Below are 55,998 nucleotides of genomic sequence, written 5' to 3'. Positions count from 1 at the left end.
GGGTCCACCCGTGCTTCCGGTAGAAGCCGGGGGCCTGGAAGCTGATCGTGTAGAGCACCGCCGAGCGGCAGCCGCGCGCCCGGGCCTCCGCCTCCGCTCGCCGCAGGATCTCGCCGCCCAGCCCGTTCCCCCGCAGCTCGGGCGGCAGGAAGAACAGGTCGACGAAGAACAGCCCGAGCGAGGTGCGCCCGGTCAGCCCGCCGAGCACCCGGTGCGTTCCGGGCTCGCGGACCAGGACCGCGAGCGGCCTCCGGTCGTCGACCCCGGTCCGTTCGACGTTGAAGCGGTCCAGCGCGTCGGAGACCAGCGCGAGGTCGGCGGCCGCGGGGGCGTCGGTAACGAGCAGGTCGGGCCGCGGCGAGGCGGCGGTGGTCGGGTGTGTTGCGGGCATGGCTCCTCCAGCGTGCGGGGCACGGGCGGCCCGGCGGACCGGGGAACGCTACGGCGGGAACGCTTCGACGGGCGTCGAAGCGCTCCCGGCGACAATCGGTGGCATGGACGACCGACCCGCTGACCGGGACGTGGGCGTGGACCTGCCCGCCGTGGCCAGGTTGCTCGCCGACGGCACCCGGGCCGCCTTCTGCCTGGCGCTGCTCGACGGCCGGGCGTGGACGGCCAACGAACTCGCCCGCCACGCGGGGGTCGCGCCCTCGACCGCGACCTCGCACCTGAACCTGCTGGTCGGCGGTGGACTGCTGGCCGAGGAGCGGCACGGCCGCCACCGCTACCTGCGGCTGGCCGACCACCGGGTGGTCACACTGATCGAGAGCCTCGCCGACCTCGCCCCGAGGCAGACCGTCCGACCGCGCACGCTCGCCGGCACCGGCCGACAGCAAGCACTCGCCCGGGCCCGGCTCTGCTACGACCACCTGGCCGGATCCCTCGCCCTGGCGGTCACCGACGCGCTGGTCGGGCGCGGCCTGCTGGACTGGGGCCCAGCCCCGGGCCTGACCGCCGTCGGCCGCGACTGGCTGACCGAGCTCGGCATCACGCTGCCGGGCGGCTCGCGCCGCCCGCCGGTGCGCGCCTGCCTGGACTGGACCGAGCGCCGCCCTCACCTCGGCGGCGCGGTGGGTGCCGCGCTGTGCGACCACGCCCTCGCCGCCGGCTGGCTCACCCGGATCGGCACCGGCCGCGCCCTCGCCGTGACCCCGGCCGGCCGACGGGCCTGGCAGGACCTCCTCGGCCTGTCGCCCGCCGACCTGTGAAGACGCCCGTACTCCCGTAGCTCAGGCCAGCTCGCGCATCCGGCGGACCGGGCTAGCCAGCAGGAGCGCGGGGCTGGCCAGGCTGCTCAGCGCGAAGAGCAACAGCGCCGTGCGCGGTCCCCACACAGCGGCCGCGGCACCGGCGGCGAGGGCGCCGACCGGGATCGCGCCCCAGGAGACGAAGCGGACCGTGGCCATCACCCGGGACAGCAGCTCCGGCGGGGTCTGGGTCTGCCGGTGGGTGCGGGTCACGATGCTGAAGACCACGACGCCGGCCGCGAACCCGGCGTTGCCGACGGCGAAGACCAAAGCCCCCCAGCCGGATCCGGCCACCGGGAGCAGCAGCGCGAAGGCGGTGGCGACCACCGCGGCCCAGCAGACCGCGCGGGCGCCGCCGATCCGGGCCACCAGCCGGGGCGTGACGGCGGCGCCGAGCAGGCTGCCGAGGCCGCCGGTGGCCATCAGGGCGCCGACCGCGGCGGCCGGCGCGTCCAGGGTGCGGACCAGGAACACCGGGGTGAGCGCCATCAGCCCGCCGCAGACGAAGTTCACCGCGGTGGCGCCGGCGACACAGGGCCTGATCACCGGGTGCCGGGTGACGAACTGCCAGCCCTCGCGGATCTGCTCACGCATCCCGGCGCCGCCCGCGGGTCCGGCAGCCGGCTGTTCGACGCGCGGCAGGCTGCCCAGCAGCGCCGCCGAGGCCAGGTAGCTGACCGAGTCGAGCAGCATCGAGGCCGCGCCGCCGACCAACTGCACCAGCACACCGCCCAGCGAGGGCCCGGCCAGGTCGGTGGCCGCGATGCTGCCGGAGACCAGGCTGTTCCGGGAGGTCAGCTGCTCCTTGGGGACGACCGTGGGCAGGAAGGTGGAGTTGCCGACGTCGAAGACCACGCTCGCGAAGCCGACCAGCAGCGCCACCAGCACGAGCTGCGGGAGCCCCAGCACCCCGAGGGCGGCCGCCACCGGCACCGAGGCCACCGCGACGCCGCGGACCAGGTCCATCGCGACCTGGGTGCCGCGCAGCGGCAGCCGCCGGACCAGCACGCCGGCCGGCAGTCCGATCAGCAGCCAGGCGACGTAGGAGGCGCCCGTGATCAGGCCGACCTCGAACGCCGACGCGTGCAGGGTGACCACGGCGATCAGTGGCAGAGCCACCGTCGTCACCTGGTCCCCGAGCCGGCTGACCGTCGAGGCGGTCCAGTAGCGCCAGAACGCCCCCGCCCCGCCGTCGCGCCGCCCGCCGGGCCGTACCGCGTCCGCCGTGTCCACCGTTTCAGCCGTCACGTCCGCCCCTTCGCCGCCACCGGTCCACGACCGACTAAGTTTCCTTTGGGAACTCACTATAATCAATATTCATGCGGCACACCGAAGCGGCTGACCCCGACTGCGCGATCTCCCAGGCCCTGAGCGTGGTCGGGGACACCTGGACCCTGCTCCTGATCAGGGACGTCGCCGGCGGAACGCACCAGTTCGACGCGCTGCAGAACGGGCTGGGCATCAGCCGGAAGGTGCTGACCGAGCGGCTCAAGGCGCTGGTCGCCGACGGTGTGCTGGAGAAGCGGCTTTACCACCCGCACCCGCCGCGCTACGAGTACCACCTGACCGGGACCGGGCGCGGCCTGCTGCCGGTGCTGGTCGCCCTGCAGGACTGGGGCGGGCGGCACATCCTGGGCGACGGCTCGCTCACCGGCACCAGCACCGCCGACTCGGCCGAGGCCCGCCGGGTCATGGCGCTGACGGGCCACCGGCTGCCCGCCCTGGAGCTCGCGGCCGCCTCCGGCGGCCTGGTCGACCCGGTCGCCGCGGACCGTACCTGGACGGTGCTGTACTGCTTCCCGGGCGCCTTCGCACCGGGCGTCATGGGCCACCCGCCCGGCTGGGGCGAGGTCCCGGGCGCGGCCGGCTGCACGCTGGAGTCCTGCACCTATCGGGACCGGATGGGCGAGTTCGCCGCCCGCGACGCCGCCGTCTACGGCGTCAGCACCCAGCGCCCGGACCAGCTGGCCGCGTTCGCCGAGCACGCGCGGATCCCGTTCCCGCTGCTCTCGGACGCCGGGCTGGAGCTGGCGGCCTCGCTGCGACTGCCCACCTTCCGGGCCGCGGGCGTCGACCGGCTCAAGCGGCTCACCCTGGTCCTCGACGCGACCCGCACCGTGCGAGGTGTCCTCTACCCCGTCACCGACCCGGCGGGCTCGGTCGAGGACGCCCTCGCCCTGCTCGACGGTCTGGCGGCGGGATGACGGCGGGTGCGTCACCGGCCCGGCCGGTGACGCACCCGATCACAACGGTTCCGCACGTGACGGGTTCGTCAACGGTCATATCCGCTACTTGCGGCCCTTCCGCCCGCCCCGCCCGCCCTTCCCCTCCAGGGTGCGGTGCGCGGCGCCGAAGGTGAGCGCGGCCCACAGGACGGCGACGGCGCCCGTGACGTAGACACCGGCGCCGCGGAAGGAGAGGTCCTCGTCCCGGGTGGCCGGCGGGGCCCAGCCGTCCGGGTCGACCAGGACGGTCGCGGTGGTGCCGACGGACGTACCCGAGCAGCCGATGCCCTCGATCGTGCCGTGCGGCAGGGGCTGGTCGTCCTCGCGCCGGATGCCGCAGGTCCAGCTCACCTTGCCCGTCTTGTCCTTGCCGCTGTGCGCCGAGGTGATGACCACCCTGGTCTCCACTCCGCGATCGGCGATCAGTTGCGCGCGGATGGCGGCCGTGGGGATCACCAGGAGCAGCACGCCCAGCAGGACGGCCGGCCAGACCACCCATCCGGTGCTCCGGATCAGCATCAGTCCCACGACGGACGCCATCAGGACCAGGATGGCGAGGACCGTGCAGGCGACCTGGTAGTCAGGATCGGTGGCGAGCCCGAGCAGCCCGATGATCAGCAGCGGTGCGAGCACCCCGACCAGGACCGCCGTCCGACGCACCGTGCGCGGCGCGAGCGGAGCGTCCTTGCGCGGGCGCTTGCGGACGGGCTTGGCCGGCCGGGACACACCCGCGGCGAGTGGTCGCTTCTTCTTCTTGCCGCTCTTCTGATCGGCGCTGTGGCTCTTCGCCATGGTGCCCCCGTTCGGTGGTGCTTGTTCGTGCTCGCGTCAGTGTGACGGCAGGCCCCGACAGCCGGAGGGCCGGGGTGCGGCCTGCGGGACGGCGGACCGACGCCCGATCAGTTCCGCCCCAGCGCCGCCTGCTCCAGGTCGAGGTCGCGCTGGAGCACCCGCAGTGTGGTGTCGCTGATCCGGTGTTCCTCGTAGAGGCGGTGCAGCCGGGTGTTCTGCACGGCGATGACCTCGTGCCGCAGTTGGCGGTAGGCGTCGTCGGCGGTGGTGCCGTCGGGGGCCTCGGGGGTGCGGTCGAGTCGGGCGGTCAGGGCGCGGCGGACCCGGTCGACGGCGGTGTCCGGGACGGCTTCCAGCTCCGCCAGGCCCTCGACGTGGTCGAGGGCGGTGCGGTTGAGTTCGTCGCGGGCGTCGTCCTCCTCGCGCGCGGTGTGCTCGGGTTCGAGGGCGAGCCCGGAGCGGTTGACCACGGCGGCGAGGGTCAGGCCCTGGACGACCAGGGTGAGTACGACGTTCGAGACGGTGAGCACCAGTACCAGCGGCCGTCCGGCGAGTCCGTCGCCGCCCTCGGTGAACAGCGGGATGGACAGTGCGGCGGCCAGCGGCATGACGCCCCGGGTGCCGGCCCAGGTGACCACCCCGGCCACCCGCCAGGAGAGCCGCCCCCGGTTGGGCTTGACGGCCCGGGTGAGCGGCAGGGTCCAGAGCACCCGGACGGCGATCAGCACCGCGGCGATCGCCACCGACTGCAGCGGCCACCAGCCGGTGCCGGCCGGTAGTTCCCGGACCAGGGTGGGTAGTTCCAGACCGACGACGGAGAAGACGACGCTCTCCAGCAGGAACACCACCACCGCGTACACGGCGTGCACCTGCAGCCGGATGTGCGCGTCGGTGAGCCGGTGGGTGGAGCGGCCGAGCAGCACCCCGGCGACCACCACCGAGGTGACGCCCGAGGTGTGCGCGGACTCCGCCAGCACGTAGGCCGCGTACGGGGTGACCAGCGCTATCACCGTCTCCAGCACCGGGTCGGTGGTGCGGCGGCGCAGCAGCCAGACCAGCCCGGCGACGGCCGCGCCGACCACGCTGCCGCCCCCGCCGAGCAACACCAGTTCGCCGCCCGCGGCGGGCAGGTCGACCGTCCCGCCGACCGCCACCGCGACGCCGACGGCGACCTTGAACAGCACCAGGGAGGTGGCGTCGTTGAACAGGCTCTCCGCCTGCACCAGCACCTGGACCCGCCCGGGCAGGGCGAGCCGGCGGCCGAGCGCGGTGACCGCCACCGGGTCGGTGCTGGAGAGCACGGCGCCGAGCACGAAGGCCATCGCGGGCGGCAGTCCGGCGACGGCGACGGCCGCGAAGCCCACGGCGGCGGCGGAGGCGAAGACCAGGCCGAAGGAGAGGACGGTGACCGGCCGCCAGACCATCCGCAGGTCGCGCAGCGACAGCTCCTCGGCGGAGGAGTAGAGCAGCGGGGGCAGCACCACCATGCCGATGATCTGCGGCGGTACGTGCAGCGCGGGCACCCCGGGGATCAGCGCGACGGCGAGCCCGGCCAGCACGAGCAGCGAGGGCGCGGGCACCCGCCATCGCCGGGCGAAGGTGGCCACACTGGTGGCGAGGACGACCAGGACGAGAACGATCCCCACGGCGTGCATCTGCAGAAACGACCCATCGCAACCTTCGGGGTCGCCGAAGCCCGATCGCCGCAGTCGTCCCCCGAGCCGACCAGACTTCCCGGCACACCGAGCGTCATCTTATCGGCATTTTTGCGCCACCGACCTCTCCGACCACTACCCGCTCGCCGCGCACTGAGCCTCGGAGGCGTACGGCGCCGCCGGTGTGGGGCGCATCACAGCCCCCGGGGCGGTTCGGCCTCATACGATCGTGATCGCGGACGCCGGAGTCCTGCGGCGCCCGCCCGGCACCCCGCGATCCGGCCCGAGGAGAAGCGCACCTTGACCACCCCCACCGCCGCGCCCGACAGCTACTACCACCGCACCGGCGAGCAACGCTACAAGCCGACCGCCCACGCGCAGGGGGCCTGGCACCCCGACGAGCAGCACTTCAGCCCGGTCGGCGGCCTGATCGCCCACGCGATCGACCGCCACCGGGCCGACCGCCCCGCCGACGGGCTGGCGCTGGCCCGGATCAGCTACGACATACTCGGCCTGATCGCCCTCGACGAGTGCGAGATCACGGTGGAGACCGTCCGGCCGGGTCGCACCATCGAGCTGGTCGAGGCGGTGGCGACGATCGGCGGCCGCGCGGCGGTCCGGGCCCGGGCCTGGTACCTGGCCGAGCTGGACACCACCGCCGTCGCCGGGACCCACGACGAACGGCTGCCCGCGCCGGAGGAGTTCGACCCCTGGGCGATGAGCGGGCGGTGGGGCGGGGGCTACATCGCCTCGATCGACGTCCGCCGCCGCTCCACCGCGCCCGGCCGCGCCGCCGCCTGGATCTCCACCCCGCTGGAGCTGGTCGCGGGGGAGCCCAGCAGCCTCCATGCCTCCTTCATCGCCCTGGTGGACACCGCCAACGGCATCGCCGTCCGGCAGGACCCCACCGAGTGGATGTTCCCCAACACCGATCTGACGATCCACTTCCACCGCCGCCCCGAGGGCCGCTGGACCGGCCTGGACACCAGCGTCACCTTCGGCCCGGCCGGGCACGGCGTCACCAGCACCGTGCTGCACGACGTCCACGGCCCGGTCGGCCGGGCCGAGCAGATCCTCACCGTCCGCCCGCTGACCGGCGGTTAGGGCACCGCGCGCCGCCGAGGAACTCGGTCCCCGCCCCGCTGGCAGCCCGACGGCGCCACCCCTCCCACGGGGCGACGCCGTCGAGGTGTGCGCTCAGCCGGGCAGCGAGTCCATGAAGGAGCTGACCGAGAAGACCGCCTTGCCGGGCCCGGCCGGGCCGTAGCCGGGCGGGGAGGAGAGGCCGAACTCCTCCAGGGTGGCCCGATAGGTCTGCAGCAGCCGGATGTGGTACTCCAGCGGCGCGCCCTGCGGGTTGGCCTTGCCGAGCGGGGTGGTGGGCTCGGGGCACCAGGTGGTGAAGCGCGGGACCACGCCGTGCGACATGAAGAAGCGCAGGCCCTCCCGGGTGGAGGCGATCGCCTCGTCGACCGTGGTGAAGCCGAACGGCTCGGCCATCTCCACGCCCGCCACGAAGTTGGGGATCACGTTCTCCGCGCCGAACACCTCGGTGGAGTCCAGGATCCGGCGATGCCACTCGTCCCGGCCGACGTAGCGCTCCTTGCCGGGGCAGTAGAGCTCGAACAGCCGCTTGTCCCACACCTCGAAGTTGGGGTGGTAGATCCGCACGCCGTAGTCGTGGAAGCGCTGCACGTCGTCGCGCGGCAGCGCCTGGGCGACCACCTTGCCGATCCAACGGCCGGGGAAGCGCTCCTCGATGGCCTTGGCGTACTGCCCGTAGAAGTCGGCCTCGTCCAGGCCGCCGACCTGCGAGGTGATCGCCCCGCCGGTCAGGGTGTACGCCTGGGAGGCGCGGGCGGTGTCGTGCCTGTCGATCAGCTCCAGCGCCTCCAGCACCTCCTCGACCGGCTTGACCCCGGTGTACGGGCGGCCGGCCGCCTTGTGCTGGCGCCAGTTGTGGTTGATGTCGCAGTACTGGCACTCCTCCTTGGCGCCGAAGTACTGGCAGACCCGGAACACCGTGAGGTAGATCAGGTAGCCCCACTGGATGGTCGGCGCGACCTCCATCACCGACTTCCCGTTCGCCAGGGCGTGCCGGTAGTAGTCCGGCATCGGCGGCAGGCCGACGTCGGCGATCCGCGTGCCGTCCAGGTAGAGGCCGAGCGTGCCGTCCTCACCCGCGCCGACCCGGTACGGCGAGTCCGGGTTGACCCGTACCGACACCACCGTGCGGCGCAGCCCGTACGGCCCGCCGGTCAGCACGACCTCCTCCGGCGGCCGGTTGAGCGCGGCCGCGCCCAACTCGGGCAGCGTGCGGTGGTCGAAGGAGAAGATGAAGTACGACTTCGGCTTGACCTCGCCGCCCCCGTCGGCGCCGGAGCTGCCGCTGAGGGCCGACTCGTCGAAGGCCATGCCGCCGCGCAGCAGGTCCTCCTTGATCACCGCCTCCCGGGGCACGTCGGGGAAACGCTCCATGAGGTCCTCGACGAGTGCGGTGCGGCTGCGGGCCTGGCTCTCCATGCGCTGCTCTTCCTTCCTGGCCCCGCGTCCTCCACGGCGCCCAGCTCATTGTTCTCCCTCTTACGCGCGTAGCCGTGACCGGCCGCACCAAGGAGGACCGACTCGCCCGCTCGGCCGGGAGGCCAAGGCGCGGGGCGTTTCGATGCATGACAAGGCCGCGTCCACACGCCGTCGGCATGAACGTTCACCTTATCGGGTGTAGAAGATCGTCCGTCGGGATCCGGAACGCGCCTTCGCGCCTACGGTTGGGGATCGAGCGAGACGGGGCCCGCGGCGTGGAGTTCCCCTTCGCGGCGGGCGAGATGACGACCCGTCACATCCTGCGAGACCCTTCTCAGAGGAGGCTCCATGCCCCTGCGCATCAGATCGGACTCACCACCCGCGGACGCCCTCGTTCCGGTGGTGGGCGCATGAACACCACCGCGATCGAGCGGATCCTGCGCGGCCCCAGCGGACTGGGGACCTCCGGGCTGCAGTTGAGGCCGCAGGTCCCGGCTGCGGAGGCTCCGGTCGTGGAGGCCGCGGCGGCCGCCGTCCCCGAGACCGTCCTGCCCGAGGCCAAGGCCCCCGAGGTCCAGGCGCCGCCCGTGCCGGGGCCGCCCGACCTGGCGTCGGCCGCCGAGGTGCCGAGCGGCGGCAAGCCCGGGCTGGGCGACCCCGTCCCCGGCCTTTACCACCACCCGATCGCCGAGCCCGACCCCGCCCGGGTGGAGGCGCTCAGCCTGAAGATCAAGGCCTGGGCGATCGACGAGATCGAGCTCTACCCGCCGGAGTGGGAGAAGGACTTCGACGGGTTCTCCACCGGGCGCTACATGGTGGCCTGCCACCCGGACGCGCCGAGCGTCGACCACCTGATGCTCGCGGCCCGCCTGATGGTCGCCGAGAACGCGGTGGACGACTGCTACTGCGAGGACCTCGGCGGCTCGCCGATCGGCCTGGGTGGCCGCCTGCTGCTGGCGCACACCGCGTTGGACCCGCTGCACACCACGCCGGAGTACCACCCCGCCTGGGAGGCCTCGCTCTCCGCGGACGCGCCCCGGCGCTCGTACCGCTCGGCGATGGACTACTTCGTCAGCGCCTCCACGCCCTCCCAGGCGGACCGCTTCCGGCACGACATGGCGCGGCTGCACATGGGATACCTGGCCGAGGCGGCCTGGTCGGAGACCGACCACGTGCCGGAGGTGTGGGAGTACCTGGCCATGCGCCAGTTCAACAACTTCCGCCCCTGTCCGACCATCACCGACACCGTCGGCGGCTACGAGCTGCCCGTCGAACTGCACGCGCTGCCCGCCATGCAGCGGGTGATCGCGCTGGCCGGCAACGCCACCACCATTGTCAACGACCTGTACTCGTACACCAAGGAGCTGTCCAGCCCGGGACTGCACCTGAACCTGCCCGTGGTGATCTCCGAGCGCGAGGGCGTCTCGCGCCAGGAGGGCTACCTGAAGGCGATCGAGGTCCACAACGAGCTGATGCACGCCTTCGAGGCCGAGGCGGCCGCGCTGGCCGTCGCCTGCCCGGTGCCGACTCTCGTACGTTTCCTGCGCGGTGTCGCCGCGTGGCTCGACGGCAACCACTACTGGCATCAGACCAACACCCACCGCTACACGCTGCCCGATTTCTGGTAACCACCGTTTCCGGCAGCCCCCGTTTTAGGTAACCACCCGTAAGAACACTGGAGTTGACCCATGTCCCTGACCGACGACATCACCACCACCAGCGGCGCCATCCCCGGCCCGGCGACTCCCTACCAGGGTGACATCGCGCGCTACTGGGACCATGAGGCCCGCCCGGTCAACCTGCGCCTGGGCGACGTCGACGGCCTGTACCACCACCACTACGGCATCGGCGCGATCGACCGGGCGGCGATCGGCGACCCGGCCGACAGTGAGCGCGAGAAGAAGGTCATCGCGGAGCTGCACCGTCTGGAGTCCGCCCAGGCCGACGTGCTGCTCGACCACCTCGGCGACATCGGGGCCGAATCGACCCTGGTCGACGCCGGCTGCGGCCGCGGCGGCTCGATGGTGATGGCCCACCAGCGCTTCGGCTGCCGGGTCGAGGGCCTGACCCTCTCCACCCAGCAGGCCGAATTCGGCAACAAGCGCGCCGCCGAGCTGGGCATGGGCGAGTTCGTCCGCTCGCGGGTCGCCAACATGCTCGACATGCCCCTCGACAGCGGTTCGGCGGCCGGCTCCTGGAACAACGAGTCCAGCATGTACGTCGACCTGCACGACCTGTTCGCCGAGCACTCCCGGGTGCTGTCGGTCGGCGGCCGGTACGTGACCATCACCGGCTGCTGGAACCCGAAGTACGGCCAGCCGTCGAAGTGGGTCTCGCAGATCAACGCCCACTTCGAGTGCAACATCCACTCCCGTCGGGAGTACCTGCGGGCCATGGCCGACAACCGCCTGGTGCCGCAGGCCGTCATCGACCTGACCCCGGACACCCTGCCCTACTGGGAGCTGCGGAACACCACCTCGCTGGTCACCGGCATCGAGGAGGCGTTCATCGAGTCCTACAAGGACGGCTCCTTCCAGTACGTGCTGATCGCCGCCGACCGGGTCTGATCCGGTACGGAGTGGACGGGTGGCCTCCCCGAGGGTGCGGGGAGGCCACCCGTTTCCCGTCAGCCCTGCCGATCTGCCCCGCCGATCAGTCCTGCCGGCGGGTGAAGGTGAGGTGGGTGACGCCGCTCGGGCTGCTCACCGCCTCGCTGTCGAAGCGCTGGTCCAGCCCTTCGAGCCCGGCCCAGAGCGATTCGCCCCGGCCGAGCACGATCGGCACCACGACCACGTGCAGGTGGTCGATCAGGTCTGCCTCCAGGAAGGCCCGCACGGTGCTCGGGCCGCCGCCGATCCGCACGTCCCGGCCGCCGGCCGCCTCCCGCGCCTGCCGCAGCGCCTTCTCGGGGGTGGCGTCGATGAAGTGGAAGGTCGTGCCGCCCTCCATCTCCAGGCTGGGGCGCGGGTGGTGGGTGAGCACGAACACCGGGGTGTGGAACGGCGGGTTGGGGCCCCACCAGCCCCGCCAGTCCTCGTCCTGCCAGGGGCCGCGCTGCGGGCCGAACTTGTTGCGGCCCATGATCTCCGCTCCGATGCCGTCGCTCCAGGCGTTGGCCATCGCGTCGTCGACACCGGCGTCCCCGCCCTCCATGCCGTGCATCCGTCGGAAGGTGCGGGTGCGGAAGAACCAGCCGTGCAGCCGGTCGGTGGCATGGCCGAAGGGCTGGTCGAGGCTCTGGCCCTCGCCGGTGCCGTAGCCGTCGAGGGAGATCGAGAAGTTGTGGACCCGGACCAGGGGCATGGGACTGCCTCCGCTGCTCGGTGCTCGTCGGTGCGGTGCTCGCGGGCCACGCTAGCGCGCAGGTCCGACAATGTGACGCTCCGTCACCGTCGTGGCGCGGCAAGTGCGGCGGGTGCGGAGGGTGCGGAGGGTGCGGAGGTCGGGACGGAGGTGGTGAAGCCGTCACGCTATTGTCGTGCCTTCTTCACGAGGAGCACGCCCCGGCGGGCGATGCTTCCTCCGGCGGCCCGCCACGGGCGGCCGACGCAACCGACCCGGGGGGAACGATTCCGATGACCGTACGCCGTGCCCTGGCCGGCCTCCTGGCGGCCGGCCTGCTCGCCGCCGCTTCGGCCGTGGTCCCGACCGGCGCGGCGGGCGCCGCCGAGGCCGGCACGGGCGACCTGCCGTTCGGCTCGGCCACCACCGCGGGCCTCCACAACACCTACGACCCGGCCGCCTACCCGTACCTCGCCCAGGGGTTGGACACCGGCACCGGGATGATCGAGCTGGACCTCTGGACCGACGTCATCACCCAGGAGTGGAAGGTCAGCCACTCCAACCCGCTCGGCAACTCCAACAACTGCACCGCCGCCGACACCCCGGACCAGCTCTACACCGGCGGCGCCAACAAGAACCTGGAGCACTGCCTCGACGACATCCGGGTCTGGCTCGGTGCGCACCCGGGGGCCGGGCCGCTAGTGGTCAAGCTGGAGCTGAAGGGCGGCTTCGCCGCCAACCTCGGGATGGGCCCGGACGAGCTGGACTCCCTGATCGCCGCCCACCTCGGCGACGCGGTGCTGCGTCCGGCCGACCTGCTGGCCAAGCCCGGCGGCGGCTCGTACGCCGGCGTCGACGAGGCGGTGCGGGCGGGCAACTGGCCGAGCCGGTCGGCGCTCGCCGGGCGGGTGCTGCTCTACGCGATCCCGGGCACGGTCGAGGAGCACAACCCCTTCGACACCCTGCACACCGACATCGAGTACGGGCGGCACCTGCGCGACCTGGCGGCGGCCGGCCGGATCGGGCAGGCCCAGCTCTTCCCGGCCGTGCACGGTGCGGCGGCCGGCGACCCGCGCGGCAAGTACACCGGCGCGGACGCCGGGATCCGCCCGTGGTTCGTGGTCTTCGACGGCGACGCCGCGACCTACCTCAACGGCATCGACACCGCCTGGTACGACCGCTCGCACTACCTGCTGGTGATGACGGACGCCCAGAACGTCGCGCCGCAGATCAGCGCCACCGACCCGACCGCCGACCAGGCCCGCGCCCGCACCGAGCAGCTGGCCCGGGCGCACGCCAGCATCGTGTCCAGTGACTGGCGCAAGCTCCCGGCGGTGCAGTCCCTGGTGCTGCCGCGCGGCTGACGCCGGGCGCGTCCCAGGGCCTGCCTCTAGGCTTCGCCCTCATGGCGAAGACGATCGAGCAACTGGTGGACGGCCTGGCCGGGTCGCACGAGGTGGGCGAGGTGTGTCGGCTCCTCGACGCGCACCTGGCGGGCGGCGACACGGCGTACCTCGCGGAGTTCGGCGCCACGCTGCACACCCGCTACGGCTCCGGCCGGGCGGGCGCCGAGCACCAGTACCTCTTCGACCGGATCCTCTGGGACGTGGCCACCCGGCCCGGGCGCGCGCACGTCGAGCGCGCGCTCGGGCTGGGCCTGGCCACCCGCTCACGCAGCGGCCGCCCGGTCCGCCGGGCCGCCGCCGTGCTGGCCGAGCATCAGCGGCCGGCCGTGCTGGCCGGGGTGTTCGCGGCGGCCCCCGATGACGGGACCGCGCCGGAGGAGCTGCGGGCCTGTCTGCTGCACGAGCTGGTGCTGCGCGGCGCGCCGGTCGCGAAGCTGCCCGAGGCGCGGGCCTGGGCGGAGGCCTCGCCGTACTGGGCGGAGCATCCGCTGGCCTGGCTGCCCTGGACGCTCGACCCGCTGGAGGGCACGCCCGCGATGCCGCGCTACCGGCGCGGCGGGGTCGGGTACGGCCGCGCGTACGGGCTGCCGAAGGGCGCGCCACTCACCGGCTCCGCCGACGTCCCGGTCGAGGTGGGGCAGGACGAGCCCGGGCTGACCGCCGCCGTGGCGCGCTGGGCCGGGCGGTACAACGGGCGGGTGGAGGCGGCGGTGTTCCACGCCGGTGGGCCGGTCGGGCCCGAGAGCCTCCCAGGGACGCTGGCCGCGCTGCCGTTGGGCTGTGTCGAACGGCCGACGGTCGTCCCGACCACGGCCGCGGAGGCCTGGCGCCAGCTCTTCATCGCCGCCTCGACCGGGGGCGGTCGCGAGGACGACTGGTGGTACGGCGCCTACGGACGGCTGGCGGCCTGGCGCTCGCTCGCGGCCCTGGCGGGCACGGGGCCGGACTCCTCGGCGGCGGAGGTGGCGCGGCGGACCGGAGACTGCGCCTGGTACGGCTTCACGGCGGCCGGCGAGTGGTTCAACCGGGACGACATGGACCTCGGCTTCGTCACGCTCGATGCGGGGCGCCGTCGGCTGGCGGTGCTGGCCGCCACCGACTACGACGGCGGCTGAGCGGTCCGCTGACCTGTTCAAGGCCTCAACGGATACGGTGAGTTGACCGGAGATGAAGACTCCGAACGGGGCTTCCGGCGGGCCCCGGGGCTGGTCATCCTGGTTGGCATGACCCGAACTCTACGCGCGTGGAAGCGTGTTGCCGCCACCGCCACCGTCGCCCTGGTCACCCTCGCGCCCGTCGTCGTCGCCACCGAGGCGCACGCCGCGGTGAGCGGCCAGGTGTGCCTGTCCGCCCTGCCGTCCCAGGCCCGGACCACGCTCGACCTGATCGCCCGGGGCGGGCCGTTCCCGTACCGCCAGGACGGCGTGGTGTTCACCAACAAGGAGCACGTGCTGCCCTCCCAGCGCTACGGCTACTACCACGAGTACACCGTGGCGACCCCCGGTGCGCCCACCCGCGGCACCCGTCGGGTCGTCACCGGCCAGCGCTACCACGAGGACTACTACACCGGCGACCACTACGCGACCTTCCGTCTGATCAGCTTCGGCTGCTGACCCCCCTGTGCCCCGCAGACAGGCCCTTGGGCCCCGGCCCGCGAGGCCGGGGCCCGCTGCCGTCCCGGGCCCGCGGCCGGGCAGGGTAGGGTCGGCGGCGCCCGTCCGCACCCCCCCGGAGGAACCCGTGCCGCAGATCCTGGTCGACCACTCGGCCGAACTCGCCCTCGACCGGACAGGCCTGGCCGCCCGGCTGCACCAGGCGATCACCGAGGTGATCGACACCACGGTGGCCGAGTGCAAGACCGTTTTCCGCCCCGCCGGGGGCCACACGGTCGGTGACGGCAGGAGCGGTGAGGCCGTGGTCCTGGTCGAGGTCAAGATCCTGGCCGGCCGCACCGCCGAGCAGCGCGCCGAACTGACCGCCCGGGTGCTCGCCGTCCTGCGGGCCGGCATCGCCGTCCCCGCCGCGATCGGCGTGCAGGTGACCGAACTCGACCGCGACACCTACCGCTTCGTCCACCACCCCGGCCGCTGACCACGCCGGACTCCGCGCCCCGCTACCGATCGGTGGAGTACCGACGGTATCGTTGCTGCGCCTTGAGGACGGGGGACGAAGGTGACGGCAGCAGCACACGGCGCCGCGGGCGGCCCGGAGCAACCGGTGGGCCGCGCCTCGGCGATCGCCGCCAGGCTGGAGCGGCTGATGGCCCGGGAGGCGGCCAGGTCCGGGGGACGCCCGCCGGCCTACCGGGAGTTGGCCGAGCGGATCAACCGCATGGCGGGACGGGACGTCATCTCGCGCGACACCATCCGCAACCTGCACCTCGGCCTGAACCAGAAGGGCCAGGCCTCCAACCCCACCGTGGACACGCTGGACTGGCTGGGCCGGGGCTTCGGCATCAGCGCGGGAGCGGGCTACTTCCTGGACGACGCCAAGGCCGCCCTGGTCGACGAACAGCTCGACCAGCTGGAGCGGATCCGCGAACTGAAGCAGGCCCTCGGCAACGACGGGGTGGTCAACCTGGTCAAGCGTGCCTCCGCGCTCTCCGACGGCAGCCTGCGGGTCCTGCTCTCCCTCGCCGACAACCTCCGCAAGCTCGAGCAGGACGCCGCCGGGCAGGAGGCGGGCCCGACCGGCGGAGAATGACCGGGAGCACCGCACCATTCCCCCGACACCCGCTCCCCGCCTGCCCGCCCCCCGGCCCTAAGGAACACCCCCCGCCATGGCCTTCCCCCGCGGCCTGCGCCGACACTGCGAGCGGCGACTCGCCGGTCTGAACCTGCCCGACCCCTTCACCGTCGACGGCTTGCGCACCGCGCTGGAACGGGAGCGCGGGCGCCCGATCGTCCTGGAGCCGCTGCCCGCCCTCGGCCCCGACCTGCCCTGCGGCCTGTGGATCGCGCTGCCCAGCGTCGACGTCGTCTACTACGAGCAGCGCACCAGCCCCGCCCACCAGGACCTGATCAAGCTGCACGAGCTCGGCCACGTCCTGTGCGGCCACACCGGGACCCTCGAACTCTCCCGGCTCACCGCGCTGCTGCCCGACCTGACGCCCGAACTCATCGCCGAGCTGATGGGCGCGGGCCGCACCAGCTACCACACCGCCGAGGAGCAGGAGGCCGAGATGCTCGCCCTGCTGCTCGCCGACCGACTCGGCGCCGCCGCCGATCCGAGCCCCGTCTCCGGCCACCTGGCCGCGAGCCTGCTGCACCCCATACGCCCGCCCAGGTGGAGGAAGACCTGATGCGCCTGCTGTTCACCTGGCTGATGCCCGCGCTCACCTGGGGCATCGCGCTCTGGCGGACGCCCTCGGCCTTCACCACCCGGGCCAACCGCGCGCTCTGGGCCACCTTCATCACGATCGCCCTCGGGCTCAGCGTCCGTCCGGCCTTCGTCGAGAACGGGCTGGGACACCTCACCGGCATCCGGGACGTGACCCAGCTGTTCAAACACCTCACCGGGATCGCCTCGGCCTACTTCGTGCTGGAGTACGTCCAGGCCGTCCGCCACGGCCCGGAGCGTCCCGGCGCCGCCCGCGCCCGGCTGCTGTTCACCTGCGTCGCGGCCGTCGTGCTGACCCTGCTGTTCGTCCTCGCCCTCCCGCACGACGCCGACGGTGCCTTCGGCATCGACGCCCACTACAGCCAACCCGGGGTCAAGCTCTACCTGTGCGTGTTCAACACGGTCTTCGCGATGGCCGCCGCCCGGGCGGCCGTCCTGTTCTGGACCAACCGCGCGAGCGTCCCACCCGGAGCCCTGCGCGCCGGGATCACCTGCCTGGCCGCCGCCGGCGCCACCGGTGTGGTCTACACGCTCTACCGGTACTACTTCGTCCTCAGCAACGGTGACTCGACCGTGTTCGACGCGAACGGCAAGCCGATGCCGCTCCAGAGCACGACCAGCGAGGTGCTGCCCGCCCTGATGATCGTCCTGTTCGTGCTCGGCGTCACCATCCCGCCCGCCCGCACCCTGGTCGGCTACCTGCGCGACCAGTACGCCCTGTGGCGGCTCCACCCGCTCTGGTCGGACGTCGTGGCCGCCGTCCCGCAGGTGGTGCTCGGCACCCCGAGCAGCCGCCTGCGCGACCTGCTGACCCCCGGTGACCGCTCGGTCGACCTCGCCCACCGGGCCTTCGCCATCCGGGACGCCGTCCTGGTCCTGCGGGAGGACGGCCCGAGCGTCGGGGGCGCGGTCGCGGTCGACGCCGCCGACGGGGACCTCGCCCGGGTCGAGGCCCGCTGGCTGCGCACCGCCGTCGACCACCGGGCGCGCGACCTCCCCGCCCCGCCCCCGCCGGCTGCGCTCGCCGCCACCACCGGCGGCCGCACCCCGCGCGAGGAGGTGGCCTGGATGCTCGCCGTCGCGGCCGCCTATCGACAGCTCCGCGCCGCGGAAACCCGGTAGCCGACGCCGCTCCCTGATGAGGAGAAGTCTGACTGTTCGCCGGTCAGACCGGGGCCGAGGGGTGCACGTCATGCCGTCTGGCGATTATGATCGTCACCGCAGCGGAGGTTCGCCGACACCAACCTGGGAGCTGGGGGATGCGCAGCGTTGGAAGCGTGGGAGTCGGACACCCGCACAGGGGCGGTCTACCGGGAGACGCAGGAGGGGACTTCCGGTGGCACCGTCGCCGAACACGCGACACGGGCTGGAACTGACAGGACACACGGGGGAGAGCCCGGGCTGCTGACAGTACGTCCGGGAAAGGCGTCGGCGGCTTCACGCCGGCGGTGTGCCGACACCCCGTGCCCCGCTCGGGGGAGGGGGCAGGGGGTGTCGGCCTGCGGTCAGGAGTACCGCCGCAGCGCGCCGTGGAGGCGGCGGGCGTCGCGCAGGCGCTGCTCGTAGGTGGCGCCGAGGGCGAGCAGCAGCAGACCGGCGGCGGCCAGCGGGACCCAGCGGGGGAGCAGACCGAACACCTGGACCACGGTGGGGGCGAGCTCGTGGACGGCGACCGTGAGCAGGGTGGCGCCGCCGAGGACGACCGGGCTCTGCAGCCGCAGCCGTACGCCCAGCACGGTGGCGGCGAGCGCCGCGCAGCCGAGCAGCAGCGGGCGCAGCCAGTGTCCGTCCGCGACCAGCGCGGGGAGACTGGGCAGCAGCCCGACGGCCAGACCCGGGCCGTAGGCGGGCCAGGAGCCGGCCCCGGGGTGCCGGCGGCGCCACAGGTGGCCGAGGACGAGGGCGGCGGCCGCGAGAGCGAGGGTGTACGCCTCGGGGGTGCGGACCTCCGACTGCGCCAGCCGGATCCAGGAGGCGCCGATCAGCAGCGCGACGCCGACGACCGGGGCGATCCGGCGACGGTCCGCCCGTAGTGCGAGGCCGAGGGCCGCGACGCCGGTGACCGCCAGGTCGAAGGAGAGCCGCCCGGGGCGGTCCGTGGTCAGCAGCAGGGCGAGGACCGTGAGGCCGTACCCCGTGAACTCGACGGCCTGCGCGACGGGCGGGGCGGTGAGGCGTGCCGCCACCGGGGCGGTGGCGAGGCCGACCGCGAGGACGGCGAGCACGGTGTCGGGCTGCGCCAGGCCGGCCGTGGCGGCGACGGCGGCGGCCTCGGCGCCGAGCGCCGCGACGGCGAGCGCGGCGGTGACGGCGGGGGCCGGACGCCCGCGGACGGTCAGTGCGACGGCCAGCGTGGCGCCCAGTGCCAGGACCGTGATGGTGGCCGGCCGGTCGGCCAGCGCCCAGAGCAGGGCGAGGCCCCAGGAGGTGAGCACGCCGGCGGTCAGCTCCGGCCGGGCGGAGAGGTACCAACCGCCCACCAGCGCCAGAGCGGTGGCCGTACCCACTGCCACCGGGTAGGGCAGCCCGAACGCCACCGGCAGCAGGGCCAGCCCGACCGCGGTCGAGGCCGACAGCGCCGCGTCGGTGCCGGCCGGAGCGAGGCCGAGGGCCCGGACCGCCCCGGCCGCCGCGAGCAGCAGCCACAGCACCGTCAGCGCGGTCACCGGGACCGGCCAACTCCCGGTCTGTGCTGAGCCGTTCACCCAGGTTGCGGGCAGGTGCCCGGCGGGTGCGCCCATGGAGGGCACCAGCCGCACAGCCGACACCAGGGCGAGCGCCGAGCCGAGGCCGCCCGACACCAGCAGCAGCCCGACCGGGATCACCTGCCCCTCGCGCCGGCCCTGCCGCCAGCGGGCAGTTGCCGCGACGGTGAGCAGCGCGGCCGGGGCCGCGTAGCCGACCGCGCCCCAGCCGTCGGGCAGCAGGGCGGAGAGCGTCCCGCCGGCGGCGGCCAGGGCGCCTGAGCCCGCCAGGGCGGCGGCGAAGCGGCGGGCGGTGGTGCTCAGCCCGGGGTAGCCGAGCCGGGGGTGCGGCAGGGCGACGGCGAGGGTGAGCAGGGTGAGGAGACCGAGCGGCAGCCAGGCCTGGAGGGAGTCCGTGACACGGTCGTCGACGGCCGTGAGGCCGAGGTCGAGCCCGGCGTCCAGCGAGGCGTCCAGGGCGAGCGCGGCACCGATGACGGCCCAGCAGGTGGTGATCACCGCAGCGGCCGGGAGCAGCTTGTCGGCCCGCAGCAGGGCGCGCCATTCGGGGCGTTCGGCGAGCGCCCGCAGCAGCGCGTAGTCCAGCGCGGCGGTGGCGACCATCGCGGTGGCGGGCGGGGTGAGGCCGTCCAGTTCGGCGGCGGAGACGATCAGGAGTCCGGGCAGCAGCGCGAGCAGGAACCCGGCGAGCAGCGGGACCCGCATCCGCAGCGCCCACCCGTACACCACCGAGCCGACGGCCACCAGGGCGGTGGCGACGGCCCAGTAGCCGGGGGAGGAGACGGAGTCGGACCCGGCCACCCAGAGGTACCGCAGGCTCAGGCAGTCCAACAGCACCAGGATCAGGCCGACGGCCGCGAAGGTCTCGGCGGTGGCGTGCAGCCGACGGCCCCGCAGCGGCAGTGGGGCGGCCAGCGCGCAGACCGTGAACGAGAGCAGCACGGCGGCCCGCCCGCCGATCCCGAGCCGACCCCAACTCACCACGGTGAACACCAGCGCGGCGATGCTCACCAGCACCGCTCCCAACACCAGCAGCACGGTCTGCGCCGAACGCCCGGACACCTCCTGCGACGCGGACTGCCCCACACCCCGCACCGGCGCCACCGCGGGCTGCGGCTGCGTCGCCTTCGGCCGCGACCGCAGGCCGCGCAGCTGGTCGAGCAGTTCGGACCGCATCCGCAGCAGCGTGAGCCGCCGCTGCTCGACCGCCTCCAACTCCCGTTCCACCTGCCACAGTCGACCGGCGACCTCGCCGCTCAGCGGCAGTCGGCAGCGGAAGCAGTGGGCGGGCACGGGCGCATCGAGCACCGCGCCGCAGTCGGGGCACCCGGGCGGTCCCTGCGGCGGCAGCCCGGGAAAGGGCGGAATATCGCTGGTCATGGCGATGAGTCTGGCGGCGGGGCCGGGGATCGCACATGAGTAGTCGTACTCAATCGCGCCTCCGCACCCCGCCGCTCGGCCCCGGCGTTCGGAGGTCAGTCCGTCTTGCAGTGCGTCCCGGCCGCCGGCACGGTGCCGTCCACCAGGTAGGTGTTCACCGCCTCGCGGATGCACGCGCTCCGGTCGTACGCCACGTGCCCCTCGCCCTCGCGGGTGAGGAGGACGGCGTTGCCGAGTTCGCCGGTGAGCTTCTCGGACCAGGCGTACGGGGTGGCCGGGTCGCCGGTGGAGCCGACGACCACGATCGGGGTGGCCGCAGCGGACTTGATGGCGTGCGGCTTCTCGGTCGAGCGGAACGGCCAGATGCGGCAGTCCGGGTCGAACAGGGCGGCCATCGGGTCGTGCTTGCTGACCAGCGGGGCCTTGGCGGCGAGGTCGGTGAGGGCGGTCTGCAGCTGGTCGCCGGACGGCGCGTCGGTGGCGCCGTCGGCGCAGTGGATGGCGGTGTAGGCGTCCGCCGACGGCTCGTAACGGCCGTCCTTGTCACGGCCGTTGTAGCCGTCGGCGAGGGCGAGCAGGTCGTCCGCCTGGCCGCGGACCATGGCCCAGCCGAGGGCGTTGCGCAGGCCGCTCCAGGCCTTCTCACCGCCGTAGAGGCGGCTGATCACGCCGGTCCAGGCCGTGGTGGAGGTGAGGGTGCGGCCCTTGGTGGTCTTGAGCGGCTTGTCCTTGAGCCCGTCGAGGAAGTCGGCGAGCTTCTGCACCGCCTGGTCGGGGTCCTTGCCGAGCGGGCACGGGTTCTTGGCGGCGCAGTCGGCGGCGAAGGCCTTCAGCGAGCGCTCGAAGCCGGCCTGCTGCTCGATGTTGTGCTGGATCAGGGGGGTGGAGGGCGAGGTGGCGCCGTCCAGGACGAGTCGGCCGGCCCGGTCGGGGAACTCCTCGGCGTAGAGCGAGCCGAGGTAGGTGCCGTAGGACATGCCGAGGTAGCTGAGCTTCTGGTCGCCGAGGGCGGCGCGCAGGACGTCCATGTCGCGGGCGGTGTTGCGGGTGCTGACGAAGGGCAGCACCTGGGCGTACTTGGCCTGGCAGGCGTCGGCCAGCTGCTTGCCGTGGTCGGGGCCGGGCTCGTCGGTGCCGAGCCAGTCGTCCCGGGTCTTGTCGTCCAGGCACTTGAGCGGGCTGGTGCCGGCGACGCCGCGCGGGTCGAAGCCGACGATGTCGAAGCGGTCGTGCAGTGGGCCGTCGAAGCGCTTTGGGCCGCCCTTGACCATCCCGACGCCGGAGCCGCCCGGGCCACCCGGGTTGAGGACCAGCGAGCCGATGCGCTGGTCCGGCTTGGTCGCGGGATTGCGGACCACGGCGACGTCCAGGGTGCCGGTGCCCGGGGCGGTGTAGTCGAGCGGGACCTTGAGGGTCGCGCACTGCAGCGCCGAGGTGTCGGCCTGGTCGTCGTCCGCCTGGTCGCCCTTGTCCTGGCACGGCGCCCAGGCCAGCTGCTGGCCGTAGAAGGCCTTCAGCGCAGGGTCGTTGGCGCCGGTGGGCTTGACCGTCGGGGTCGGGGTCGGTGTGGCGGTCGGTGTCGCGGTGGCCGACGCGGTGGCCGACGCGGACGTCGAAGCGCCGGCGGAGGTGGAGGAAGAGGAGGTCCCGCTGGTACAGCCGGCCAGGAGGGCGACGGCGGTGGCGGCGGAGACGGCGACGGGCAGGGCGCGTCGCGAGGTCCGGATGATCATCGAATGCACCGCACACAAATATCACCAGCCAGTCACACTAGTCACATGGGTATCCCGTGCCCGCGCCCAGCCCTCGCCCCGTGACGGCCCGAACGGGCCCGCCGCACCCGATTCCGCCACTGGCCCAACGGTGCCATGCTGACGCCATGACAGATCGCATCGATACCGATCCCGCCCGTGACGAGGCGCAAGCCGGTGGACGGCGACGGGAGTTGGCGGCGGCAACGGTGGGATCGGTGGTCGAGTCCTTCGACTGGAACATCTACGCCGTGCTCGCGCCCTACTTCGCCGCCGACCTCTTCGGCCACGGCAAGGGCGGGGTCAGCGGGGTGCTCGGCGCGTACGCCGCCTTCGCGGTGGGCTTCGTGGCCCGGCCGGTCGGCTCCTACGTGATCGGGCGGCTCAGCGACACCCGGGGGCGGCGGTTCGCGCTCAGCCTCGGCATGGCGGTGATCGCCGTCGCGAGCCTGGGCATCGCCGCACTGCCGGGGCAGCGGGCGATCGGCGCCTGGGCGGCGGTGCTGGCGGTCGCCGCGCGGGTGGTGCAGGGGCTCGCCTTCGGCGGCGAGGCGCCCAGCGTCGCCGCCTACGTGACCGAGACCGCCCCGCCGCGGCACCGTTTCGCGTTCAGCTCGGTCTCCTACGGCGGGATCATCCTCGGCTCACTGCTCTCCTTCGGCGTGCTCACCCTGCTGATCCACACCATCGGCAAGTCCGGCCTCGAGCACGGCGGGTGGCGCTGGGGCTTCGTGGCCGCCGCACTTCTCGGACTGGGCGCGGTGTGGGTGCGGCGGACGGCACCCGAGAGTGCCGAGTTCCACCGCGCCCGGGCGCGGGCGCAGGCGAGGCAGGACGGGCGCCCGCCGTTCCCGAGGATGCTCCGCGAGCACCGCTGGGCCGTGCTCACCGTCTTCCTCAACACCCTCGGCGGCACGGTCGGTTACTACTTCGCGCTGGTCTACCTGCCGCAGTACGCCGCCGCCTACCACGTGATCGACAAGGAGCAGGCGGCCTCCTTCATGACCGTGGTGCTCGGCGTGGTGCTGGTCACCATGCTGCTCACCGGCGCGGCCGCCGACCGCTTCGGCCTGCTGCCGGTCGCCCGGCTCGGATTCGGCCTGCCGATCCCGCTGGTGGGGTTCCTGCTGGCCGGGCTGCGCGGGGGCTGGCTGCCGTTCCAGCTGGTGGCGGTGCTGCTGGGCATGCTGGTGGCGACCGTGCTCGGCACGCTCAACGTGTTCACCGGCCTGCTGTTCCCGACCGAGGTCAGGGCGGTCGGCCTCGGTGTGGTCAACGCGGCCACCATCGCCGCGTTCGGTGGCACCTTCCCGCTGCTCGCCGAGTGGTTGGGCCACCACAACGGGCTCGGCGTGATCCCCGTCTACGTCACGGTCTGCACCACGGGACCGGCGTTCGCCCTTCTGACGGCCATGCGGGTGCCCTCGTTCGCTTCCGCCGTCAGGGAGGCGGAAGCCGACGTTCAGCGGACAGCGGGAACCGCCTGACGGGCGATCACGTCCTGTGGTTGAGTGGGCCGGACGAACGCCGAACGGGGAGGGCGACAGTGGACAGCAACGGACCGGACAGCTGGCTGACGGAGGCTGAGTTCGACCAGCCGCGGCAGGTGGACCTGCGGACCGACCGGGCACACTCGGCCCGGGTCTACGACTACCTGCTCGGCGGCAAGACCAACTTCCCGGCGGACCGCGAGGTCGCCGACCGGCTGCTCGCCGACCTGCCCGGCGCCCGCGACGGCGCCGCCGCGGCCCGCGCCGTGATGCACCGGATGGTCCGCCGGCTGGCCGGGAAGTACGGCGTCCGGCAATTCCTGGACGTCGGCACCGGCATCCCGACCACGCCCAACCTGCACGAGATAGTCCAGTCGGTCGACCCGTCCTGCCGGGTGGTCTACGTGGACAACGACCCGATCGTGCTGGCCCACTCACGCGCGCTGCTCACCAGCACGCCCGAGGGCCGCACCGCCTACGTCGAGGGCGACCTGCGCGAGCCGGAGAAGTTCCTGGCCGACCCGGCGGTGGCGGCCACGCTGGACCTGACCGAGCCGGTCGCGCTGACGCTGATCAACATCGTGCACTTCCTCTCCGACGAGGCCGCGCACCCACCCGTTCGCAGGCTCCTGGACGCCCTGCCCGCCGGCAGCTTCCTGGCGCTGAGCGCCGGCACCGCGGACAACGCGCCCGACCAGGTCGCGGTCGGTTCCCGCCGCTACGCGGAGGCCGGGATCGAGGTCCATGTGCGCTCGCGTGCGGCGGTGGAACGATTCTTCGCGGGGCTGGAGTTGGACGACCCGGGCGTGGTCCTGATCAACCGGTGGCACCCGGAGCTCGGTGAGCCCTCGACCGTGGCCGACTCCGAGGTCTCGGTGTACGGCGGCCTGGCCCGCAAGCCGTAGGGCGTGCCCCGGCGTCGCGGACCCGGCGGAGATCCGCAAGACACGCCCGAGCCGCTGCGACGGGCTACGGCGCCATGGTGAGCCCCGCCGACCCGGCGCCGCGGCTGAGCACCACCGTACGGATGTGCTCCAGCGCGCGGACCCAGTCGGCGCGGCCGGGGTTGCGGCGGACGGCCTCGCGCAGGTCGAGCACCCGGTAAGGCGGGCCCAGGTCGGTGATCTGCGGGGCGAACTCGGCCCGGCTCACCGCCCACCGCTGCCCGGGCCCGGCCGGCGGACTGACGGTGAAGCGGGCGACGGAGCTCCAGTTGCCACGCGGGTCCTCGGCGCCGTCGTAGGTGAACATGTGCCCGGCGAGCTGGTCGCCGAGGCCGTAGACCGTCCAGGTGTCGTTGATCTTCTCGTAGGCCTGCGGGATGTGGGCGTGGGTGCCGAGGATCAGGTCGATGTCGGGCCGGCCCGGGCCCTGCCCGGCGGCGGACAGCTCGCGGGCCAGGGTGAGCTGCTGCTCGTTCGGGGTGTCCTGCCACTCGGTGCCCCAGTGGACGCTGACCACCACCAGGTCCGCGCCGTTCTCCCGGGCGGCGCGGGCGTCGGCCAGGATCCGGTCCCGGTCGATCAGGTTGACGGCCCAGGGCTCGTCCTTGGGCAGCGGGATGCCGTTGGTGCCGTAGGTGTAGGCGAGTTGGGCCACCGTCGCGCCGCCCGCCCGCAGTAGCGCGGGCCGCCCGGCCTCCTCGGCGGTACGGGCGGAGCCGGTGTGGGCGAGGCCGACGGCGTCCATGGCGTCGAGGGTGCGGCGGATGCCGGCCGCGCCGTCGTCCAGGGTGTGGTTGGACGCGGTGTCGCAGGAGCTGTACCCGGTCTCCCGCAGGGCCTTGGCGACCTGCGGCGGGGACTTGAAGGTCGGGTACCCGGTGTACGGGCCGCCGTCGGCACCGTAGACGGTCTCCATGTGGCAGATCGCCAGGTCCGCGCCGCCGATCAGCGGCTTGACGCCGGCCAGCATGGCGGTGAAGTCGTAGCCGGTGCCGCCGGCGTCCTCCTTGGCCTGCTGGATGATCTCGGTGTGCGGCAGCACGTCGCCGGTGGCGACCAGGGTGAACGCCTTCGGCCCGGTCGGGGTCGGTGTGGCGGCGCCGGAGGCGGGTGCGTGCGGCTCGGGTGCGTGCGGGGCGCCGCAACCCGGGAGGGAGAGCAGCAGGGCGAGGGCCGTGGCGGCGGTCCGTCGGCGGGGCAGGGACATCGTCGGCTCGTCTCACGATCGGAAGGTATGACCAATCCTCCGACTATGCGGGCCCGCGTCCGCCCGGCCGCCGCGCCCACGCCCGCAGGTCACCCGGGGGGCTGCCTGCTCGGATTCGGTGACCATGTGTCACCCCCTGTACACGGTGCGCTCGATGTGCTGACATATCCACGTCAAATCCCGACGGGGGTGGCGCGCAATGCGTTCGGCCCGACACCGCGCCGTCCCCGGCTCCGTGGACGATCGAAGGGGAAGCCCATGCTCCGCACACTGGCCGTCGCGACCGCCGTCACCGTCTCGCTGGTCGGCACCTCGGCCTTCGGCGGCGACTCGCTCCCGACCCCGCCGGACCGGATCGTCATCGACGTCGCGACGGTCAACGGCTCCGGGTGTCCGGCGGGCACGGCCGCGGTGGCCGTGTCGCCGGACAACACCGCCTTCACCGTGACCTACAGCAGCTACCTCGCCCAGGTGGGAGTGGGCTCCAAGCCGACCGACTTCCGCAAGAACTGTCAGCTCAACCTGCGCGTGCACGTCCCCCAGGGCTTCACCTACGCCATCGCCTCCGCCGACTACCGCGGCTTCGCCCACCTGGAGAGCGGGGCCACCGGCGTCGAGCGGGCCAGCTACTACTTCCAGGGCCAGCCGGAGACCGCCTACCAGAACCACCGCTTCAACGGTCCGTCCGACGACAACTGGCAGGCCACCGACACCGTCGACGTCGCCGCCCTGGTCTTCGCCCCCTGCGGAGAGGAGCGCAACTTCAACGTCAACACCGAACTGCGCGTCGGCGCCGGCACCTCGGACCCGGCCCACACCACCAGCTTCATGACGATGGACTCGACGGACGGCAGCATCAACACCGTCTACCACCTCGCCTGGAAGCACTGCCCCTGACCCCTGACCTCCGACCCCTGACCCTTGACCCCTGATCACTGGGCCCGCCCCGGCCCCGGCGGAGCCCCGGCCGCCGGGGTCGGGGCGTGTCCGTCGGCGGGGCGCTGCCGTCCCACTCGCCCGTGCGCGTGCGCGACATGAGCGCCCGTCAGAAAACCGATCACCTTTGCATGCTCATGTCGCTACAGTGCTGCGGGTCCCGAACCCCCACTCGGCAGACGGAGTGCCATGACGATCGCACGCAGGTCCATCCTCAAGGGCACGTCGGCGGCCGGCGCCTCCCTGGTCGCGGGCGGAGCCGCCGCCCAGCCGGCCGCGGCCGTCGACGCACCGGACGACGGACCCGCGAGTCCGCTGCTGCAGGCCACCCCGCACCGGATCGGGGCCACCGGCGTGAGCGGCACGCACCTGCAGTTCGGCACCGACCCGGCCACCGAGATGACCGTCTCCTGGATCACCCCGCAGTCCGTCCGCCGTCCGCAGGTCCGACTCGGCTCGCCCGGCGGCGGCCACGGCAGGGTCGTCGAGGCCGAGACCCGCACCTACCGGGACGCCCTCGGCAAGGACGAGGTGTACGTCCACCACGCCCGGCTCACCGGTCTGCGCCCGACGACCACCTACCTGTACACCGCGGGCCACGACGGCGCGAGCCCCGAGACCGGAAGCTTCACCACCGCCCCGCGCGGCCGCGCCCCCTTCACCTTCACCAGCTTCGGCGACCAGGCCACCCCCAACCTCCGCCGCCAAGTCGTCTTCCCCGACGGCATGCCCTCGCCGCTCGGCAAGTACCCGGTGTACACGAGCAGCCAGATCGGCTCCCCGCACGCAGCCGACATCGTCGCCGCCGTCGAACGGGTCGGCCCGCTGTTCAACCTGGTCAACGGCGACCTCTGCTACGCCTCCTACAGCGGCCGCCACGGCCAGAGCCGCACCGCCACCTGGGCCGACTGGTTCATCAACAACAGCCGCTCGACCCGACTGCGCCCGTGGATGCCCTGCGCCGGGAACCACGAGAACGAGAGCGGCAACGGCCCGATCGGCGCCCTCGGCTACCAGACCTACTTCGACCTGCCCGACTCCACCGCCGACCGCGACGAGCGGACCCGGGGCATGTGGTACGCCTTCACGGTCGGCTCGGTGCGCTTCATCAGCCTCGCCAACGACGACGTGGCCATCCAGAACTCCGGCGAGACCTATCTGCGCGGCTACTCGGGCGGCGCCCAGCAGCGCTGGCTGGAGCGGGAGTTGCGCACGGCGCGGAGCGACCGGGCGATCGACTGGATCGTGGTCTGCATGCACCACCCGATGATCTCCAGCTCCAAGCACGGTTCCGGCAGCGACCTCGGCATACGCGAGGCCTGGGGCCCGCTGTTCGACGCCTATGGGGTCGACCTCGTGGTCAGCGGCCACGAGCACTACTACGAACGCTCCCACCCCGTTCGCGGGACCCTGCCCAACGACACCCGCACCCCGGTTCCCACCGGCACCGACCCGCACCTCGCCGACACCGGCCGCGGCACCGTCCACATGGTCATCGGCGCCGGCGGCAACGCCGCCACCACCCAGGACGACCTGTTCGAGCGCCCCCAGGGCCGGGTGGTGATCGGCCTGGAGGACAAGCCGGCCCCGGGCGCCCCGTACCGGGAATCGGTCTGGCTCACCGAGGACGCCCCCTGGGCCGCCTACCAGGACCGCACCCACACCCACGGTTTCGCCGCCTTCGAGGTCGACCCCGGCGACCGGCGCGGCGGCACCACCACGATGCGGGTCACCTACTACACCTTCGACGGCCCGCACGGGGACCTCACCCCGGTGGACACCTTCACCCTGCACCGCCGCCGCACCGACGGCGACGGCGGGGGCGACGACTGAGCCCGGGGCGGGCGGAGGTGGTCAACCCTCGCCCGCCCCGGGCTCAGCGCCGGGCACCCGCCCCGGCCGGGTTCAACGCCGGAAGAGGCCGGTCAGTACGTCCCACCAGCTGCGCCGCTGCGCCGGAACGGCCGCCGCCGGCGCAGCCGACGGAGCCGCCGCCCGCTGGGCGGCCTGGAGCGCCTCCGCCGCGCGGGCCGCCCGCTCCTCGGCTGCCAGCTCGGCCTCCGCCACCGACTCCGGGTCCGGCTCGATCTCGCGCGGGGTGAACTCCACCGGCAGCGCCGTCAGATGGCGGGAGATCCAGGCCGAGCTCCAGGTCAACTCCTCCTCGGGGACGGCCAGTCGGAGGTCCGGCAGCAGGGTGAGCAGGATGTCGATGCCGGCCTCGGCGATGTGCCGCCCGATGTCCTGTCCGGGGCACTCGTGCGGCCCGGCGCCGAAGGACAGGTGCGAGCGGTTGCCGTACAGCGGGGTGGTCAGGTCGGGCCGGACCACCGGGTCGACGTTGCCCGCCGCGAGGCCGAGCAGCAGGAAGTCCCCGGCCTTGATCTGCTGCCCGCCGAGCTCGGTGTCGGCCGTGGCGCAGCGCCCGGCCACCAGCGACATCGGCGGGGAGTCCCAGAGTACCTGGTCCAGCGCCTCGCCCAGGGTCATCTGGCCACCGGACAGGTGGGCGCGGAAGCGCGGGTCGGTGAGCACCATCTTCAGCGAGTCGGCGATCAGGTTGACGGTCGTCTCGTTGGCCGCCAGCAGCACCACCCGCAGGTGCTCCATCACCTCGTCGTCGGTCAGCCCGGCCGGGTGCGCCAGCAGACGGCTGGTCAGGTCGTCGCCGGGGTGGTCGCGCTTGACCGCGATGGTCCGGCGCAGGCTCGCCACCACGTACTCGTTGCTGGCGATCGCCGTCTCGGTGCCCTTCACCAGGTCCCGGGCGGCGTCCACCAGTTGCGGACCGTACTCGTCCGGCATGCCGATCAGCTTGGTCATGACCAGCATCGGCAGGTGCTCGGCGAACTGGGAGATCAGCTCGGCCCGGCCGGTCGTGCCGACCGCCTGGACCAGGTCGGTGGTGAAGCGCCGGACGTGGCGGCGGACACCGCGCCGGTCGAAGCCGTTCAGGCCGTCCAGCACGGCGCCGCGCAGCCGCCGGTGCTCCTCGCCGTCCGCGAACACGCAGATCGGCTGCCAGGCGATCACCGGTAGCAGCGGGGAGTCCACCGGGACCTCGCCCTTGCGGAAGGCGCTCCAGAGCCGGGAGTCGCGGGAGAACAGCAAGGGGGTGCGCAGCGCGGTGATGTTGGCGCCGTGGCCGAGGATCAGCCAGGCCCGGTGGTCGCCGTGCAGCAGCACCGGCGCCACCTCGCCGTACTCGGCGCGCAGCTTCTCGTACAGGCCCGCCGGGTCGGCCTCGGCCTCCGGGCCGTACAGGCGACGCAGGCCGCCGGGGCCGATCGGCTCGATGCCCCGCCCGTGGGCCGGGCAGCCGGGCGGTGGGACGTGGGCGGCGTCGTCGGGGAACGGGGTGGTCACGGATTCTCCGGTCACGAGGTACGGAAGGAAGTCGGGGGAGTCAGCGGACGGGCGGGGCGGCGAGTTCGTGCAGGTAGTGCATCAACGCCATCAGGGTGTCCCGGCTGGACTCGCGGCTGCGCGCGTCGCAGGCGACGATCGGCACCTCGGCCGGCAGGTCGAGCGCCTGGCGCAGCTCGTCGAGCGCGTAACTCGGCGCCTCCGGGAAGCCGTTGACGGCCACCACGAAGGGCACGCCGCGATCCTCCAACCGCCCGATCACTTCGAAGCTGACCTCCAGCCGACGGGTGTCGACCAGCACCACGGCGCCGAGCGCCCCCTCGAACAGGCCGTTCCAGAGGAACCAGAACCGTTCCTGGCCGGGGGTGCCGAAGACGTACAGCACGAGCTTGTCACTGATGCTGATCCGGCCGAAGTCCATGGCCACCGTGGTCGAGGTCTTGCGTTCGACCCCGGTCGGGTCGTCCACGCCGACCCCGGCCTGGGTCATGGTCTCCTCGGTGGTGAGCGGGCGGATCTCGCTGACCGAGCCCACCAGCGTGGTCTTGCCCACACCGAAGCCGCCGACGATCACGACCTTGACCGCCGTGGTGACACTGTCGGGCAGCAGGTCCGCGCTCGCCGGGCCGACGACCGTGTCAGAGCCGCTGAAGTCCATGGATCACCGCCTCCAACAGGGCACGGTCGGGGAGTTCCGCCGCCGGGATCGCGGCGCGGGCCTCGATGTGCCCGTCGTCGAGCAGGTCCGCCAGCAGGACGATGACCACGCTCGTGGGCAGTTCGAGGTAGGCGGAGACCTCCGCCACCGAGAGCGGGGAGCGGCACAGCCGCAGGATGGCCGCGTGCTCGGGCTGCATGGCGGGCGTCGGCTCCGCGCGGGAGACGATCAGGGTGACCAGGTCGAAGACGCCCGGCCCGGAGGGGCCGCTGCGGCCCCGCGTGATCACGTACAGGCGATCGGGCTCGGGTCCGTCCCAGCCGCCCTGGTCGGCCGTCATGTCACTGCCTCACTGTGCTCGTTCATGTGCCCGCCCGGGCGCCGTGCGGGTGAGGGCCTGTTCTCACCGGCCGGTTCACGCGACCGCCTCGGGGTTGCGCGGCGGCGTGGACAGGTGCTCGCCGATCCGGGCCACCAGGTCGCGCATCTGGTGGCTCACCAGCCCGGCGTCCACACCCTCGTCGGCGAGCACCGCGAGGTAGGCGCGGTCGCCGGCCGACATCAGGTAGAAGTAGCCGCCGTCGACCTCGATGACGACCAGCCGCATCGAGCCGTTGCCGTGCGGGAACTCGTGCCCGACCGCGGCGGCCAGGCTCTGCAGCCCGGCGCAGGCGGCGGCGAGGCGGTCGGCGGTGTCCGGGTCGGCGCCGTACTGGGCGATCCGCAGACCGTCGGCGGACAGCACGATGACGTGGCGCACGTACGGGACGCTGTGTGCGAGGTCGTTGAGGATCCAGTCCATGTTGCTGCGGTGCGGAATCACTGCTCGCCTTTCCCTGCCGTCTCTTCACTGGTCTGTCCGGCACTGGTCCGTCCGCCCGAACTCGCCGACGGGCCGGTGCCCTTGTAGCCGTCCATGAAGGCCTCCAGCCACAGGCCGGGCTCCTTCTTGGCCGGACGGGGCGCCGGTGCGGCCGGGCCCGCTGCCGGGCCCGCGGTGGGGCCACTGGGCTGCGCGCTCGTACCGCTGGGCTGCGCCGTGGCGCGCGGGGGCGTGGCGAAGGCGGCCCGTCCGGTCGGCCGGTGGCGTCGGCGCTGCGGCAGGCCGTTGGCCGTCCGCTCGGTGACGATCACCTCGTCCTCCCCGGGCCCCGGGGTGGGGGACCCCCACGGGTTGGTCGAGCCGTAGGACGGTCCGACCCCGGCGGACGGCCCGGCGTCCGGGGCGGTCCGGGCGCCCCAGGGCCGGGAGGGGGCTGCGTGTCGGGGCGGGTTCGGCGGGAGCGGGCGCGGGCCGGAGAAGGCGCCGATGCCGTGCGCCCGCCCGGTCGGGGGAGCGGTGGTGAGCAGTTCCTGCGGTACGACCAGCACCGCGCGCACGCCGCCGTACGCGGAGCGGCGCAGCGACACCTGGAAGCCGTACGCCTGGCAGAGCCGGCCGAGGATGGCGAAGCCCAGCCGGGGCGACTCGGTCAGGTCGTCGAAGTCCTTGGAGACCATGGCCTCGCGCATCGAGCGCTCGGCGCGGACACGGGCCTCGTCGGTGAGCCCGAGGCCGCCGTCCTCGACCTCGATCGCTATCCCGCTCTGCACCTCGGAGGCGCTCAGATGGACGTGGGTGTGCGGCGGGGAGTAGCGGGTGGCGTTGTCCAGCAGCTCGGCCACCGCGTGGATCAGCGGTTCGACGGCCGGGCCGGTCACCGAGATCTGGGCGACCGGGTGCAGGTCGACCCGCTGGTACTCCAGGATCCGGGACATGCCGCCGCGCAGCACGCTGTAGAGCGCGATCGGCCGGGTCCACTGGCGGCCGGGCCGGGCTCCGGAGAGCACGGCGATGGAGTCGGCGAGGCGGCCGACCAGGGCGTTGCCGTGGTCCAGGCGCAGCAGGTCGTCGAAGACCGCCGGGTCGTTGCCGTGCCGGTCCTCCATCTCCCGCAGGTCCTTGGCCTGCCGGTGGATGATCGCCTGGACCCGGCGGGCGAGGTTGACGAAGGCGCGCTCGGCGGAGTCGCGCCGGCTGACCTCGTCGTCGACGGCCTGGGCGATGCCGCGTACCACCGTCTCCAGCGACTCGCGGAACTTCCGGGAGAGCGGTGCGTCCGGCCGCTGGAAGGGCTTGAGCAGTACGTCGATCGAGGAGCCGTAGCGGGCGCCGCCGACCAGCCTGCGCAGCTCGCCCGCGGCCAGCCGCTCGATCTCGTCGTCCTGCCCGGCCAGCTTGCGCTGCAACTCGTCCACCCGGCGGGTGTGTTCGTTGCGCAGTTCGGCGAGGGCCCGCCCCCGGCGGGCGGACTCGGCGGTCACCACGGCCACCAGGACGGTGGCGGTGGCCCCGCACCACAGCACCTCGGCCCGGGCTCCGACGGACACCACCACCGCGGCGACCCCCACCGCGGCCGCCATGACGGCGGTGGGCAGCAGCCAGCCGAGCAGAGGCGCGGGGCGCCGTCTGGTGGGTGACGATCCAGCTCGAAGCATTCGGCATCCTCAAACGATCGGAACAGTACGGGGACGGGCGACGACCGGCTCCGGAGGCGTGATGCTGCAGCATAGCCAAGTTCAGGACAAGTCTGACCGAAACTCAAAAATACTGTCTATCAACCGACTTGTGGCAACTTGTCGGTCATGTCAGACATCTCGCACGCCTGTCGCAGTCCGGGTCGGCCACTGCCCGGCCACCAGGCTTCTCGCCTCGGCGCGCCCGCACCGGCAACCCGGCCGGGATTCGCTCATGTGAAGGGTTTCCGGCCCAAGTCGCCGCGCGCGTCGGTGAGTTCGTGCTAAGGGTCACTCCCGATCGCTCGCCGTCACCCGTGTGGGGGACCCGGGGCCCGTCCTCGGCGTGAAGCAACATCTGTTGCCTTGATGAGCAATGAGTGTTGACGGTTTGCGTGCCCGATCCCTACAGTGCGGAGCCATGAACACGGACGATCTCGGTCAGCGGGTGGCGGATGACGTGGCCGACGGGGGCGGACTGGACGGCCTACGACGGCTGTCGGGGGTGATCGCGGCGCTGGAGGAGCGGCGCACCGGCCTGGTCGAGGAGCTGCGGCGCGGCAGGGAGGCGACCTGGGAGGAGATCGGCCGGGCCTGCGGCATGACCCGCCAGGGCGCGACCCGGCGCTGGGCCGGGCGGCTGCAGGCGCGCTCCTTCGGCGTCGCCGCTGCCTCCTACCAGCACGGGCGCCCAGGCTATCCGCGGGCGCTCATCGGCTCCGTGGTGCCGCGCGAAGCCCGCAAGGTGCTCGATCTCGGCGCCGGGACGGGCAAGTTGACCCGGCTGCTGGTCGAGTCCGGCCTGGACGTGGTCGCGGTCGAACCCGATGAGGACATGCGCGCCCAACTAGCCGCCGCAGTGCCCAAGGCGGCCGTGAGGGCCGGCTCGGCCGAGCGCATCCCGCTGCCGGACGCCAGCGTGGACACGGTGGTGGTCGCCCAGGCCTGGCACTGGTTCGACCAGGCGGCGGCGGTACCGGAGATCGCCCGGGTGCTCGCCCCCGGCGGAACCCTCGCCCTGGTGTGGAACTTCCGGGACGAGTCCCAGCCCTGGGCCGCCGAACTCGGCGCGCTGATGCACCGCTGCTCCCGGCCGCAGATCGACAGCGCGCCGCTCCTGCCGGCCCCGTTCGGCCCGCCGGAGCGGTTGGAGATCCGCTGGGAGCACCCCACCACCCCGGCCGGGATCGTCGACATGGTCGCCTCGCGCAGCTACGTCATCGCCCTGCCCGAGGCCGCGCGCGCACGGCTGCTGGCCGACGTCGAGCAGCTGCTCGCCACCCACCCCGACCTGGCCGGCCGGGACGAGATCGCCATGCCCTACCTGACGAGGTGCACCCGTGTCCGCCTCGGCTGAGCCCGTGACCGTCCGTCGCCTCGGCCCCGCGGACGCCGAACCGTACCGGGCCTTCCGGCTCACCGCCCTACGGGAGACCCCGACTGCCTTCACCTCCGGCTACGCCGAGGAGCGCGCCAAGCCGATGGCCGCCACGCTCCAGCGCCTGGCCGAGGCCGAGAACGGGCCCGGTGCCCTGCTCGGCGCCTTCGACGGCGGCGGCACGCTGCTCGGCACCGCCGGACTCCGAGTGAAACAGCGCGGCCAGGAGCGGCACAAGGCCACCCTGTACGGCATGGCGGTGGCCCGCGCGGCCGGTGGCCGGGGCATCGGCCGCGCCCTGGTGCGGCACGTGCTGCGGCTGGCCGTCGAGGACGGCGAGCTGCGCCAGGTGCTGCTGACCGTCTCGGAGGGCAACGAACCGGCGCTGCGGCTCTACACCTCCTGCGGCTTCGAGGTGTGGGGCCGGGAACCGCGGGCCGTCATGGTCGACGGACAGGCGGTCGCCAAGCTGCACATGGTGCGCCTGCTGGATCCCGAGGTGACCCGAGCCGGGGGCTGACAATTGTCGTGACTCCTCCCCCGGCTGAAGCCGGGGGGCTTCTCGCTATCCCTTCCGGGCGTCGCGACGGACCAGCCCGGCCCGTAGAACGTTGATCGCTCCCACTGTGTCAGCGTGCGCGGGGTGACCGCAGCTGACGCAGTGGAAGGTCTCCTGCGTGGGCCGGTTCTCCGCCGAGGCGTGCCCGCATGCGGGGCAGGTCCGGGAGGTGTTGCGGGGGTCCACGGCGATCACTTCCCGTCCGGCGCTTTCAGCCTTGGCGTGCAGGATCGTTAGGAACACCCCCAACCGGCATCCGATATCGAACGGTTGAGCCCGGCCTTCGCCGACGCGCCGTTGGGCAGGAAGGTGCCCGGCCGGTCCGGATCGGGCTTCGGCGCGGGGGCCTTGGCCATGGTGCGGATCCGGAGGTCTTCGTGCGCGATGAAGTCATGCGCACGGACCAGGCCGAGAGCGGTCTTGTGGGCGTGATCGAGCCTTTGGCGGCGGACCTTGCGATGCAGGTCCGCGACCCGCTGGACGGCCTTGCGACGGCGGCTGCCGCGCCGCTTGCACCGGGCAAGGGTCTGCTGGGCGGCTTCGAGCTTCGCGGCGGCCTTCCGGCCGTGGCGGGGGTTGGGAACGAACTCGCCGCCCGAGTCGGCGAGGAAGTCGGCTATCCCCATGTCGATGCCGACCACGGAGCCGGTGGCGGGCAGCGGCTCGGGTTCGCCCTGCTCGGTGGTCAGCACGACATACCAGCGGCGTCCTTCACGCTTGACGGAGACGGTCTTGACCCTGCCGACCACCGGCCGGTGCTGGTTGACCTTGACGTGCCCTACGCCCTGGAAACGGACGCGGGTCACGGGGTCGTGCGGGGTGGAGTTCCAGCGGCAGCCGTCTCCGTCCTTCGGGAACTCCACCGTGTCGAACCAGTTCACGCCCCGAAAGCGCGGGTAGCCCGGCTTCTCACCGGACTTGACCCGCCGGAAGAACGCCGCGAACGCCTTGTCCAGCCGACGAAGGGTGGCCTGCTGCGAGGAGAACGACCAGCGGCCCTGACGCTCCGGGTCGAACGCCCGGATCTCCTTGAGCTGCGCGGACTGGTCACCGTAGCGGACGGTCGTCTTCGATATGTGCCGATAGGCATCACGGCGCTCCTGCAACGCCCCGTTGTAGAGGGAGCAGTGGTCGCGCAGCATCTCGGCGAGCGCCTGTGCCTGGCCCACGGTGGGCCGAATGAGGAACTTGTACGCGCGGATCATCCGGTCCACCCCCTTTCGGTCGACCCGCCGTCGGACGCGGCGACCAGGTCGCGGACGCGGCCCGCGAGCACCACCCGGACGTCGCCCTGCTGGACATCGAGATGCCCGGGCTGGACGGCCTGGCGGCCGCCGCCGTCCTCGCCCAACAGGCCCCCGACTGCCGGGTCGTCATCCTCACCACCTTCGGCCGCGCCGGCTACCTGCGCCGCGCCATGGAGGCGGGCGCGCTCGGCTTCGTGGTCAAGGACGCCCCGGCGGAGGTGCTGGCCGACGCCATCCGCCGGGTCGCGGCCGGGGAGCGGGTGGTGGACCCGGAACTCGCCGCCGCCACCCTCGCCGCCGGCGCCTCCCCGCTCACCGCCCGCGAGCGCGACGTCCTCGACGCCTCCCGCTCGGGTGCGGGGGTCACCGAGATCGCCGGGAAGCTCTACCTGTCCGAGGGCACGGTCCGCAACTACTTCTCCTCCGCGATCGCCAAGACCGGCACCCGCAACCGCACCGAGGCCCTGTGCGTCGCGGACGAGCGCGGCTGGCTCTAGGCGCACAGGCGTTCACATGTGCGCGCTGATCTCACCGCCGGCGGTGAGCACGAGGTAGACGCCGTTGGCGACCCCGCCGGCGTCGTGCTGGTCCGCCTCCAGCGTGCCGTCCACCTCGTCGTCGTGGCCGATGATCTCCGCGCGGTACCGGAGGTCGCCGACCTTCGTGACCTTGGCCGTCCAGCCGCCCGCGAGTTTGAAGGTGCCCGGTCCTTGGTGCCCTCCGCCCATCCAGGAGTGGACCGTTCCGTCCATCGAGAGCACGACGAACATGTCGTTGGCGTCGAGCCCGGTGTCCGTGCCGTTCGTCTCCAGCGTGGCGAGGACCTGACCGTGGTTCACGATCTTGGCTTGGAAGCGCTGGGCGCCGAGGTCGCGGATCTCGGTCGTGCTGCCGTCCACCAGGGTCTGGGTGTGGGGCGTGGCCGCCGGCTTGGTCGTGGCCGTCGGCTTGGTGGTGGTGTGGGTGCCGGGCGTTGTGGTGGGTGCGGCGGTGTTGTGCGCGCTGGGCGTGGCGGCCGGGGCGGTGGTGTCGTGGGCGTCGGGCGTGGCCGGCGTGGTGGCCGGCGTGGTCGTGGCGGGCGCGGCCGCTGATGTGGTGCTCTTGGGCGCGTCGGATGTGGAGCTGCAAGCCGTCGCGGCGGGCACCAGCAGTGCGGCGGTCAGGGCAGTGCCGGCCAGGGTGCGGACAGCGGTCGTGCGGCGGGTCGTCGAGAGGGGCATGCGGGTTCTCCTGAGCGAAGTACGGGTGAGGGCGCGCGTTGCCTGCTCCGTCTCGGACGGGGACCGGGAAGCCATGGGGCGGCGTGCAGAATCGACGGTAGTACGAACAATTGACGGAATTGAGCGTTCCATGTCACCGGACTGCTACGGCCCGGGCCGCGTCGTGCGGGCGGTCGCGTCATCGGGTGACCGTCACCGAAGTGCTGAAGGGGGTGGCCGGCCGTCAACGGCGCCGCTAGCGTGACCGTGTGAACAACGATCAACGGCTACTTCACGCCTCGTCGTTCGGAGCTGCGGCGGCCGCGTACGCGGAGCACCGTCCGGACTACGCGCAGGACGCGGTGCGTTGGGCGCTCGACCCCGCGCCCGGCCCGCGCGTGCTCGACCTCGGTGCCGGAACCGGAAAGCTGACCGCCACGCTGATCGCGATGGGCGTCGAGGTCATTGCCGTCGAGCCCGACCCGGCGATGCTGACCGAGCTGCGCCGCTCGCTGCCGGCCGTTCGCGCCCTGCCGGGCAGCGCCGAGGCGATCCCGCTGCCGGACGCCTCCGTCGACGCCGTGCTGAGCGGCAATGCCATGCACTGGTTCGACATGGCCGTCGCGGGACCGGAGATCGCCAGGGTGCTCGCCCCCGGCGGCGTCCTGGCCGGCCTGTGGAACGTCATGGACGACCAGGTCGAGTGGGTCGCCGGGCTCGCGCGGGTCAGCGGGAGCGCGGCCGTCGGTCCGCGTGACACGCCCGCGAGTTGGCGGGCCGAGACGGCCGGCGTCCACCTTCCGAAGAACGGTGCGGCAGCCCGGTTCGGCTCGCCGGAGCAGGCCCTGTTCCCGCACGGACAGCGCCGCACCGCAGACTCCCTGGTCGCGACCCTCGGGACGCGTGCGGGCATGCTGGTCATGCCGGAGCCGGAACGGGAGGCCGCGCTGGGCCGGATCCGCGAGTTCCTCGCGGGTCGACCGGAGACCGCCCACGGTGAGTTCACCCTGCCGATGATGACCGGCGTGCTGCGCGTCCGGCGGCTGTGAGGCATCAGGGTCCGACCCGAGCGCGAGGCAAGGCCGTCCGGTGGCTCCCGTGGCGTCGTCAGGCCTGCGCGGTGGGCCGGACGACGATCTCGCTGACGTCGACGCCGTCGGGCTGCTCGATCGCGTAACCGATGGCGGAGGCGATGGCGGAGGGCGGCATGGCGATCTCGTCGCGCTGCCGGGTCATCGCGGCCGCGACTTCGGGGCTGGCTCCCTTGCCTATGCCCTCGGTGTTGGTGAAGCCGGGCGAGACGAGGGTGACGCGCAGGTCGGGCCCCGATTCCTGGCGCAGGCCCTCGGTGAGCACCTTCACTGCCGTCTTGGTGGCCGCGTAGACGGCCTGCGGGGGCTTGACGACGTAGGCCGCGGTGGAGCCGACGTTGACGAAGTGGCCGGACCGCTGCCGGCGGAAGACGGGCAGGGCCGCCCCGATGCCGTTGAGCAGGCCGGTGATGTGGGTGGCGACCATGGCGTCCCAGTCGTCCTGGCGCAGGTCGTCGAACGGCGAGACGGCCATGGTGCCCGCGTTGGAGACGAGGACGTCGAGCCGGCCGAAGCGGTCGACGGCCGTGCCCGTCAGGCGCTGGAGGTCCTCGCGGCGCGTGACGTCGACGATGACGCCGGTGGCGGTGCCGCCGGCGGCCGTGATGCGGTCCACGACCGTGTTCAGCCGGTCCTCCCTGCGGGCGCCGAGCACGAGCCGGGCGCCCTTTCCGGCGAGGTAAGTCGCCGTCGCCTCACCGATGCCGCTGCTGGCGCCTGTGATCGCGATGACCTTGCCCTGGATGCCCGACATGATCAGCTGCCTTTCCTGGGTGTGCGCACGCGAGTGCGTTGACCTAGAGTGAAACCGGGGGCGCCCCCAGTTGTTTCAGGCTAAGTGGGGGCGCCTCCGTTTGGCAACTCCGAAGGGCACCTGAGAGGGGACGGCGAGCACCGATGGCCGACGAAGCACACCGGCCGTTGCGGGCCGACGCACGGCGCAACAGGGAGAAGATCCTCGCCGCTGCCGTGCGCGTGTTCACGACGCAGGGGCTGGACGCCCAGATGGAGCGCATCGCCAAGGACGCGGGCGTGGGCAGCGCGACCCTGTACCGCAACTTCCCCACCCGGGAGGCTCTGGTCGAGGCGGTCTACCGCAACGAGGTGGCCCAACTGTGCGACGCGGCCCCCGCCCTGCTCGCGCAGAAGTCACCTGACGAAGCCCTGCGCGCGTGGACACGCCTCTTCCTGGACTACGTCACCGCCAAGTACGGCATGATCGACGCCCTGCGCGCCATCGCCGCGACGGGGGGCAACCCCTACGGTCACAGCCGGGAAATGATCCAGGCCGCCATCACCTCACTCATGGACGCGTGCGCGGCGGCAGGGATGATCCGTACCGACATCAGGCCCGCCGACATCGGCGCCGCCCTCGAAGGCATCGCCCTCACCTCGGCGGGCGCCGAACACCGACAGCAAGCGGAGCGCCTGCTCGACCTCACCCTGGACGGCCTCACGGTTCGTCCGTGAGGCCTGTCTGCGGCACATCTCGGGTCCCTGACGACGGGCCGCTGACGGGGCTTGTCGGAACCGGCTGCGAAGATCACGCCCATGGATCTCGCTGACGCCCTCGCCGGCCTCGACGCCCACCCCTGGGCCTCCGTCTCGCACGCCTACGGTCCCGCCGAGGACCTGCCCGACCTGCTGCGCGCCCTGGCCGAGGGCGGCGGCGACGCCGAGGAGGCGATCTCCGAGCTGTACTCGTGCATCCTCCACCAGGGCACGGTGTACTCCGCCAGCGTGGACGCCGTCCCCTACCTCGTCCGGATCGCCGCCGCCGCCGAGCACGGGGCGGCGGAAATCCTCTGCCTGCTGGGCGGCCTGGCCGAGAGCGGCGACGAGTGGGAGATCACGCCGGGCGCTGTCCGGACCGCCGTGGCTGCCCAAATCCCTTTGCTGATACCGATGTTGGCGCACGATGAGGTGGAAGTCCGGTCGCTCGCCGCCTGGACGCTCGGCCACACCCGGGACACCGAGGCCGCCCCCGCCGCCCTGCGGGGCCGCTGGACGGCGGAGGCCGATCCCGGCGTCCGGGCCGAACTGCTCATCGCCCTCGGCCGGGTGGACCTCTCCGCCGCCGCTACCGAGGCCCGAGCTCTGCTCGGTGGGTCCACACCCGCCCCGCTCCGACTGGCCGCGCTCTACGTCACCCTGGACGCCGGGGAGCCGTGGACCGACGCCCACCACGACGCCGCCCTCGGCCTGCTGCCCGCGCGCGGACTCACCGTCGACCGCTACGGCATGCACAACCGCCAGGGGTTGTACACCGTCGTCGACAGCCTGCTGGGCCGCGACACCGAGGCCGACCGCGAGAGCGCCTTCGCCCTGCTGGACACCGCCCTGGGCGACGGACGCCCCGAGGTGCGGGCCGAGGCGATCTCGGCGGCCGACCACGCCTGCTACCTCTCCCGCAGCGCCCCGCAGCGGCTGGCCCCGGCCATCGCCGCGCTCGCCGCCGAGAACCTCGCGGAGACCGTCCTCATCAAGCTCGGCCCGGCCGCCGCCGAGGCCGCGCCGCTCCTCGCCGAACTCGCCGCCCAGCCGGACGACGAGGCGGCCGACCGGGCGCTGGCCGTGCTCGTCCGGGTCGCGCCCCGGCAGGCCGCCCCGCCGCTGGCCCGGGACCTCGACCGCCGCCCGCGCGCGCTCGACGCGGCGGGCGACTTCCACGCCCCCGCCTTCCCCTTCGACCCGGCGCTGCTCGCCGCCGTCCGGGAGCGGCTGACCGTCGACGGGCTCGGCGACAACGAGACCGCCGACCTCGTCCACCTGCTGCGCCAGTGGGGCCCCCAGGCCGCCGCCGCCCTGCCCGAGCTGTACGCCGTACTGCCCCGCTTCGCGTACGCGGCCTCCGCCATCGCGGCCGTCGCCGCCGACAGCCCGCAGGCCGATCGCGAGCGGGCCGGCACCGTACTGCGGGCCGCCACCGGGTTCCTCGCGGCCCGCGCCCACTACAACCTCACCGGCGAGACCGATGTCCTGCTCCGCGCCGCCACCGAGGGACTGACCGTCCCACGCGACTTCGTCGAGGCGGTCCAGGCCGCCGCCGACCTGGGCGCGGTCGCCGCGGGACTGCTCCCCGCCCTGCGCGCGGCGGTCAGTGAGGACACCGAGCCGACCACCCCGCAGCTGGACGGCGACACCGCGATCGCCACCGCCCTCTGGCGGATCGACGGCGACGCCGAGGAGGCCGTCACGATCCTCGCCTCCGTCCTGGACCGCACGGCCGGCAACCAGCTCTGGTACCGCTGGACCGTCGTCCGCACGCTCCGCGCGATCAGGCTCCTCGGAGCGGCCGCCCGACCCCTGGTCCCGCGCCTGGAACACCTGCTCGCCGACCCGGAGAAGGCTCCCGCCGCCGTCCTCGCCCTGCTGGACGTCGCCGACCCGGACACCGTCGACCTCGACCGACTCGCCGAGGCGGCCCTCCACTCCGCCGAGACCGGGGCGGACGTCGAGGGCGCCTGCGAGGCCCTCCGGACGCTCGGCGCCGCCGCGCTGAGCACCCACCAGCGGCTGCGCGTCGCCGAACTCGCGGAGGGGGACCGGCGCCTCGTGAGCTACGGCCTCGCGAACGGCATCATCCGCGAGGACGAGCGACTGCGCGCCGTCCTGGCCGGCATCTGAGAGGTGGGCCGGGGCGGGCCGTTGACCGGTCGACTCATCGATCGATCAACCGATTGCCGCCCCGGCCCGCTCCTGGACGGCGTGTGCCGATGGAGCTGAACGAAGCCGTCGCCGCCGGGGACGCCACCGCCGTGCACTCCCTCCCGCAGGGCGGCGCCGATGCGGACGTCGAACTGCTGGACGGTACGCCCCCGTTGCCGCGGGCCGTCGACCTCGGGTTCCCCGGCGCCGGTCGAGGCGCTGCTCGGCGAGGACCCCGGCCGACGGTCCCGCCGCGACGACCCACGGACCGAAGAGGCCTACGAGCGGGTAGGCCTGCTCGGCCCCGGGTTCGCGATCGACCACCGGGTGAACGCCCTCCGGTACCGCCGCTCCCGCAGCCGTCCCTCCTGGCCGTCCGGATCGTCAGTTGCGGGCCTGAGCCGGGCCTCTGATCTGATCAGGCTGCTGTTCTGATCGGGCCTCTGATCTGATCGGGCCGCTGTTCTGATCCGGCCTCGGGCGGCCACGCGCGGGTGGCGCCGCCCGAGGAACGTTCTCACGCCAGGCGCAGCACCAGCTTGCCGGTGTTCTCGCCGCGGAACAGCATCCCGAGGGTCTCCGGGAAGTCGTCCACGCTGCCCTCGACCAGGTGCTCCTTGACCTTGATCCGGCCGTCGCCGATCCAGCCCGCGATCTCGGCGGCCGCCGTCGCGTACTGGCGGACGTAGTCGAAGACCACGAAGCCCTCCATGCGCGCCCGCCGCACCAGCAGCGACAGGTAGTTGGACGGCCCCTGCACGGCGCTCTCGTTGTTGTACTGGCTGATCGCCCCGCAGATCACCACCCGGGCGTGCATCGCCAGCCGGGTCAGCGCGGCGTCCAGGATCGGGCCGCCGACGTTGTCGAAGTAGACGTCGATGCCGTCCGGGGCGTGGGTGCGCAGCGCCTTGCGGACGTCCTCGGCCCGGTAGTCGATCGCCGCGTCGAAGCCGAGCTCGTCGGTCAGCAGCGCGCACTTCTCCGGCCCGCCCGCGATCCCGACCACCCGGCAGCCCTTGACCTTGGCGATCTGCCCGACCAGGGTGCCGACGGCCCCGGCGGCGCCGGAGACCACCACGGTCTCGCCCTCCTTGAGCGCCCCGACCTCCAGCAGCCCGAAGTAGGCCGTCATCCCGGGCATCCCGAGCGCCCCGAGGTAGGTCGACAGCGGCGCGAGCGCGGGATCCACCTTGAGTGCTCCCTTGCCGTCCGACACCGCGTACTCCTGGACGCCGAAGGCACCCACCACGTGGTCGCCGATCTGGAACTTCGGGTGGTTGGACGCGACGACCTCGACGACCGTGTTGGCGCGCATCACCTCGTCCAGGCCCACCGGCGGCAGGTACGAGGGGCGGTCGTCCAGCCAGCCCCGCATGGCCGGGTCGAGCGAGATGTACCGGGTCCGGCCCAGGAACTCGCCGTCGCCCGGCACGCCCACGGGCTCCTCGCCGTGCGCCCAGTCCTCCGCCCGGACCTCCCCGACCGGCCGGCGGGCAAGGCGGATCTGGCGGTTCACTCCGGTCATGGCGTCTCCTGGGGCGTACTCGGGTTCAGCAGGGCAAGGACCCGAGTGTAAGCAAGCGCTTAGTCATCTGGCCAGGCCTTGTCAGGGCTCTCCGTCGACCGGCTCCTGGCCGTCGCCGACCGCAGTCCACGCCCGGCGGCGGAACTCCGCGAGGTTGAGCGCGTCCGCCCCCTGTCCGGCGGTGGGCGCACTACCGGGCCATGGGCCAGAGGTGCTCGGCCTCGGGGCGGTCGGCGAGTTCGCGGTGGGCCGCGGCGCGCAGGGGTCCGCCCGGAGCGGTGGACGGCCGGAACGCTGTGGATGTGGCCGGCGAGCCCGCAGTTCGGGGGTGTCGGCTCGGGACGCGCTCCTGCTGGGCCTGGTTGCGGATCAACTCGCGGGAATCACCGAGGTACCGGTGATTCCGAGCGGGTGGCAGGTCCAGCTGAGGCGCAGGTCGGACTCGGGAACGGTGAGCAGCGCGTCGACGCCGGAGTGCTGCTCGCCCGTCTGACCGGTGCCACCCCGGTAGCTGCCGACGGGCTCGGCCCGGACCTCCACCGGCCGCGGGGTGCCGGGCGGCCGGTTCGGGGAGACGTCCCAGTCGGGCCCGGCCAGCAGCCCGGGTCGCTCGGCGGTGGCCTCCAGGTGGGTGTGCAGTAGGCCGCCGACCCGCAGCACGCCGCTGTGCCAGACCCGCACGTCCCCGGACCCGGCCGCGCCGACCAGGGCGGGTTCGGCGAGCAGCACGGCCTGCGCCGACGGCACGGCCGGGGCGTCCAGGGACAGTCCCACCTGGCGCGGCAGGAAGGCGTGCCGGATCACCAGCATCAGGCCGCCCCGGTCGGGCACCGGTCCGAACCGGCAGATCACGAACTCGACGCCGTACTCGGGGTCGTTGCGGATGGCGGGCAGGGCGAGGGTGCCGTGGGAGTTCCCCGGCAGGGTGAGGTAGACCAGCCAGGGCAGGGCGGACCCGGCCAGCGGCGGCACCGGGCGGTGTTCCAGGGCCAGCACGGTGAACAGCCCGGCCGGGGTGTCCAGCAGCCCGCCGTGGCTCAGTCGGCTACCGGGGGTGTCGTGGAGCGTCTCCGGCGGGCGCAACAGATGCATGCCCGCGACGGTAGGGGACCCGCCGGTGCGGCCCCCTGCGCCGCACCGACAGGTCAGCCGCTCAGCCCTGCCCGGCTGTCGACGGTGCCCACCCGAGGGCGGGCCCGAGCCGGGTGGCGAGGTCGGTGAGGATCTGTACGTAGTCCTCGTGCTCGAAGGTGAACGGCAGCGCGACGGCGACTTCGTCCACCTCCCGGAACCCGGCGTGGGCGTGCAGCCGCTCGACGAGCTCCTCGGAGCTGCCGACCAGGTCGGGTGCGAAGAGCAGCCGGTTCGGGCCCTGCGGGGTGAGGGTGCGCGGGGTGCGGGCGAGGGCGTAGGCCTGGTACTCGGACCGCTGCTCGGGGGTCGCGCTGTCGGTGGGGATGAGCACCAGGCCCTGGGAGACCCGGGCGCGCTCGCCGTCGGGGTGCAGGGCGCGGAAGGTGCGGATCTGCTCGGCCTGGATCTCGGCGAAGTCCGGTGCGGGGTCCGTCTGTTCGGGCTTGACCACGCTGCTGGTGAGCAGGTTGATCCCCTGCTCGCCGGCCCACCGCGCCGAGCGCAGGCTGCCGGCGCCGTACCAGAGCCGATCGACCAGGCCGGGGGAGTGCGGCTGGACCCGGCGCGAGTACTCCTCGATGCCCTCGGTGCCGGCGAAGTCGGAGGCGTCCTCGCCGCGGACCAGGGCGAGCAGCCGTTCGGCCCGGCGGTAGCCGAAGTCCTCGTCCTCGCCGGTGTCGGGGTAGAGGGCGCCGCGCACCTGCTCGTAGTGGACGGGCGGGCCGACGCTGAAGCCGGGGTTGAGCCGACCGCCGGAGAGCAGGTCGACGGTGGCGAGGTCCTCGGCGAGGCGCAACGGGTTCTCCCAGCCGAGCGGGGTGACGGCGGTGCCTAGCTGGATGCGGCTGGTGCGTTGGGTGGCGGCGGCGAGGACGGCGACGGGGGAGGAGATCCCGTACTGGAGGTGGCGGTGGCGCAGCCAGGCGCTGTCGAAGCCGAGCTGCTCGCCGAGGGTGATCAGCTCCAGGGTGGACTCGTGGCCCCGGCGCGGGTCGGCCTCGTCGAAGAGCCCGATGGTCAGGAAGCCGAGTTTCCGCAGTGGGCGGGGGGAGGGCGGCATGGTGGCGGCTCCGCGTGGGATCGGGCGGCCCGGGGCGGGCCGGTCGGGTGGTGCCCGTCGAACGTACGCAGACCGTGCGCGGTGCGACAAGATCGACGCGCGATCCGGACACCGGACTGCAACGGGGCGTTACACCGGGCCACGCGCGGGCGTGACACCGGGCCGCGCGCGGGGCGGGCCCCCGCCGGTGGGGCGGGGGCCCGCCGTGACCGCCGGGGGATCAGCAGCTGCGCAGCTCCGGGCTCTGGTTGCGGATCTGGTTGTGCAGCGAGGTGAACTCGCGGTACGCCTCGCTGTCCTCGGCGCCGGGCCGGAAGGCGCCGACGCGGTGGCAGTTGACGAAGGCGAGCTTGACCCCGAAGTGGTCCTCCAGGCTGCCCCGAATGGCGTTGCTGGCCAGCGCGCGCAGCAGCTGGGCGCGCTGCTCGTCGCTGGGCGTGGTGTTGTCGGTGGTGAACTCGGCCTCGCCGGCAGCCAGTTCGGTGCTGAGCCCGGCGACGACCTGGTAGGCGTAAGGGAGCGAGCTACGGACGGTGTCGAGGAAGTCGGCCTCGTCCACGTGGCCGGTGCGGGCCTGGTCGAGGAGGGCGGGGGAGACGTCGAGCGACATGGGTGTCCTCTTTCGCGGAGCGCGCGGGCGCGCACTGGGGATGGCTAACGAAGATGAAAACCATTTGCGTAATGGACTCTCCTGGACGACTCGACGCCCTGTCAAGTGCCGGCCCCCCGAAGGGCTGACGCGCGGCGGCACCGGCTGCCGTGGAGCCCCGATGGCGTGAGCGTGCAAGCAGGGACGGCTCTGCCGGCGCTACCGGGTTCCATCTCCCCGGCCTGCCCGGAGGCTTGCGACCACTGCGTGATCCGGAGGCCGTGGACGGCGAGTGATCACCGCCCATCGGGGGGCGCCGACCAGCCCTGCTGAGGGCTGGTCCCCGGGCTGCGGTCGGGTTGCTCAGACGGTCACGCCTGGCCGCTGCCGGGGCAGTTCGGCGTGGCGCACCGCGTCGGAGGCCAGGGCGATGACCGCGCCCAGGCTGGCGAAGATGCCGCAGCCGACGAACACGGGGGCGGCACCCCAGACTCCGATGGCAGCGCCGACCAGCGGGTAGCTGAGGGGGGCGAGACCGACCATGGTGAGCATGACGACGGAGGTGACCCGGCCGAGATAGGCCGGGTCCGCCGCGGTCTGTATGAGGGCGTTGTCCAGACTGCCGAAGACGCCCGCACACAGTCCGATGACCGCAGCCAGTACCGCGGTGAGCCAAAGGGTGGGCACCAGCGCGATGGTGGCCGCGCCCGCGCAGCCCACGAGCAGTGTCCCGGTCATCATCAGGCCGGCACGGGGCAGCCATCCTGCGATGGCGAGCAGTGAGGCGCTGGCCGCAGCTCCTGCGCCGAAGCTGCCGGCGATCCAGCCGTAGCCGGAAGGACCCCAGCCGCGTTCGGCGTTGAGGAGCACCATGCCGACGTTGAGGGTGCCGATGAGCCCGAGTTCGCAGACGGCGCCGCCGGCGACGAGCGGGCCGATGAGGCGGTGGCGGCGGATGTAGCGCAGGCCGTCGAGCAGGTCCTGCAGTGCGGTGCCGGACTCCGACCGCTCGGTGCCGGACTCCGACCGCTCGGCGCCGCTCGCCACGACGGGCCGCATCCGTATCGTCAGCAGGGGCGGCAGGGACAGCGCGAAAAGCAGTCCGGCGACGGTGAAGGCGGCCGCGGGTCCGCCGAGCCCCATGGCCAGGCCGCCGATCGGCGGGCCCGTGATCTGGCCGAGGCGCATCGACAGCGAGCGCATGCCGGTGACCCGGGCCAGCTGGTCAGGGGTGGTGATCCGGGGCGGGAGGGCGCCGACTGCGGGTACGAACAGCGCGTCCACGGCACCGAAGACGAGCGCCACCGTGACCAGGATCCACAGGGCCGGCGCCGTCAGTGCGATGCCGGCGGCCACCGCCAGGATGAGCAGGCAGCGCAGCGCGTCACTGCCGAGAATCACCCGACGGGGGTCGAACCGGTCGGCCACCACACCCCCGCCGAGCATGAGTAACGCTCGCGGTAGCGCCCCGGAGGCCATGACGAGACCGACTTCGGCAGGACCGGCGGCCTTCTGGGCGGACCAGCCCAGGGCGACGAAGTACACGCTGTCGCCGATGAGGGAAACGGTGTATGCGGTGAGCCAGCGCAGCACGTTGCCGTCGCGGTGGGCCGGTGTGGTGGCGTGTTCGGGCAGGACTGTCTCTGGGATGGCCATGGTGGGCTCCAGTGAGTCGGAATTCGGCTGAGTCAGGGCCGGAAGGGAAAGCCGTAGAGGTGCACGGACACGTGCTCGCGGTCCTCGGTGTCGCCGGCTGCCTTGGCGGCCTTGCTGCGCTCCCGCCAGCGTCGGGCGAGCGCCTGAAGCTCGCCGCTCATCTCGGCGAGTTCGGCCGGGGTGAGGTCGAGCAGCCACTCGGAGCTGAAGGACGCGTCGGTCCACGCCTTCCCCCAGGCGGACTTCTGGTCGAGGTACGTGCGGTACTGGGCGACGCGGGTGTCGAACATGCCGCGGGTCACCGCGCCGACCGCGGCGGCGCCTTCGGGCGTGTCCGCGAAGTCCGAGTCGCGGAAGCCCCAGCCCTCTTCGGATACGACCTTCCACCACCGCTCGCGGCCGTCGGTGCCCTGGCCGCTCGCCTGGGTCACGAAGCCGTGCTCGGCGAGCTTGCGCAAGTGGTAGCTGACCAGCGAGGGCGTTTCGTCGACGTGCTCGGCGAGCTGAGAGGCGGTCGCGGTGCCCGCGGCGTACAGCAGCCGGTACAGCTGCATCCGCAGCGGGTTCATGACCGCCCTCAACCGTGACAGGTCGGTGATCTGCTCAGGCTCGTGCTTCGGTCGCATGCACTCACCGTAGATGTGAAGCGAAAACTTCGCAATAACCGCTTCAGAGTTGCGTACCCGAGCAGCCCGACTCGGGGTGCCGAACGGCCTTCAGTCGTGCCCTCACGTCCGCCTCGCCCGGCGGCACTGGACTACGCGTCTCTTTCCGCGCCCTGCTCTGACGGGCCGATGGGAGCCGACGGCTTGCGGACTTTGATCACGAACATCGTGATGACGACAGCCAGCGCCGCGAAGACGAGGCCCGTCTGGAAGGCGCGGGCGATGCCGTGCACCAGCACCTCCGAGGACTGCGGTGCGGGCAGCTTGCCGGTCGTCTCGAACTGAAGGGCCTGCTCCGGGGTGGCCTGCTGGAGGAACCTCCCGACCTGCCGGCGGGCCTCGTTGCGGCTGGCCGTGCCGTACACCGTGACCAGGATCGACAGGCCCAGTGAACCGCCCACCTGCTGGGTGGTGTTGAGCATGCCGGTGGCCGCGCCGGTCTCGTGCGGGGCGACCTGGGAGACGACGGTGAGGATCACCGGCACGAAGATCGAGCCCATCCCGAAGCCGAACAGCAGCGTCGGCCCGAGGATGCCGGACGCGTAGGTGGTGTCGATGTCGATCCGGGTCGCCCAGGTGACCCCGGCGAGGACCAGGATCGAGCCGGTGGTCAGGAACGGCTTAGGGCCCCAACGGATCTGGTTGCGGGCGGCGAACTGGGCGGCGGCGATGGTGGCCACGCTGATCGGGAGGAAGGCGAAGCCGGCCCGCAGTGGGCTGAAGCCGAGGATCTCCTGTACGAACAGGGTGATGAAGAAGAAGATGCTGAACATCGTCGCGGCCACGCAGAGCATCAGTCCGTACGTGCCGGAGCGGTTGCGGTCGCGCAGGAGGTGGAGGGGCGTGATCGGCTGTCGCGCGCGCTGCTCGTTCGCCACGAACGCCGCCAGCAGCAGCACCGCGAGGCTGAAGGCGGTCAGGGTGACGGCGTCGGTCCAGCCGTGGTCGGAGGTGCGGATGAACCCGTACACCAGCGAGACCATGCCCGCCGTGGCGGTGAACGCGCCGGTCAGGTCGAAGTGTCCGGGGTGGCGCTCGGACTCGTCGATGTACAGCGGCGCCAGCAGGGCGATCGCGATGCCGATCGGCACATTGACGAAGAACACCCAGCGCCAGGACAGCCAGGAGGTCAGCATGCCGCCGAGCAGCACGCCGATCGCGCCGCCCGCGCCCGCGACGGCGGAGAAGACCCCGAAGGCCCGGTTGCGCTCGGGGCCCTCCTTGAAGTTGGTGGCGATCAGCGCCAGCGCGGTCGGCGAGGCGATCGCTCCGCCGACTCCCTGCAGGGCCCGCGCGGCCAGCAGCCAGGCGGAGTTCTGCGCGACCCCGCCGAGCAGCGACGCGAAGCCGAAGACCAGGACGCCGACGATGAACACCCGTCGGCGGCCGAGGATGTCGCCCGCCCGCCCGCCGAGCAGCAGCAGGCCGCCGAAGGTCAGCGTGTAGGCGTTGATGACCCAGGACAGGTCGGTGGTGCTGAACTTCAGCGCCTGCTGAATGTGCGGCAGCGCGATGTTCACGATCGTGATGTCGAGAACGACCATGAGTTGGGTGGCCGCGATGACGGTGAGGGCTATCCCTGGGTGCCGGCCCCGACGTGCGGTCGCGGGCGGAGGCGTGGCCAGAGCACGCGAGGTGGCCATGGCGGGTTCCCCAATGGCTCGGGAGCGAACGATGGGCAAGGCACTGATCGGTACACCACTGCTGACGGTAGTCCTGGGAGATAGGGAACACAACCGTTCATTACGGACAAGCAGTGATTTCCGGACAATCGCTCCAGGTGCGGGGCGCGGCGCCCTCGTCGCGGCGCCCACCGGCTGAGGAAACGCTGCGAAAACGATGCGAGTGGCCTCCGGGTCGGGTCTGCGCGACGGTCGAACCGTGCAGGCAACCACCGACCGGCCGCTCGCCCGGCCCACCGTCCCCGAGAACGCCGACGACGGGCGGGCCCGGCTGCGTGCGCTGATGGCCCGCATCGCCCGCGCCGATGAACCGGCCTTCGAGGACCTCTACAGCGCCACCGCCGGCGCCGTCCTGGGGCTGATCCTGCGGGTGCTGCGCGACCACGCGCAGGCCGAGGAGGTCCTCCAGGAGACGTTCTGGCAGGTGTGGCGGGAAGCCCCGCGCTACCGCCCCGAGCGCGGCGAAGTCCTGCCCTGGATGCTCACCCTGGCCCACCGGCGCGCCGTCGACCGCGTCCGCTCCGCCCAGGCCGCGGCCGACCGCGACCGGACCGTCGCCGTGCGCGCCTACACCCCGGAATTCGACGAGGTCGCCGACCGGGTCGAGGGCAGCCTCGACCGCGACCGGGTCCGGCGGGCCCTGGCCGCGCTGACCGACGTCCAGCGCGAATGCCTGCTGCTGGTCTACTTCGGGGGCTGCACCCAGGCCCAGGCGGCCGCAGTGATCGGAGCACCCCTGGGCACCGTCAAGACCCGTATCCGCGACGGCCTGTCGCGCCTACGCGACCGACTCGGCGACGTCCCCGAGGCGCCGCCCCGCCCGTACGCGCGTCAGCGGACCGGCCCCGCCGCCAGGTCGTAGGCTCGCGGCCGTGACCGCCCCGACCGCCCCGAACAGTCCGACCGGCCCGAACGCTTCGACCGCCCCGACCGGCCCCGCTCAACCCGGACTGACCACCGGGGCCCTGGCCCGCCGGCTCGGGGTCTCACCCACCACCATCCGTTCCTGGGAACGCCGTTACGGCATCGGCCCGGCCCACCACGCCCCCGGGCGGCACCGTCGGTGGGAGCCGCACGACGTGGCCGTCCTGGAGGAGATGTGCCGCCTCACCGCCCGCGGGGTGACGCCGGCCGAAGCCGCCCGCAGCGCCCTGGCCGCCTCCCCGGACACACCCCCGACCGGTATCGGGGCGGCGCCCGGTCCCGGTGGCCACACCCTCGCCGTGGGCACCGTCCGCCCCGAGTGCCGGGGACTGGCCCGGGCCGCCGTACGCCTCGACGCCCCCGAAGTCGCACGCATCCTCGCCCGCAGCGTCGAGGACCTCGGCCCGGTCATCGCCTGGACGGAGGTCATGACCCCGGCGCTGCGGGCGGCCGGGCGCAAATGGGCGGCCGAGGGCGAACGCTACATCGAGGTGGAGCACCTGCTGTCCTGGCACGTCGCCGCCGCCCTGCGCCGGGCCGCCGACCGGCCGGCCCAGGCACCCGGTCCGGCCGCGCTGCTCGCCGGCATGCCCACCGAACTGCACGCCCTCCCACTGGAGGCGGTCGCCGCGGGGCTCGCCGACCGTGGCCTGCCGTTTCGCATGTTCGGCCCCGCCCTGCCGCCCGAGGCGCTCGTCGAGGCGGTCCGCCGCACCGGCCCGCCCGCCGTCCTGCTCTGGTCCCAGGTCGCCCGCACCGCCGACCGGGCCCTGGCCGCACGCGTCGCCCACCTCACCTGGGGCCCGCACGGCGCGCGCACCCGCCCCGTCGTCCTGGCCGCCGGACCGGGGTGGTCCGGCACCCGCCGCCCGCCCGGCGCCCTGCGGCCCCGCGACCTCGCCACCGCCCTCGACCAGCTGGAGGACCTGCTCCGCTGAACCCGATCCCGGCCCCCGCCGGCTCCGAATACGAGGCGCCCCCGCCCGGCGGAGCGCGGGGACACCCCCACCGCACGGAAGGAGCGGACGGTGGACGAGCGAGCCCGTACCGGGCAGTGCTGCCTGGTCACCGGGGCCACCGGCTACATCGGTGGACGACTGGTACCCGAACTGCTCTCCGCCGGACACCGGGTGCGCTGTCTGGCCCGCGACCCCGGGCGGCTGCGCGACCAGCCGTGGCGCGCCGAGGTGGAGGTGGCCCCCGGCGACGTCACCCGGCCCGGGACCCTGGACGGCGCCTTCGAGGGCGTCGACATCGCCTACTACCTGGTCCACTCCCTCGGCACCGGGCCCGGCTTCGAGGACACCGACAGACGCGCCGCCCGGTCCTTCGCGCGGGCGGCCGCGCAGTCCCGGGTGGGCCGGATCGTCTACCTCAGCGGGCTGATGCCCGCCGGAGTGCCCGAAGCCGAGCTGTCGCCGCACCTGCGCTCGCGGGCGGAGGTCGGCCGCGTCCTGCGCACCGGCGGCGTGCCCACCGCCGAACTGCGGGCCGCCGTCATCATCGGCTCCGGCTCCGCCTCCTTCGAGATGCTCCGCTACCTGACCGAACGCCTGCCCGCCATGGTCACCCCCCGCTGGGTCGACACCCGCATCCAGCCCATCGCCGTCCGCGACGTGCTCCGCTACCTCGTTGGTGCCGCCGCCCTGCCGCCGCAGGTCGACCGGGCCTTCGACATCGGCGGACCGGACGTCCTGACCTACCGGCTGATGATGCAGCGCTACGCGAGGGCGGCCGGCCTGCCCAGACGGCTGATCGTGCCCGTGCCCGTGCTGTCCCCGGCCCTGTCCAGCCACTGGGTCGGTCTGGTCACCCCCGTCCCCGGCCCGCTCGCCCGCCCGCTGGTGGAGTCCCTGCGGCACGAGGTGGTCTGCGGCGAACACGACATCGCCCGCTGGATCCCCGACCCACCGGCGGGGCTGACCGGATTCGACCGCGCCGTCGAACTCGCGCTGCGCCGCATCCGCGAGGCCCGGGTCACCACCAGCTGGTCCTCCGCCGCACTCCCCGGAGCCCCCAGCGACCCGCTGCCCACCGACCCCGCGTGGGCCGGCGGCAGTCTCTACCAGGACCTCCGCGAACGCCGGGTCGCAGCCGACCCCGCCGCCGTGTGGCGGGTCATCGAGGGCGTCGGCGGCGAGAACGGCTGGTACTCCCTCCCGTTCGTGTGGGCGTTGCGCGGCACCCTCGACCGCCTGGCCGGCGGCGCCGGCCTCCGCCGGGGCCGGCGCGACCGCGACCGGCTACGGGTCGGCGACGCCCTCGACTTCTGGCGGGTGGAGGAGATCGAGCCCGGACGCATGCTGCGCCTGCGCGCCGAGATGCGCCTGCCGGGCCTGGCCTGGCTCGAACTGCGGGTCACCCCCGACGGTGACGGCGGCGCGCGCTACCACCAACGCGCCCTGTTCCACCCGCACGGACTGGCCGGTCACGCCTACTGGTGGTCGGTGGCACCCTTCCACGCCCTGGTGTTCGACGCCATGGCGCGCAACATCACGGAACGCGCCCGCCGGACGGCGTGAGCCGCGCGGGTCCGGCACGGCAACGGCACCCTCCGTATCCTGGCCGCAGGCGTCCTCACCGCACGCGTGCTCGCCGCAGGCGTCCTTACCGCGCGTCCTTGCCCGTACCCGGACCAATCCGCGGTGCGATCGGCTCCGAAGGCTCGGTGCAGAGCAGCGCGGGCCGCCGGTGCGGCCCGGACCAGCGAAGGGCCCGCCCATGACCGTCTCGATCGCCTTGTTCACCCAGGACCTGCGCCTGCACGACAACCCCGTGCTGCACGCCGCGCGCACCGCGTCCGACCAGGTGGTGCCCCTGTTCGTCCTCGATCCCGGCGTCGAGGCGGCGGGCTTCGCCGCCCCCAACCGGCAGGCCTTCCTGGCCGACTGCCTCGCCGACCTGGACGCCTCGCTGCGCCGCACCGGCTCCCGGCTGACCGTACGCCGCGGCGGAACCGCCGAGCAGACCGCCGGGGTCGCCGCCGAGACCGGGGCCGCGACGGTGCACGTCGCCGCCGGGGTGAGCGGCTTCGCCCGACGGCGCGAGGAACGGTTGCTCGCCGTGTTCGGCGACCGCCTGCACGTTCACGATGCCTCCGTGACGGTGGTCCCACCGGGCCGGATCACCCCGGCCGGCCGCGACCACTACGCGATCTTCACCCCCTACCACCGCGCCTGGCTGCAGGCTCCGCACCGGACAGTGCTGGACGCGCCCCGGGTCATCCGCACGCCGAGCGGCATCGGCAGCGAGAACCTGGTCGTCAGCGGCCCCTTCTCGCCGGCCCTGCCCCGCGGCGGCGAGGTCGCGGCCCGGGCGCGGTGGCGCCGCTGGGACGTCGACGAGTACGCCGAGGCGCACGACGACCCCGCCGCCGACTCGACCTCCCGGCTCTCCCCGTACCTGCACTTCGGGTGCCTGTCGCCCACGGAGCTGACCGCCCGTGCCCTCCAACGCGGCAGCACCGGGGCGCAGGCGTTCGTGCGGCAGCTCGCCTGGCGCGACTTCCACCACCAGGTCCTCGCCGCCCGCCCCGACGCCGCCCACCGCGACTACCGCACCAGGGGCGACCACTGGTACCACGACGAGCACGAGGCCGAAGCCTGGCGCCAGGGCCGCACCGGCTACCCGATCATCGACGCCGGGATGCGTCAGCTCGCCCACGAGGGTTGGATGCACAACCGGGCCCGCCTCCTCACGGCGAGCTTCCTCGCCAAGACCCTCTACCTGGACTGGCGGATCGGCGCCGCCCACTTCCTGTCCCTCCTGGTCGACGGCGACGTCGCCAACAACCAGCTCAACTGGCAGTGGGTCGCCGGCACCGGCACCGACACCAGGCCCAACCGGATCCTCAATCCGCTGCGCCAGGCCGACCGTTACGACCCCGACGGGACCTACGTGCGCCGGTGGCTGCCGGAACTCGCCCACCTGCCCGGACCGGCCGTCCACCGCCCCTGGCTGCTCGCCCCCGACTACCCGGACCCGATCATCGCCCCGGACGCCCTGACGGTCCGGCTGCGCCGTGCCCGGGAGCTGGACTGAGCCCTCGCCGGACGTCGTCCGGCAGAGCAACGTCGAGTGGGCGCGGGCCTCGGCCCTCCGACCGAGGCCTCTGTCCAACCACCCGGCCCCGGGGGGGGGCCCCCCCCCCCGGGGGGGGGGGGGCGCCCCCCCCCCCCCCGGCCCCCCCGGGCCCCCCCCCCGGCGCCGCCCACACGTCGGGCCCCCCGAGGGGAACGG

At 73.3% G+C, this 55,998-nt stretch carries 48 protein-coding genes and 2 pseudogenes (1 of these 50 only partly in view); 26 read left to right on the top strand and 24 right to left on the bottom strand.

Going from position 1 to position 55,998, the window contains the following annotated elements; all coding sequences use genetic code 11:
- Window positions 1-391, bottom strand: partial view of a GNAT family N-acetyltransferase gene (locus ABZW30_RS35535; protein ID WP_355675379.1) — the 5' portion only. It extends 194 nt beyond the left edge of the window; only the first 391 of its 585 coding nucleotides appear in the window; it begins with the start codon at window positions 389-391; the stop codon falls past the left edge of the window.
- 103 nt (window positions 392-494) lie between these two features.
- On the opposite strand from ABZW30_RS35535, the gene ABZW30_RS35530 reads away from it, so the two are divergent.
- A complete protein-coding gene (locus ABZW30_RS35530; protein WP_355675378.1) occupies window positions 495-1,208 on the top strand; it encodes a helix-turn-helix transcriptional regulator in 714 nt (237 codons plus the stop codon).
- Between the two features lie 21 nt (window positions 1,209-1,229).
- On the opposite strand, the gene ABZW30_RS35525 is transcribed toward ABZW30_RS35530, so the two are convergent.
- Window positions 1,230-2,495 (bottom strand): MFS transporter, encoded by a 1,266-nt coding sequence (locus tag ABZW30_RS35525; RefSeq protein WP_355675377.1) that lies wholly within the window; start codon window positions 2,493-2,495, stop codon window positions 1,230-1,232.
- A gap of 71 nt (window positions 2,496-2,566) precedes the next feature.
- Between ABZW30_RS35525 and ABZW30_RS35520 the strand changes: the two genes are divergently transcribed.
- Entirely contained in the window at window positions 2,567-3,451 is an 885-nt protein-coding gene (locus ABZW30_RS35520; protein WP_355675376.1) for a winged helix-turn-helix transcriptional regulator, read from the top strand.
- Between the two features lie 84 nt (window positions 3,452-3,535).
- Here the strand turns inward: ABZW30_RS35520 and ABZW30_RS35515 are convergent, their stop codons facing one another.
- Together ABZW30_RS35515 and ABZW30_RS35510 are read right to left on the bottom strand one after the other, a co-directional pair.
- Window positions 3,536-4,264: a hypothetical protein gene (locus ABZW30_RS35515; RefSeq protein ID WP_355675375.1), complete on the bottom strand. Its 729-nt coding sequence runs from the start codon at window positions 4,262-4,264 to the stop codon at window positions 3,536-3,538.
- Window positions 4,265-4,371: 107 nt separating this feature from the next.
- Window positions 4,372-5,919, bottom strand: a complete 1,548-nt coding sequence (locus ABZW30_RS35510; RefSeq protein WP_355675374.1) for a Na+/H+ antiporter — start codon at window positions 5,917-5,919, stop codon at window positions 4,372-4,374.
- 300 nt (window positions 5,920-6,219) lie between these two features.
- On the opposite strand from ABZW30_RS35510, the gene ABZW30_RS35505 reads away from it, so the two are divergent.
- A complete protein-coding gene (locus ABZW30_RS35505) occupies window positions 6,220-7,023 on the top strand; it encodes a thioesterase family protein (RefSeq protein ID WP_355675373.1) in 804 nt (267 codons plus the stop codon).
- Between the two features lie 93 nt (window positions 7,024-7,116).
- Here the strand turns inward: ABZW30_RS35505 and ABZW30_RS35500 are convergent, their stop codons facing one another.
- A complete protein-coding gene (locus ABZW30_RS35500) occupies window positions 7,117-8,442 on the bottom strand; it encodes a radical SAM protein (RefSeq protein ID WP_355675372.1) in 1,326 nt (441 codons plus the stop codon).
- Window positions 8,443-8,852: 410 nt separating this feature from the next.
- Here ABZW30_RS35500 and ABZW30_RS35495 point away from each other — a divergent pair, with 410 nt between their 5' ends.
- Window positions 8,853-10,070: a family 2 encapsulin nanocompartment cargo protein terpene cyclase gene (locus ABZW30_RS35495; protein WP_355675371.1), complete on the top strand. Its 1,218-nt coding sequence runs from the start codon at window positions 8,853-8,855 to the stop codon at window positions 10,068-10,070.
- Window positions 10,071-10,130: 60 nt separating this feature from the next.
- Window positions 10,131-11,009, top strand: coding sequence for a geranyl diphosphate 2-C-methyltransferase (locus tag ABZW30_RS35490; protein WP_355675370.1), 879 nt, complete (start codon window positions 10,131-10,133; stop codon window positions 11,007-11,009).
- Window positions 11,010-11,094: 85 nt separating this feature from the next.
- On the opposite strand, the gene ABZW30_RS35485 is transcribed toward ABZW30_RS35490, so the two are convergent.
- Complete coding sequence (locus ABZW30_RS35485) at window positions 11,095-11,745, bottom strand: dihydrofolate reductase family protein (RefSeq protein WP_355675369.1); 651 nt, start codon at window positions 11,743-11,745, stop codon at window positions 11,095-11,097.
- A 272-nt stretch (window positions 11,746-12,017) separates the two neighbouring features.
- Here ABZW30_RS35485 and ABZW30_RS35480 point away from each other — a divergent pair, with 272 nt between their 5' ends.
- The 7 genes from ABZW30_RS35480 (at window position 12,018) to ABZW30_RS35450 (ending at window position 17,591) form a co-directional block, all read left to right on the top strand.
- Entirely contained in the window at window positions 12,018-13,088 is a 1,071-nt protein-coding gene (locus ABZW30_RS35480) for a phosphatidylinositol-specific phospholipase C domain-containing protein (RefSeq protein WP_355675368.1), read from the top strand.
- A 41-nt stretch (window positions 13,089-13,129) separates the two neighbouring features.
- The gene (locus ABZW30_RS35475; RefSeq protein ID WP_355675367.1) at window positions 13,130-14,245 is read left to right on the top strand and encodes a DUF6183 family protein; all 1,116 of its coding nucleotides are present in this window, start codon (window positions 13,130-13,132) and stop codon (window positions 14,243-14,245) included.
- A gap of 108 nt (window positions 14,246-14,353) precedes the next feature.
- Complete coding sequence (locus tag ABZW30_RS35470; RefSeq protein ID WP_355675366.1) at window positions 14,354-14,743, top strand: ribonuclease domain-containing protein; 390 nt, start codon at window positions 14,354-14,356, stop codon at window positions 14,741-14,743.
- Window positions 14,744-14,870: 127 nt separating this feature from the next.
- Window positions 14,871-15,221, top strand: coding sequence for an isomerase (locus tag ABZW30_RS35465; RefSeq protein WP_355675365.1), 351 nt, complete (start codon window positions 14,871-14,873; stop codon window positions 15,219-15,221).
- A gap of 81 nt (window positions 15,222-15,302) precedes the next feature.
- The gene (locus ABZW30_RS35460; RefSeq protein ID WP_355675364.1) at window positions 15,303-15,833 is read left to right on the top strand and encodes a hypothetical protein; all 531 of its coding nucleotides are present in this window, start codon (window positions 15,303-15,305) and stop codon (window positions 15,831-15,833) included.
- Between the two features lie 76 nt (window positions 15,834-15,909).
- Window positions 15,910-16,431 carry a hypothetical protein gene (locus ABZW30_RS35455; protein WP_355675363.1) on the top strand — a complete coding sequence of 174 codons (522 nt, stop codon included), beginning with the start codon at window positions 15,910-15,912 and terminating at the stop codon, window positions 16,429-16,431.
- Entirely contained in the window at window positions 16,416-17,591 is a 1,176-nt protein-coding gene (locus tag ABZW30_RS35450; RefSeq protein WP_355675362.1) for an MAB_1171c family putative transporter, read from the top strand. The genes ABZW30_RS35455 and ABZW30_RS35450 overlap by 16 nt, the downstream gene beginning before the upstream one ends.
- Before the next feature lie 383 nt (window positions 17,592-17,974).
- On the opposite strand, the gene ABZW30_RS35445 is transcribed toward ABZW30_RS35450, so the two are convergent.
- Window positions 17,975-20,554 carry a hypothetical protein gene (locus ABZW30_RS35445; protein WP_355675361.1) on the bottom strand — a complete coding sequence of 860 codons (2,580 nt, stop codon included), beginning with the start codon at window positions 20,552-20,554 and terminating at the stop codon, window positions 17,975-17,977.
- 95 nt (window positions 20,555-20,649) lie between these two features.
- Entirely contained in the window at window positions 20,650-22,287 is a 1,638-nt protein-coding gene (locus ABZW30_RS35440) for an alpha/beta hydrolase (protein WP_355675360.1), read from the bottom strand.
- Window positions 22,288-22,433: 146 nt separating this feature from the next.
- Here ABZW30_RS35440 and ABZW30_RS35435 point away from each other — a divergent pair, with 146 nt between their 5' ends.
- Window positions 22,434-23,792 (top strand): MFS transporter, encoded by a 1,359-nt coding sequence (locus tag ABZW30_RS35435; RefSeq protein ID WP_355675359.1) that lies wholly within the window; start codon window positions 22,434-22,436, stop codon window positions 23,790-23,792.
- Between the two features lie 59 nt (window positions 23,793-23,851).
- On the top strand, window positions 23,852-24,700 hold the full coding sequence (locus ABZW30_RS35430; protein WP_355675358.1) for an SAM-dependent methyltransferase: 849 nt from the start codon (window positions 23,852-23,854) through the stop codon (window positions 24,698-24,700).
- A 64-nt stretch (window positions 24,701-24,764) separates the two neighbouring features.
- Here ABZW30_RS35430 and ABZW30_RS35425 read toward each other — a convergent pair whose 3' ends face one another.
- Window positions 24,765-25,946 (bottom strand): CapA family protein, encoded by a 1,182-nt coding sequence (locus tag ABZW30_RS35425; RefSeq protein WP_355675357.1) that lies wholly within the window; start codon window positions 25,944-25,946, stop codon window positions 24,765-24,767.
- A 258-nt stretch (window positions 25,947-26,204) separates the two neighbouring features.
- Between ABZW30_RS35425 and ABZW30_RS35420 the strand changes: the two genes are divergently transcribed.
- Complete coding sequence (locus ABZW30_RS35420) at window positions 26,205-26,843, top strand: DUF4360 domain-containing protein (RefSeq protein ID WP_355675356.1); 639 nt, start codon at window positions 26,205-26,207, stop codon at window positions 26,841-26,843.
- 228 nt (window positions 26,844-27,071) lie between these two features.
- Complete coding sequence (locus ABZW30_RS35415) at window positions 27,072-28,715, top strand: metallophosphoesterase family protein (protein WP_355675355.1); 1,644 nt, start codon at window positions 27,072-27,074, stop codon at window positions 28,713-28,715.
- Window positions 28,716-28,787: 72 nt separating this feature from the next.
- Here ABZW30_RS35415 and ABZW30_RS35410 read toward each other — a convergent pair whose 3' ends face one another.
- The 5 genes from ABZW30_RS35410 to ABZW30_RS35390 all read right to left on the bottom strand — a co-directional run bounded on the left by ABZW30_RS35410 (window position 28,788) and on the right by ABZW30_RS35390 (window position 33,384).
- On the bottom strand, window positions 28,788-30,248 hold the full coding sequence (locus tag ABZW30_RS35410) for a cytochrome P450 (RefSeq protein ID WP_355675354.1): 1,461 nt from the start codon (window positions 30,246-30,248) through the stop codon (window positions 28,788-28,790).
- A gap of 40 nt (window positions 30,249-30,288) precedes the next feature.
- Window positions 30,289-30,906 carry an ATP/GTP-binding protein gene (locus ABZW30_RS35405; protein ID WP_355675353.1) on the bottom strand — a complete coding sequence of 206 codons (618 nt, stop codon included), beginning with the start codon at window positions 30,904-30,906 and terminating at the stop codon, window positions 30,289-30,291.
- Window positions 30,887-31,246, bottom strand: a complete 360-nt coding sequence (locus tag ABZW30_RS35400) for a DUF742 domain-containing protein (protein WP_355675352.1) — start codon at window positions 31,244-31,246, stop codon at window positions 30,887-30,889. Before ABZW30_RS35400 ends, ABZW30_RS35405 begins: the two co-directional genes overlap by 20 nt.
- A gap of 75 nt (window positions 31,247-31,321) precedes the next feature.
- Window positions 31,322-31,708 (bottom strand): roadblock/LC7 domain-containing protein, encoded by a 387-nt coding sequence (locus ABZW30_RS35395; protein ID WP_355675351.1) that lies wholly within the window; start codon window positions 31,706-31,708, stop codon window positions 31,322-31,324.
- A 17-nt stretch (window positions 31,709-31,725) separates the two neighbouring features.
- Complete coding sequence (locus ABZW30_RS35390; RefSeq protein ID WP_355675350.1) at window positions 31,726-33,384, bottom strand: ATP-binding protein; 1,659 nt, start codon at window positions 33,382-33,384, stop codon at window positions 31,726-31,728.
- A 439-nt stretch (window positions 33,385-33,823) separates the two neighbouring features.
- On the opposite strand from ABZW30_RS35390, the gene ABZW30_RS35385 reads away from it, so the two are divergent.
- Window positions 33,824-34,759 (top strand): methyltransferase domain-containing protein, encoded by a 936-nt coding sequence (locus ABZW30_RS35385; RefSeq protein WP_355675349.1) that lies wholly within the window; start codon window positions 33,824-33,826, stop codon window positions 34,757-34,759.
- Between the two features lie 4 nt (window positions 34,760-34,763).
- On the top strand, window positions 34,764-35,300 hold the full coding sequence (locus ABZW30_RS35380; RefSeq protein WP_355675348.1) for an N-acetyltransferase: 537 nt from the start codon (window positions 34,764-34,766) through the stop codon (window positions 35,298-35,300).
- Between the two features lie 45 nt (window positions 35,301-35,345).
- Here ABZW30_RS35380 and ABZW30_RS35375 read toward each other — a convergent pair.
- A pseudogene (locus tag ABZW30_RS35375) lies at window positions 35,346-36,544 on the bottom strand (transposase).
- Window positions 36,545-36,573: 29 nt separating this feature from the next.
- On the opposite strand from ABZW30_RS35375, the pseudogene ABZW30_RS35370 reads away from it, so the two are divergent.
- Window positions 36,574-37,083: pseudogene (locus ABZW30_RS35370) on the top strand (response regulator transcription factor); the annotation flags it as partial.
- Between the two features lie 12 nt (window positions 37,084-37,095).
- Here ABZW30_RS35370 and ABZW30_RS35365 read toward each other — a convergent pair.
- Entirely contained in the window at window positions 37,096-37,806 is a 711-nt protein-coding gene (locus ABZW30_RS35365; protein ID WP_355675347.1) for a hypothetical protein, read from the bottom strand.
- A 248-nt stretch (window positions 37,807-38,054) separates the two neighbouring features.
- Here ABZW30_RS35365 and ABZW30_RS35360 point away from each other — a divergent pair, with 248 nt between their 5' ends.
- Window positions 38,055-38,834, top strand: coding sequence for a class I SAM-dependent methyltransferase (locus tag ABZW30_RS35360; RefSeq protein WP_355675346.1), 780 nt, complete (start codon window positions 38,055-38,057; stop codon window positions 38,832-38,834).
- Window positions 38,835-38,892: 58 nt separating this feature from the next.
- Here the strand turns inward: ABZW30_RS35360 and ABZW30_RS35355 are convergent, their stop codons facing one another.
- A complete protein-coding gene (locus tag ABZW30_RS35355; RefSeq protein ID WP_355675345.1) occupies window positions 38,893-39,630 on the bottom strand; it encodes an SDR family oxidoreductase in 738 nt (245 codons plus the stop codon).
- 143 nt (window positions 39,631-39,773) lie between these two features.
- Here ABZW30_RS35355 and ABZW30_RS35350 point away from each other — a divergent pair, with 143 nt between their 5' ends.
- A complete protein-coding gene (locus ABZW30_RS35350) occupies window positions 39,774-40,346 on the top strand; it encodes a helix-turn-helix domain-containing protein (protein ID WP_355675344.1) in 573 nt (190 codons plus the stop codon).
- An 81-nt stretch (window positions 40,347-40,427) separates the two neighbouring features.
- Complete coding sequence (locus ABZW30_RS35345; protein WP_355675343.1) at window positions 40,428-42,503, top strand: HEAT repeat domain-containing protein; 2,076 nt, start codon at window positions 40,428-40,430, stop codon at window positions 42,501-42,503.
- A 538-nt stretch (window positions 42,504-43,041) separates the two neighbouring features.
- Here the strand turns inward: ABZW30_RS35345 and ABZW30_RS35340 are convergent.
- From ABZW30_RS35340 to ABZW30_RS35310, 7 genes are all read right to left on the bottom strand, one after another.
- Window positions 43,042-44,049, bottom strand: a complete 1,008-nt coding sequence (locus ABZW30_RS35340) for an NADP-dependent oxidoreductase (protein WP_355675342.1) — start codon at window positions 44,047-44,049, stop codon at window positions 43,042-43,044.
- 369 nt (window positions 44,050-44,418) lie between these two features.
- Window positions 44,419-45,141, bottom strand: a complete 723-nt coding sequence (locus ABZW30_RS35335) for a hypothetical protein (protein WP_355675341.1) — start codon at window positions 45,139-45,141, stop codon at window positions 44,419-44,421.
- A gap of 61 nt (window positions 45,142-45,202) precedes the next feature.
- Window positions 45,203-46,243 carry an LLM class flavin-dependent oxidoreductase gene (locus ABZW30_RS35330; RefSeq protein WP_355675340.1) on the bottom strand — a complete coding sequence of 347 codons (1,041 nt, stop codon included), beginning with the start codon at window positions 46,241-46,243 and terminating at the stop codon, window positions 45,203-45,205.
- A gap of 220 nt (window positions 46,244-46,463) precedes the next feature.
- The gene (locus tag ABZW30_RS35325; RefSeq protein WP_355675339.1) at window positions 46,464-46,853 is read right to left on the bottom strand and encodes an SCO5389 family protein; all 390 of its coding nucleotides are present in this window, start codon (window positions 46,851-46,853) and stop codon (window positions 46,464-46,466) included.
- A gap of 342 nt (window positions 46,854-47,195) precedes the next feature.
- Window positions 47,196-48,488, bottom strand: coding sequence for an MFS transporter (locus ABZW30_RS35320; protein ID WP_355675338.1), 1,293 nt, complete (start codon window positions 48,486-48,488; stop codon window positions 47,196-47,198).
- Window positions 48,489-48,520: 32 nt separating this feature from the next.
- Entirely contained in the window at window positions 48,521-49,114 is a 594-nt protein-coding gene (locus ABZW30_RS35315; protein ID WP_355675337.1) for a helix-turn-helix domain-containing protein, read from the bottom strand.
- Window positions 49,115-49,245: 131 nt separating this feature from the next.
- Window positions 49,246-50,796 carry an MFS transporter gene (locus ABZW30_RS35310; RefSeq protein ID WP_355675336.1) on the bottom strand — a complete coding sequence of 517 codons (1,551 nt, stop codon included), beginning with the start codon at window positions 50,794-50,796 and terminating at the stop codon, window positions 49,246-49,248.
- Between the two features lie 310 nt (window positions 50,797-51,106).
- Between ABZW30_RS35310 and sigK the strand changes: the two genes are divergently transcribed.
- The 4 genes from sigK to ABZW30_RS35290 all read left to right on the top strand — a co-directional run bounded on the left by sigK (window position 51,107) and on the right by ABZW30_RS35290 (window position 55,800).
- Window positions 51,107-51,697: an ECF RNA polymerase sigma factor SigK gene (gene sigK / locus ABZW30_RS35305; protein ID WP_355675382.1), complete on the top strand. Its 591-nt coding sequence runs from the start codon at window positions 51,107-51,109 to the stop codon at window positions 51,695-51,697.
- 88 nt (window positions 51,698-51,785) lie between these two features.
- The gene (locus ABZW30_RS35300) at window positions 51,786-52,697 is read left to right on the top strand and encodes a MerR family transcriptional regulator (protein ID WP_355675381.1); all 912 of its coding nucleotides are present in this window, start codon (window positions 51,786-51,788) and stop codon (window positions 52,695-52,697) included.
- A 90-nt stretch (window positions 52,698-52,787) separates the two neighbouring features.
- Window positions 52,788-54,281, top strand: coding sequence for an SDR family oxidoreductase (locus ABZW30_RS35295; protein WP_355675335.1), 1,494 nt, complete (start codon window positions 52,788-52,790; stop codon window positions 54,279-54,281).
- A gap of 199 nt (window positions 54,282-54,480) precedes the next feature.
- On the top strand, window positions 54,481-55,800 hold the full coding sequence (locus ABZW30_RS35290) for a deoxyribodipyrimidine photo-lyase (RefSeq protein ID WP_355675334.1): 1,320 nt from the start codon (window positions 54,481-54,483) through the stop codon (window positions 55,798-55,800).
- Window positions 55,801-55,998 lie beyond the last annotated feature (198 nt).

The sequence above is a fragment of the Kitasatospora sp. NPDC004669 genome, assembly GCF_040609455.1.
GTDB lineage: Bacteria > Actinomycetota > Actinomycetes > Streptomycetales > Streptomycetaceae > Kitasatospora.
This window is presented reverse-complemented; position numbering and strand designations above follow the sequence as displayed.

What these genes read in the sequence shown, in the direction of transcription:
- ABZW30_RS35520 (WP_355675376.1), top strand. Translation starts at nt 2,567, where the DNA reads ATGCGGCACACCGAAGCGGCTGACCCCGACTGCGCGATCTCCCAGGCC.
- ABZW30_RS35290 (WP_355675334.1), top strand. Translation starts at nt 54,481, where the DNA reads ATGACCGTCTCGATCGCCTTGTTCACCCAGGACCTGCGCCTGCACGAC.
- ABZW30_RS35490 (WP_355675370.1), top strand. Translation starts at nt 10,131, where the DNA reads ATGTCCCTGACCGACGACATCACCACCACCAGCGGCGCCATCCCCGGC.
- ABZW30_RS35480 (WP_355675368.1), top strand. Translation starts at nt 12,018, where the DNA reads ATGACCGTACGCCGTGCCCTGGCCGGCCTCCTGGCGGCCGGCCTGCTC.
- ABZW30_RS35400 (WP_355675352.1), bottom strand. Translation starts at nt 31,246, where the DNA reads ATGACGGCCGACCAGGGCGGCTGGGACGGACCCGAGCCCGATCGCCTG.
- ABZW30_RS35420 (WP_355675356.1), top strand. Translation starts at nt 26,205, where the DNA reads ATGCTCCGCACACTGGCCGTCGCGACCGCCGTCACCGTCTCGCTGGTC.
- ABZW30_RS35470 (WP_355675366.1), top strand. Translation starts at nt 14,354, where the DNA reads ATGACCCGAACTCTACGCGCGTGGAAGCGTGTTGCCGCCACCGCCACC.
- ABZW30_RS35325 (WP_355675339.1), bottom strand. Translation starts at nt 46,853, where the DNA reads ATGTCGCTCGACGTCTCCCCCGCCCTCCTCGACCAGGCCCGCACCGGC.
- ABZW30_RS35340 (WP_355675342.1), bottom strand. Translation starts at nt 44,049, where the DNA reads ATGACCGGAGTGAACCGCCAGATCCGCCTTGCCCGCCGGCCGGTCGGG.
- ABZW30_RS35435 (WP_355675359.1), top strand. Translation starts at nt 22,434, where the DNA reads ATGACAGATCGCATCGATACCGATCCCGCCCGTGACGAGGCGCAAGCC.
- ABZW30_RS35515 (WP_355675375.1), bottom strand. Translation starts at nt 4,264, where the DNA reads ATGGCGAAGAGCCACAGCGCCGATCAGAAGAGCGGCAAGAAGAAGAAG.
- ABZW30_RS35530 (WP_355675378.1), top strand. Translation starts at nt 495, where the DNA reads ATGGACGACCGACCCGCTGACCGGGACGTGGGCGTGGACCTGCCCGCC.
- ABZW30_RS35475 (WP_355675367.1), top strand. Translation starts at nt 13,130, where the DNA reads ATGGCGAAGACGATCGAGCAACTGGTGGACGGCCTGGCCGGGTCGCAC.
- ABZW30_RS35445 (WP_355675361.1), bottom strand. Translation starts at nt 20,554, where the DNA reads ATGACCAGCGATATTCCGCCCTTTCCCGGGCTGCCGCCGCAGGGACCG.
- ABZW30_RS35355 (WP_355675345.1), bottom strand. Translation starts at nt 39,630, where the DNA reads ATGTCGGGCATCCAGGGCAAGGTCATCGCGATCACAGGCGCCAGCAGC.
- ABZW30_RS35365 (WP_355675347.1), bottom strand. Translation starts at nt 37,806, where the DNA reads ATGCCCCTCTCGACGACCCGCCGCACGACCGCTGTCCGCACCCTGGCC.
- ABZW30_RS35425 (WP_355675357.1), bottom strand. Translation starts at nt 25,946, where the DNA reads ATGTCCCTGCCCCGCCGACGGACCGCCGCCACGGCCCTCGCCCTGCTG.
- ABZW30_RS35335 (WP_355675341.1), bottom strand. Translation starts at nt 45,141, where the DNA reads ATGCATCTGTTGCGCCCGCCGGAGACGCTCCACGACACCCCCGGTAGC.
- ABZW30_RS35345 (WP_355675343.1), top strand. Translation starts at nt 40,428, where the DNA reads ATGGATCTCGCTGACGCCCTCGCCGGCCTCGACGCCCACCCCTGGGCC.
- ABZW30_RS35395 (WP_355675351.1), bottom strand. Translation starts at nt 31,708, where the DNA reads ATGGACTGGATCCTCAACGACCTCGCACACAGCGTCCCGTACGTGCGC.
- ABZW30_RS35320 (WP_355675338.1), bottom strand. Translation starts at nt 48,488, where the DNA reads ATGGCCATCCCAGAGACAGTCCTGCCCGAACACGCCACCACACCGGCC.
- ABZW30_RS35315 (WP_355675337.1), bottom strand. Translation starts at nt 49,114, where the DNA reads ATGCGACCGAAGCACGAGCCTGAGCAGATCACCGACCTGTCACGGTTG.
- ABZW30_RS35330 (WP_355675340.1), bottom strand. Translation starts at nt 46,243, where the DNA reads ATGCCGCCCTCCCCCCGCCCACTGCGGAAACTCGGCTTCCTGACCATC.
- ABZW30_RS35440 (WP_355675360.1), bottom strand. Translation starts at nt 22,287, where the DNA reads ATGATCATCCGGACCTCGCGACGCGCCCTGCCCGTCGCCGTCTCCGCC.
- ABZW30_RS35500 (WP_355675372.1), bottom strand. Translation starts at nt 8,442, where the DNA reads ATGGAGAGCCAGGCCCGCAGCCGCACCGCACTCGTCGAGGACCTCATG.
- ABZW30_RS35390 (WP_355675350.1), bottom strand. Translation starts at nt 33,384, where the DNA reads ATGCTTCGAGCTGGATCGTCACCCACCAGACGGCGCCCCGCGCCTCTG.
- ABZW30_RS35510 (WP_355675374.1), bottom strand. Translation starts at nt 5,919, where the DNA reads ATGCACGCCGTGGGGATCGTTCTCGTCCTGGTCGTCCTCGCCACCAGT.
- ABZW30_RS35350 (WP_355675344.1), top strand. Translation starts at nt 39,774, where the DNA reads ATGGCCGACGAAGCACACCGGCCGTTGCGGGCCGACGCACGGCGCAAC.
- ABZW30_RS35455 (WP_355675363.1), top strand. Translation starts at nt 15,910, where the DNA reads ATGGCCTTCCCCCGCGGCCTGCGCCGACACTGCGAGCGGCGACTCGCC.
- ABZW30_RS35495 (WP_355675371.1), top strand. Translation starts at nt 8,853, where the DNA reads ATGAACACCACCGCGATCGAGCGGATCCTGCGCGGCCCCAGCGGACTG.
- ABZW30_RS35415 (WP_355675355.1), top strand. Translation starts at nt 27,072, where the DNA reads ATGACGATCGCACGCAGGTCCATCCTCAAGGGCACGTCGGCGGCCGGC.
- ABZW30_RS35310 (WP_355675336.1), bottom strand. Translation starts at nt 50,796, where the DNA reads ATGGCCACCTCGCGTGCTCTGGCCACGCCTCCGCCCGCGACCGCACGT.
- ABZW30_RS35485 (WP_355675369.1), bottom strand. Translation starts at nt 11,745, where the DNA reads ATGCCCCTGGTCCGGGTCCACAACTTCTCGATCTCCCTCGACGGCTAC.
- ABZW30_RS35385 (WP_355675349.1), top strand. Translation starts at nt 33,824, where the DNA reads ATGAACACGGACGATCTCGGTCAGCGGGTGGCGGATGACGTGGCCGAC.
- ABZW30_RS35405 (WP_355675353.1), bottom strand. Translation starts at nt 30,906, where the DNA reads ATGGACTTCAGCGGCTCTGACACGGTCGTCGGCCCGGCGAGCGCGGAC.